General features: G+C 55.4%; 56 protein-coding genes and 4 pseudogenes (2 of these 60 running past the window's edge). 36 read left to right on the top strand and 24 right to left on the bottom strand.

Features of this window, described 5'->3' with window-relative positions; all coding sequences use genetic code 11:
* On the top strand, positions 1-294 hold the final stretch of the coding sequence (locus F3I47_RS14140) for an MFS transporter (RefSeq protein ID WP_150042078.1). The gene continues 957 nt to the left of window position 1, outside the view; only the last 294 of its 1,251 coding nucleotides appear in the window; its start codon lies off the left edge, out of view; the stop codon is at positions 292-294.
* Positions 295-475: 181 nt separating this feature from the next.
* Here F3I47_RS14140 and F3I47_RS14135 read toward each other — a convergent pair whose 3' ends face one another.
* Entirely contained in the window at positions 476-739 is a 264-nt protein-coding gene (locus tag F3I47_RS14135; protein ID WP_150029216.1) for a hypothetical protein, read from the bottom strand.
* Positions 740-1,001: 262 nt separating this feature from the next.
* Here F3I47_RS14135 and F3I47_RS14130 point away from each other — a divergent pair, with 262 nt between their 5' ends.
* The gene (locus F3I47_RS14130; protein WP_150029214.1) at positions 1,002-1,514 is read left to right on the top strand and encodes a GNAT family N-acetyltransferase; all 513 of its coding nucleotides are present in this window, start codon (positions 1,002-1,004) and stop codon (positions 1,512-1,514) included.
* Positions 1,515-1,911: 397 nt separating this feature from the next.
* Here F3I47_RS14130 and F3I47_RS14125 read toward each other — a convergent pair whose 3' ends face one another.
* Positions 1,912-2,931: an alpha/beta hydrolase gene (locus F3I47_RS14125; RefSeq protein ID WP_150029212.1), complete on the bottom strand. Its 1,020-nt coding sequence runs from the start codon at positions 2,929-2,931 to the stop codon at positions 1,912-1,914.
* Positions 2,932-3,274: 343 nt separating this feature from the next.
* Between F3I47_RS14125 and F3I47_RS14120 the strand changes: the two genes are divergently transcribed.
* Positions 3,275-3,913: a LysE family translocator gene (locus F3I47_RS14120; protein WP_150029211.1), complete on the top strand. Its 639-nt coding sequence runs from the start codon at positions 3,275-3,277 to the stop codon at positions 3,911-3,913.
* Here the strand turns inward: F3I47_RS14120 and F3I47_RS14115 are convergent.
* Both F3I47_RS14115 and F3I47_RS22660 read right to left on the bottom strand, forming a co-directional pair.
* A complete protein-coding gene (locus tag F3I47_RS14115) occupies positions 3,884-4,702 on the bottom strand; it encodes an AraC family transcriptional regulator (protein ID WP_150029209.1) in 819 nt (272 codons plus the stop codon). The two genes, F3I47_RS14120 and F3I47_RS14115, sit on opposite strands and share 30 nt — an antisense overlap.
* Before the next feature lie 265 nt (positions 4,703-4,967).
* Positions 4,968-5,120 carry a hypothetical protein gene (locus F3I47_RS22660; RefSeq protein ID WP_190311327.1) on the bottom strand — a complete coding sequence of 51 codons (153 nt, stop codon included), beginning with the start codon at positions 5,118-5,120 and terminating at the stop codon, positions 4,968-4,970.
* A 165-nt stretch (positions 5,121-5,285) separates the two neighbouring features.
* On the opposite strand from F3I47_RS22660, the gene F3I47_RS14110 reads away from it, so the two are divergent.
* The 4 genes from F3I47_RS14110 to F3I47_RS14095 all read left to right on the top strand — a co-directional run bounded on the left by F3I47_RS14110 (position 5,286) and on the right by F3I47_RS14095 (position 8,103).
* Positions 5,286-5,606, top strand: coding sequence for a transcriptional regulator (locus F3I47_RS14110; protein ID WP_150029207.1), 321 nt, complete (start codon positions 5,286-5,288; stop codon positions 5,604-5,606).
* Positions 5,607-5,649: 43 nt separating this feature from the next.
* Entirely contained in the window at positions 5,650-6,939 is a 1,290-nt protein-coding gene (locus F3I47_RS14105) for an arsenic transporter (RefSeq protein ID WP_150029205.1), read from the top strand.
* 12 nt (positions 6,940-6,951) lie between these two features.
* The gene (gene arsC / locus F3I47_RS14100; protein WP_150029203.1) at positions 6,952-7,377 is read left to right on the top strand and encodes a glutaredoxin-dependent arsenate reductase; all 426 of its coding nucleotides are present in this window, start codon (positions 6,952-6,954) and stop codon (positions 7,375-7,377) included.
* A gap of 159 nt (positions 7,378-7,536) precedes the next feature.
* Positions 7,537-8,103: an N-acetyltransferase gene (locus tag F3I47_RS14095; protein WP_150029201.1), complete on the top strand. Its 567-nt coding sequence runs from the start codon at positions 7,537-7,539 to the stop codon at positions 8,101-8,103.
* A gap of 107 nt (positions 8,104-8,210) precedes the next feature.
* Here F3I47_RS14095 and F3I47_RS14090 read toward each other — a convergent pair whose 3' ends face one another.
* Positions 8,211-8,507: a hypothetical protein gene (locus F3I47_RS14090; RefSeq protein ID WP_150029199.1), complete on the bottom strand. Its 297-nt coding sequence runs from the start codon at positions 8,505-8,507 to the stop codon at positions 8,211-8,213.
* Between the two features lie 302 nt (positions 8,508-8,809).
* A complete protein-coding gene (locus F3I47_RS14085; protein ID WP_150029197.1) occupies positions 8,810-9,079 on the bottom strand; it encodes a hypothetical protein in 270 nt (89 codons plus the stop codon).
* A 671-nt stretch (positions 9,080-9,750) separates the two neighbouring features.
* Here F3I47_RS14085 and F3I47_RS14080 point away from each other — a divergent pair.
* Positions 9,751-10,163, top strand: a pseudogene (locus tag F3I47_RS14080) (phage virion morphogenesis protein).
* 42 nt (positions 10,164-10,205) lie between these two features.
* On the opposite strand, the gene F3I47_RS14075 reads toward F3I47_RS14080, so the two are convergent.
* A complete protein-coding gene (locus F3I47_RS14075) occupies positions 10,206-10,931 on the bottom strand; it encodes an HNH endonuclease (protein WP_150029194.1) in 726 nt (241 codons plus the stop codon).
* A 209-nt stretch (positions 10,932-11,140) separates the two neighbouring features.
* On the opposite strand from F3I47_RS14075, the pseudogene F3I47_RS14070 reads away from it, so the two are divergent.
* The 4 genes and pseudogenes from F3I47_RS14070 to F3I47_RS14060 form a co-directional block, all read left to right on the top strand.
* A pseudogene (locus F3I47_RS14070) lies at positions 11,141-11,759 on the top strand (phage baseplate assembly protein V).
* Entirely contained in the window at positions 11,756-12,112 is a 357-nt protein-coding gene (locus tag F3I47_RS14065) for a GPW/gp25 family protein (protein ID WP_150029192.1), read from the top strand. The pseudogene F3I47_RS14070 and the gene F3I47_RS14065 overlap by 4 nt, the downstream one beginning before the upstream one ends.
* A pseudogene (locus F3I47_RS22350) lies at positions 12,099-12,473 on the top strand (baseplate assembly protein); the annotation flags it as partial. The gene F3I47_RS14065 and the pseudogene F3I47_RS22350, both read left to right, overlap by 14 nt.
* Positions 12,474-12,580: 107 nt before the next feature.
* Positions 12,581-12,928 (top strand): annotated as a pseudogene (locus tag F3I47_RS14060) (SDR family NAD(P)-dependent oxidoreductase); the annotation flags it as partial.
* A gap of 79 nt (positions 12,929-13,007) precedes the next feature.
* Here the strand turns inward: F3I47_RS14060 and F3I47_RS14055 are convergent.
* The 5 genes from F3I47_RS14055 to F3I47_RS14035 all read right to left on the bottom strand — a co-directional run bounded on the left by F3I47_RS14055 (position 13,008) and on the right by F3I47_RS14035 (position 17,133).
* Entirely contained in the window at positions 13,008-14,432 is a 1,425-nt protein-coding gene (locus F3I47_RS14055; protein ID WP_150029190.1) for a trehalose-6-phosphate synthase, read from the bottom strand.
* 118 nt (positions 14,433-14,550) lie between these two features.
* The gene (locus tag F3I47_RS14050) at positions 14,551-15,099 is read right to left on the bottom strand and encodes a GNAT family N-acetyltransferase (RefSeq protein ID WP_150029188.1); all 549 of its coding nucleotides are present in this window, start codon (positions 15,097-15,099) and stop codon (positions 14,551-14,553) included.
* A 180-nt stretch (positions 15,100-15,279) separates the two neighbouring features.
* Complete coding sequence (locus tag F3I47_RS14045; RefSeq protein ID WP_150029186.1) at positions 15,280-15,966, bottom strand: anti-sigma factor domain-containing protein; 687 nt, start codon at positions 15,964-15,966, stop codon at positions 15,280-15,282.
* Positions 15,963-16,511: a sigma-70 family RNA polymerase sigma factor gene (locus F3I47_RS14040; protein ID WP_058957062.1), complete on the bottom strand. Its 549-nt coding sequence runs from the start codon at positions 16,509-16,511 to the stop codon at positions 15,963-15,965. The genes F3I47_RS14045 and F3I47_RS14040 overlap by 4 nt, the downstream gene beginning before the upstream one ends.
* A 61-nt stretch (positions 16,512-16,572) precedes the next feature.
* On the bottom strand, positions 16,573-17,133 hold the full coding sequence (locus F3I47_RS14035; RefSeq protein ID WP_058957063.1) for a fasciclin domain-containing protein: 561 nt from the start codon (positions 17,131-17,133) through the stop codon (positions 16,573-16,575).
* A 559-nt stretch (positions 17,134-17,692) separates the two neighbouring features.
* Between F3I47_RS14035 and F3I47_RS14030 the strand changes: the two genes are divergently transcribed.
* The 5 genes from F3I47_RS14030 (at position 17,693) to F3I47_RS14010 (ending at position 23,165) form a co-directional block, all read left to right on the top strand.
* Positions 17,693-18,157 carry a (2Fe-2S)-binding protein gene (locus tag F3I47_RS14030; RefSeq protein WP_009092803.1) on the top strand — a complete coding sequence of 155 codons (465 nt, stop codon included), beginning with the start codon at positions 17,693-17,695 and terminating at the stop codon, positions 18,155-18,157.
* Positions 18,154-19,146, top strand: a complete 993-nt coding sequence (locus F3I47_RS14025) for a xanthine dehydrogenase family protein subunit M (RefSeq protein WP_150029184.1) — start codon at positions 18,154-18,156, stop codon at positions 19,144-19,146. The genes F3I47_RS14030 and F3I47_RS14025 overlap by 4 nt, the downstream gene beginning before the upstream one ends.
* Positions 19,143-21,527, top strand: a complete 2,385-nt coding sequence (locus F3I47_RS14020) for a xanthine dehydrogenase family protein molybdopterin-binding subunit (RefSeq protein ID WP_150029182.1) — start codon at positions 19,143-19,145, stop codon at positions 21,525-21,527. Before F3I47_RS14025 ends, F3I47_RS14020 begins: the two co-directional genes overlap by 4 nt.
* A 91-nt stretch (positions 21,528-21,618) precedes the next feature.
* Positions 21,619-22,185: an NTP transferase domain-containing protein gene (locus F3I47_RS14015; protein ID WP_150029181.1), complete on the top strand. Its 567-nt coding sequence runs from the start codon at positions 21,619-21,621 to the stop codon at positions 22,183-22,185.
* On the top strand, positions 22,182-23,165 hold the full coding sequence (locus F3I47_RS14010) for an XdhC family protein (RefSeq protein WP_150029179.1): 984 nt from the start codon (positions 22,182-22,184) through the stop codon (positions 23,163-23,165). The genes F3I47_RS14015 and F3I47_RS14010 overlap by 4 nt, the downstream gene beginning before the upstream one ends.
* Here the strand turns inward: F3I47_RS14010 and F3I47_RS14005 are convergent.
* Both F3I47_RS14005 and F3I47_RS14000 read right to left on the bottom strand, forming a co-directional pair.
* The gene (locus tag F3I47_RS14005; protein WP_150029177.1) at positions 23,154-24,290 is read right to left on the bottom strand and encodes an ABC transporter substrate-binding protein; all 1,137 of its coding nucleotides are present in this window, start codon (positions 24,288-24,290) and stop codon (positions 23,154-23,156) included. The two genes, F3I47_RS14010 and F3I47_RS14005, sit on opposite strands and share 12 nt — an antisense overlap.
* Positions 24,277-26,400: a TonB-dependent siderophore receptor gene (locus tag F3I47_RS14000; protein ID WP_150029175.1), complete on the bottom strand. Its 2,124-nt coding sequence runs from the start codon at positions 26,398-26,400 to the stop codon at positions 24,277-24,279. Before F3I47_RS14000 ends, F3I47_RS14005 begins: the two co-directional genes overlap by 14 nt.
* 467 nt (positions 26,401-26,867) lie before the next feature.
* On the opposite strand from F3I47_RS14000, the gene F3I47_RS13995 reads away from it, so the two are divergent.
* Together F3I47_RS13995 and F3I47_RS13990 are read left to right on the top strand one after the other, a co-directional pair.
* Positions 26,868-27,758 (top strand): MurR/RpiR family transcriptional regulator, encoded by an 891-nt coding sequence (locus F3I47_RS13995; protein ID WP_150029174.1) that lies wholly within the window; start codon positions 26,868-26,870, stop codon positions 27,756-27,758.
* 176 nt (positions 27,759-27,934) lie between these two features.
* Entirely contained in the window at positions 27,935-29,908 is a 1,974-nt protein-coding gene (locus F3I47_RS13990; RefSeq protein WP_150029173.1) for an autotransporter outer membrane beta-barrel domain-containing protein, read from the top strand.
* A 95-nt stretch (positions 29,909-30,003) separates the two neighbouring features.
* Here the strand turns inward: F3I47_RS13990 and sfnG are convergent, their stop codons facing one another.
* Positions 30,004-31,092 carry a dimethylsulfone monooxygenase SfnG gene (gene sfnG, locus F3I47_RS13985; RefSeq protein ID WP_009092813.1) on the bottom strand — a complete coding sequence of 363 codons (1,089 nt, stop codon included), beginning with the start codon at positions 31,090-31,092 and terminating at the stop codon, positions 30,004-30,006.
* A 268-nt stretch (positions 31,093-31,360) separates the two neighbouring features.
* Between sfnG and F3I47_RS13980 the strand changes: the two genes are divergently transcribed.
* Both F3I47_RS13980 and rluF read left to right on the top strand, forming a co-directional pair.
* Complete coding sequence (locus F3I47_RS13980) at positions 31,361-31,831, top strand: GNAT family N-acetyltransferase (protein ID WP_150029172.1); 471 nt, start codon at positions 31,361-31,363, stop codon at positions 31,829-31,831.
* Positions 31,832-31,924: 93 nt separating this feature from the next.
* Positions 31,925-32,803, top strand: coding sequence for a 23S rRNA pseudouridine(2604) synthase RluF (gene rluF, locus F3I47_RS13975; RefSeq protein WP_150029171.1), 879 nt, complete (start codon positions 31,925-31,927; stop codon positions 32,801-32,803).
* A 60-nt stretch (positions 32,804-32,863) separates the two neighbouring features.
* On the opposite strand, the gene F3I47_RS13970 is transcribed toward rluF, so the two are convergent.
* Positions 32,864-33,916: an SDR family oxidoreductase gene (locus tag F3I47_RS13970; protein WP_370462003.1), complete on the bottom strand. Its 1,053-nt coding sequence runs from the start codon at positions 33,914-33,916 to the stop codon at positions 32,864-32,866.
* Positions 33,917-34,019: 103 nt separating this feature from the next.
* On the opposite strand from F3I47_RS13970, the gene F3I47_RS13965 reads away from it, so the two are divergent.
* From F3I47_RS13965 to F3I47_RS13950, 5 genes are all read left to right on the top strand, one after another.
* On the top strand, positions 34,020-34,928 hold the full coding sequence (locus F3I47_RS13965; RefSeq protein WP_150029169.1) for a LysR family transcriptional regulator: 909 nt from the start codon (positions 34,020-34,022) through the stop codon (positions 34,926-34,928).
* 56 nt (positions 34,929-34,984) lie between these two features.
* Entirely contained in the window at positions 34,985-35,179 is a 195-nt protein-coding gene (locus F3I47_RS22740) for a hypothetical protein (RefSeq protein WP_370462002.1), read from the top strand.
* Entirely contained in the window at positions 35,176-35,322 is a 147-nt protein-coding gene (locus F3I47_RS22735; RefSeq protein WP_370462001.1) for a hypothetical protein, read from the top strand. Before F3I47_RS22740 ends, F3I47_RS22735 begins: the two co-directional genes overlap by 4 nt.
* Positions 35,315-35,629 carry a DNA-binding transcriptional regulator gene (locus F3I47_RS13955; RefSeq protein ID WP_046102778.1) on the top strand — a complete coding sequence of 105 codons (315 nt, stop codon included), beginning with the start codon at positions 35,315-35,317 and terminating at the stop codon, positions 35,627-35,629. Before F3I47_RS22735 ends, F3I47_RS13955 begins: the two co-directional genes overlap by 8 nt.
* 201 nt (positions 35,630-35,830) lie before the next feature.
* Complete coding sequence (locus F3I47_RS13950; RefSeq protein WP_140029331.1) at positions 35,831-36,502, top strand: hypothetical protein; 672 nt, start codon at positions 35,831-35,833, stop codon at positions 36,500-36,502.
* A gap of 52 nt (positions 36,503-36,554) precedes the next feature.
* On the opposite strand, the gene F3I47_RS13945 is transcribed toward F3I47_RS13950, so the two are convergent.
* Entirely contained in the window at positions 36,555-37,406 is an 852-nt protein-coding gene (locus tag F3I47_RS13945; protein ID WP_150029168.1) for a Vmh family MBL fold metallo-hydrolase, read from the bottom strand.
* 144 nt (positions 37,407-37,550) lie between these two features.
* Here F3I47_RS13945 and F3I47_RS13940 point away from each other — a divergent pair, with 144 nt between their 5' ends.
* The 3 genes from F3I47_RS13940 to F3I47_RS13930 all read left to right on the top strand — a co-directional run bounded on the left by F3I47_RS13940 (position 37,551) and on the right by F3I47_RS13930 (position 39,558).
* On the top strand, positions 37,551-38,435 hold the full coding sequence (locus F3I47_RS13940) for a LysR family transcriptional regulator (RefSeq protein ID WP_150029167.1): 885 nt from the start codon (positions 37,551-37,553) through the stop codon (positions 38,433-38,435).
* Positions 38,436-38,468: 33 nt separating this feature from the next.
* Positions 38,469-38,888, top strand: a complete 420-nt coding sequence (locus F3I47_RS13935) for a VOC family protein (protein WP_140029334.1) — start codon at positions 38,469-38,471, stop codon at positions 38,886-38,888.
* Positions 38,889-39,255: 367 nt separating this feature from the next.
* A complete protein-coding gene (locus F3I47_RS13930) occupies positions 39,256-39,558 on the top strand; it encodes a type 1 fimbrial protein (protein WP_150029166.1) in 303 nt (100 codons plus the stop codon).
* A 204-nt stretch (positions 39,559-39,762) separates the two neighbouring features.
* Here F3I47_RS13930 and gabP read toward each other — a convergent pair whose 3' ends face one another.
* Positions 39,763-41,172, bottom strand: a complete 1,410-nt coding sequence (gene gabP / locus F3I47_RS13925; RefSeq protein ID WP_369750604.1) for a GABA permease — start codon at positions 41,170-41,172, stop codon at positions 39,763-39,765.
* Positions 41,173-41,256: 84 nt separating this feature from the next.
* On the bottom strand, positions 41,257-42,543 hold the full coding sequence (gene gabT / locus F3I47_RS13920) for a 4-aminobutyrate--2-oxoglutarate transaminase (RefSeq protein ID WP_046102773.1): 1,287 nt from the start codon (positions 42,541-42,543) through the stop codon (positions 41,257-41,259).
* Between the two features lie 110 nt (positions 42,544-42,653).
* On the opposite strand from gabT, the gene F3I47_RS13915 reads away from it, so the two are divergent.
* Together F3I47_RS13915 and F3I47_RS13910 are read left to right on the top strand one after the other, a co-directional pair.
* Positions 42,654-44,144, top strand: coding sequence for a PLP-dependent aminotransferase family protein (locus tag F3I47_RS13915; RefSeq protein WP_190311326.1), 1,491 nt, complete (start codon positions 42,654-42,656; stop codon positions 44,142-44,144).
* Positions 44,145-44,184: 40 nt separating this feature from the next.
* Positions 44,185-45,561, top strand: a complete 1,377-nt coding sequence (locus tag F3I47_RS13910; RefSeq protein WP_167431798.1) for a glycoside hydrolase family 10 protein — start codon at positions 44,185-44,187, stop codon at positions 45,559-45,561.
* A gap of 286 nt (positions 45,562-45,847) precedes the next feature.
* Here the strand turns inward: F3I47_RS13910 and F3I47_RS13905 are convergent, their stop codons facing one another.
* On the bottom strand, positions 45,848-46,327 hold the full coding sequence (locus F3I47_RS13905; RefSeq protein ID WP_150029164.1) for a type VI secretion system tube protein Hcp: 480 nt from the start codon (positions 46,325-46,327) through the stop codon (positions 45,848-45,850).
* A 233-nt stretch (positions 46,328-46,560) separates the two neighbouring features.
* Positions 46,561-47,250 carry a hypothetical protein gene (locus F3I47_RS13895; RefSeq protein WP_150029163.1) on the bottom strand — a complete coding sequence of 230 codons (690 nt, stop codon included), beginning with the start codon at positions 47,248-47,250 and terminating at the stop codon, positions 46,561-46,563.
* Positions 47,251-47,826: 576 nt separating this feature from the next.
* Here F3I47_RS13895 and F3I47_RS13890 point away from each other — a divergent pair.
* Both F3I47_RS13890 and F3I47_RS13885 read left to right on the top strand, forming a co-directional pair.
* On the top strand, positions 47,827-48,567 hold the full coding sequence (locus F3I47_RS13890) for a nitroreductase family protein (protein ID WP_150029162.1): 741 nt from the start codon (positions 47,827-47,829) through the stop codon (positions 48,565-48,567).
* 165 nt (positions 48,568-48,732) lie between these two features.
* Entirely contained in the window at positions 48,733-49,935 is a 1,203-nt protein-coding gene (locus tag F3I47_RS13885; RefSeq protein WP_140029341.1) for an MFS transporter, read from the top strand.
* 62 nt (positions 49,936-49,997) lie between these two features.
* Here F3I47_RS13885 and F3I47_RS13880 read toward each other — a convergent pair whose 3' ends face one another.
* Complete coding sequence (locus F3I47_RS13880; RefSeq protein ID WP_009092831.1) at positions 49,998-50,213, bottom strand: YdgH/BhsA/McbA-like domain containing protein; 216 nt, start codon at positions 50,211-50,213, stop codon at positions 49,998-50,000.
* A 366-nt stretch (positions 50,214-50,579) separates the two neighbouring features.
* On the opposite strand from F3I47_RS13880, the gene F3I47_RS13875 reads away from it, so the two are divergent.
* Positions 50,580-51,260 (top strand): type 1 glutamine amidotransferase domain-containing protein, encoded by a 681-nt coding sequence (locus F3I47_RS13875; RefSeq protein ID WP_150029161.1) that lies wholly within the window; start codon positions 50,580-50,582, stop codon positions 51,258-51,260.
* Positions 51,261-52,177: 917 nt separating this feature from the next.
* On the top strand, positions 52,178-52,702 hold the full coding sequence (locus F3I47_RS13870; protein WP_140029343.1) for a phenolic acid decarboxylase: 525 nt from the start codon (positions 52,178-52,180) through the stop codon (positions 52,700-52,702).
* A 76-nt stretch (positions 52,703-52,778) separates the two neighbouring features.
* On the opposite strand, the gene clcA is transcribed toward F3I47_RS13870, so the two are convergent.
* Both clcA and F3I47_RS13860 read right to left on the bottom strand, forming a co-directional pair.
* Entirely contained in the window at positions 52,779-54,167 is a 1,389-nt protein-coding gene (clcA, locus tag F3I47_RS13865; RefSeq protein WP_150029160.1) for a H(+)/Cl(-) exchange transporter ClcA, read from the bottom strand.
* Between the two features lie 95 nt (positions 54,168-54,262).
* Positions 54,263-54,559, bottom strand: coding sequence for a YicS family protein (locus F3I47_RS13860; protein WP_150029159.1), 297 nt, complete (start codon positions 54,557-54,559; stop codon positions 54,263-54,265).
* A gap of 167 nt (positions 54,560-54,726) precedes the next feature.
* On the opposite strand from F3I47_RS13860, the gene F3I47_RS13855 reads away from it, so the two are divergent.
* On the top strand, positions 54,727-55,807 hold the 5' portion of the coding sequence (locus tag F3I47_RS13855) for an FAD-dependent oxidoreductase (protein ID WP_150029158.1). 146 nt of this gene lie beyond the right edge of the window; the window shows 1,081 of its 1,227 coding nt (coding positions 1-1,081); it begins with the start codon at positions 54,727-54,729; its stop codon lies off the right edge, out of view.

Genomic DNA, 55,807 nt, shown 5'->3' with positions numbered 1-55,807 from the left:
ACAGATATCTGGCTCTGGCTTACGGTAACCAGTTTGTTCAGTATCGGAGAAGCGATCCTGATGCCGAACCTGAACATCCTGCTTGATCAACTGGCACCGGCAGCGCATCGGGGAGCTTATCTGGGTGCCTCAATGCTGTCGTCTCTGGGGATAGCCGTCGGACCGTTAATCGGTGGGGTACTGCTGGCGATGACTGGCGCGGGTGTCTTTATCTGCACGGCTTTGCTTAGCCTGCTGATATGCGCGATTATTTATACTTACAGAGGCAAAATGCTGGCGCGTCTGACGGAGTGATCTCAACAGGCGTCGGCGGCCCGCGCGGTACCCGGGTTATGCAGAAGCGCAGTGGGGCAGTATCTTCTCATCAGAGTGAAATAACCGGCCACGTTCGGCATCGGGTGAGGTTTTTTATTGCTGACAGGGGCGTTCGCAGGCGGGGTGGTGCGGTAAATAAATTCCCCGCCAGAGGTTATTCTTAGTGGAGGTTTTCTTTCACTTCGGCACAGGCCGGGGGACGCTGAGAATAGAGGTACTCGTATAAGAGCAGCATTCCTACCGGGTTATCTTCCAGATTTTCGAAATCCACATGAAGCTTATCCAGAAGATACTTCCTCAGATCGTCCGGGGTCATGTTTTTATGGGCAGCCAGTGCCCGGCACAACTGGGTCACGATCTCGCACTTCACTGTGTACGGCACATCAGGATTATAAATTTCCGGAACGGAGTGGGTCTGATTCATTTGGATACCCTCTATAAACGCATGGTCTGACTGAGAGGACAGGGTGCCCGCTGATTTGAGATAAGATATAGCAAGGATAAGACCTGGTGTAAATTGAGAACCCTATTGCGGTTAAGCACAGGGATTTGAGTTCGGGCAGGCTGCAGAGGACATTCTGGCAGAAATTTTATGTTAAACCCAACGTATAGTTCCTGACACACTCCGGAAATGCTCCCGCAGTTCAGGGATTTTAAGAGCAAACGTTAAACAGGGGATTTAATTTATGACATTTAGCATACGGGATGCGGATTTGACGGATTCAGGAATATTGAATGAACTCGGCTACAACATTTATCGCTCTCATTTCAGCCACATGTGGATTTCAGAATCCGAAATGAATGTATTTCTAGCTGCTGAGTACTCGTATCCTGCGCTTGAAAAAAGTCTGCAAGATCCCAGCACATCGTGGTATCTGGCAGAAGCACATAACCCTATCGGCTTTGCAAAGATCACCTGGGAAAGCTTTATACCAGAGACTTCTATCTCAGGTGTCTTACTTAATAAGCTGTATCTGATACCCACAGAGACGGGTAAGAACTACGGAAAAATGATGTTTGAAAGATTCATAGCGATTGCGCAAAACCGTGGAAAAAAGTACCTGTGGTTGGAAGTACTTGAGCAGAATGAGCGAGCTTGCAGATTCTATGAAAAACAGGGGATGCTACATATCAAAGACACAGTTCTCAGCACAGCTTCACAACAGAGCACGCTAAAGATAATGGGGATGCCTATTTGAGTTCGCAGCCGGGTTGTAATGTTTCAATGTAGTGTTAATAATCTGACGTTATGTCTATGACGTTCGCTTTTCACTCATAGCGGACCTTCGACCTATAAGAATGCCATTTTGTGCCAGAAGCGGACTTCTTAATACATTTCTTGAGCGAGATTCTTCGAGTAGCCGCTAACGCGCATGTGTGCTCGCATTTATTCCTTTGAACCAGCGCGGTAACAGTTACAGTTGGGGTATTTCCAGAGCGTTAACTGCATGCACGACCTCAAAGCCAGAGTATGCGTTTATTCAGTTTGCACAGAGACGAGTCACAAGGCGCAGATGCCTGACTGCATTGATACCTGAGAAATCAGCCGGCGCTGGCCGACTGATTTGCCCTTTTACAACGCATGAATCACGTCGTTTATTTAAGATGTTCCTTCAGCTCTGCTGACGCCTGGCTAATCGCCGTTCGCACCGTTGGCTCTTTACTCAGGGCATTCAGCAAACCAAAGTCATGGATCATGCCGTTATAGCGCGTGACGGTTACCGGCACACCAGCAGCATCCAGTTTTCGGCCAAATGCTTCCCCTTCATCACGCAGTACATCCAGCTCGGCAGTCTGAATCAGAGTTGGCGGTAACCCCGCCAGCTCGGCTTTGGTTGCGCGCAGCGGCGAGGCCAGAATGTTACTCCTCTCCTTTTCTGAGGTGGTGTAGTTGTCCCAGAACCACTTCATCATGTTTCGCGTCAGAAAATAGCCATTGGCAAATTGCTGGTAAGAGGCATCATCGAAATGGGCATCGGTAACAGGCCACAGCATCACGTCATAGCGTATTGCCGGTGTTTTATGTTGTTTAGCCTGTAACGCGACGGCAGCAACCATGTTTCCGCCCACGCTGTTCCCCACCAGTGCCAGACGCTTACCGTCCACGCCAATTTCACTGCCATATTCGGCCACCCATTTTGTTGCCTCATAAGCCTGGGTAATCGCAACCGGATAATGGGCTTCAGGTGAAGGTGTGTAGTTCACAAATACCGCCGCAGCACCGGACTCATTAACGAGATCGCGAACCAGACGCTCGTGTGTAGGAAAGTCACCCAGTACCCAGCCACCGCCGTGGAAAAACATGAACACCGGTAACTCGCCAGAGGCACTGGCAGGTTTCACTATCGTCAGCGTCAGCGGTTTGCCCATTACCGTGATGGTTTTTTCAGCGATCCGGGCGGGCGGCAGTGGGGCACCTTTCTGCGCTCCGGTCAGTACTGCGCGGGCCTCTTTAGGGGATAAGGTCTCCATGGGCTTTCCGCCACTGCTGTTAAGTGCGTTAAGGAACGTCGCCACGCCAGCGGTAGGTTGCGGCACGTTTTCAGCAGAATCAGCCCAGGCTGACGTCATCTGACTGGCTAACAATAAAGCACCTGCGGTAATTTTTATTTTCATGACGGCTTTCCTTATGTTTGCTATTAAGTAGTGTGCTATTTAGTTTGGTTACACTGACATCAAATGACCTTGTTGTAAACTATTAAATAGCGAGCGATGTAAATGGCGATGTTATCGCGACAGAAGGAACACTTCGGACTGATTCCCGTCCGGACAAGACAGGAGAGGGGGGCGACCAGACGTGCGAACCGGTTAACTTTACGGCTCAGCTAAGTCGTTGATGAAGGATACGATGTGTCCTTCGATCTGCCTCTTCGCGCAATTTCTTCCAATACGAATTACAGATCGACTGCTTAACTGGTCGGGTAAACGGGGATGTTAAGACGATTAGAGGCTTTACATTATGATCGAGTTTTCGAATGGCTTCTTACTGAGCCTTTCATTGTGTCTTGATATCGGGATTGCCAATATTGCGATGATCACCCTTGCCATGCAACGCGGATATTTTCATGGTTTCTGGCTGGGAATGGGAACGTGTGTGGGTGATCTGGCATATGCACTACTGGCGCTGGCGGGCATGGCCGTACTGCTTCAGTATGAAGTCGTTCGCTGGATACTGTGGATCGGGGGTGGCGCGATGCTTCTCTGGTTCGCAGGCAAAATGCTGATAGCCGCTTTCAGAAACGCTTCGGAGCCTGACGTGAGCGAAACGCATCACTCCCGTCCGCTCATACGTGAATTCGGGCGCGGTGTGGTGCTCGCCATGTCCTCTCCCTCGGCCATTCTCTGGTTTGCGACCGTGGGCGGTGCGCTGATCTCCCGGATGGGTCCGCACAATGTTGCCGCTACCTCCTGTTTTCTGGGAGGATTTTTCATCGCGGGCATGTTCTGGACGTGTGTCCTGTGCCTGGTGGGTAGTTTTGGCGGCAAACTGCTGGGTCAACGCCTGCTTAAATATTCCTTTATCGCCTCGGCGATCATATTCAGCTATTTTGCGGTTTACGTGATTATGTCAGGGTACCGGGAATTTATAGTGGCCTGATCTGACCTGCGAAGCATAGTAATGGGGGGTGATTCCCATCACTTTGCGAAATGCATTAATGAAATGACTCTGATCGTAAAATCCCAGCACGAGAGCTGCATCAAGCGGATGCACATTTCTGCGAAGCAGGTCGCGGGCATGGTGCAGACGAAGCTGCATGTGATATTGCAGAGGCGGCATACCAGTGTGCCGGGTGAAGACGCGAACGAGATGATATTTACTCATCCCTGCCAGCTGAGCGAGCATCTCAAGCTGCGGTCTTACGCTAAGGTGCTCCCGCAGGTAGCCAATAACAAGGTTGATTTTCTGTTCATCCCCCTGCTGAAGCAGAGCTGGCGACTCAAGCAGTTCACCACAAAGTAAAACCAGTTCCTGCTCCTCATCCATGCCCCCATTAAGCCGGGCCGATGATGCAAAACGGGTCAGCGCGTCAAACAGGCGGGTGTTATTGATTATGCCTTCGCGCAGAACCGGGGCTTCGTGAGCGCTATTGAGATTCTCCTCCTCAGCCAGCTTTTTTATCAGAGCCTGAGGTATGTGTACGCTGACAAATTCAACTGCGTGAGTATCAAAACGTGAAGCCTGAATCGTTCCCGGATTGTATAGGGTAACCTGCCCACTTTTGACATAAGCGGTTTTTCCCGCCAGCCAGATTTCCTCTACCCCCGTCAGGTTCGCACTAATGACATATTCATCGTGGAGATGTTTCGGAAAGCCAGAGTTACGGGCTCTGACCCGTGAACACTCTATGCCATTCCGGCTAAACCACTCTGCGGATTCTAATGACAATGCTTCTGGCCTTATTCAGCATTCATGAATAGTTATTGATAAAACCATTTACTGAGTGCCTTATCAACAAATGTAATGCCAGTAAAACATTTCCTTCAGGCACGGTCTCTGGTGTCAGGAGATTGTCAGCTCTGGACGACTGCCCAGGATTAGATCCGTCTGACGATAGTCAGTCCGGAATGGAAGAATGTTTAATGCATCGACGAAGCGGTCATGCCATGAAGAAGGTCTCATTCGTCCTTTTTTGTCGATTTTTGCCACGCTTTTACCACCTGACCAGACTGCGCATCCCGGTAACTTTGGGTTGCGACACCGGCGCATCATCAGGCAGCGGTAAATCAGAGGGATTCAGGATTTCCACCACCGCGCCCATGCCGTCAGCAGACGACCGGCTTACTCTGCGGCATAGCTGAGCCATAAAAGATCAGGATTGATGGTGGCTCCCGCTTCAGCAATGCGCTGATCAAAGCATTCAGTGTTCAGGGCTGAAAATTGTTCCATTTTCTTCTGCGGAGGAATTGGGTGATTTTAAACTCAACACATATGAACTAACATATATGTTTTCGAAGGCGCGGAGTGGAAAATGCTACAGCCTGTTCAGCTTTTTAAAATCCTGTCTGATGAAACACGGCTCGCCATCGTGATGCTTCTGCGGGAATCCGGAGAACTGTGTGTATGCGATATCTGTGCAGCCACGTCCGAATCACAGCCCAAAATATCACGCCATATGGCGCTTCTTCGCGAGGCGAAGCTTGTGCTTGATCGTCGTGAAGGTAAGTGGGTCCACTATCGTCTGTCACCGCATATACCAGCGTGGGCCGCTGAGACAATCACGACGTCCTGGCAGTGCCTGCGGGAAGAGGTGCGAGAATGGCTGGTAAAATCGGCCTGCACCTCCTGCTAACGCAGGTAACATATTCACGTAATCATATGTAATGGAGTCTGAAATGTTACTGGCTGGAGGGATATTTTTACTGACGCTGATACAGGTGATCTGGCAACCCAGAGGGCTGAGTATTGGCTGGAGCGCTAGTATCGGAGCTGCGCTGGCGCTCGGAACCGGCGTCATCCATATCGCTGATATTCCCGTTGTCTGGAATATCGTCTGGAATGCGACAGCGGCTTTCATTGCGGTCATCATCATCAGCCTGCTGCTCGATGAGTCCGGCTTCTTTGAATGGGCCGCTCTGCATGTCTCCCGCTGGGGTAACGGACGTGGCCGCCTTTTGTTTACCTGGATAGTCCTGCTGGGTGCCGCTGTTGCTGCATTGTTTGCCAATGACGGTGCCGCGCTGATCCTGACGCCAATTGTTATTGCAATGCTGCTCGCGCTGGGATTCAGCCAGGGCACAACACTGGCCTTTATCATGGCGGCAGGATTTATTGCAGATACGGCCAGTCTGCCGCTCATTGTTTCTAACCTGGTCAATATTGTCTCGGCAGACTTCTTTGACCTGGGCTTTACGCAGTACGCCTCCGTTATGGTGCCCGTGAATCTGGCAGCGATTGTGGCCACGCTGGTGATGCTGCATCTCTTCTTTCGCAGGGATATTCCGGCGACCTATGACGTTTCGCTGCTGAAGACGCCAGCCAGTGCGATAAAAGATCTGGCAACCTTCAGGGCGGGCTGGATCGTCCTGTTATTGTTGCTTGTCGGTTTCTTTGTTCTGGAACCCCTGGGGATCCCGGTCAGTGCGATAGCAGCGGCTGGCGCAGCAGTGCTGTTTGTGGTGGCGAAAAGAGGCCATGCCATTAACACCGGGAAAGTCCTGCGCGGTGCACCCTGGCAGATCGTAATTTTCTCGCTTGGCATGTATCTGGTCGTCTATGGCCTGCGCAATGCAGGGCTTACGGACTATCTGTCTGGCGTGCTGGATCTGCTGGCAGACAAGGGTTTATGGACAGCGGCGTTCGGTACCGGCTTCCTGACGGCGTTTCTCTCATCAGTGATGAACAATATGCCGACAGTTCTGATTGGCGCGCTGTCGATTGACAGCAGTACGGCGACCGGTGTCGTCAAAGAGGCAATGATTTATGCCAACGTAATTGGCTGCGATTTAGGGCCGAAAATCACCCCGATTGGCAGTCTGGCTACCCTGCTGTGGCTGCACGTGCTTGCCCGGAAAAATATCACGATTACCTGGGGATATTACGTGCGAACCGGCATTGTCATGACTGTGCCCGTCCTGTTTGTCACTCTGGCGGCGCTGGCGTGGCGGCTCTCTGTCACTTTGTAATGAGATACTGATATGAGCAACATAACCATCTATCACAATCCGGCCTGTGGCACCTCACGCAACACGCTGGAAATGATCCGCAACAGCGGTAACGAACCTGCAATAATTTATTATCTCGACACGCCCCCGACCCGTGATGAGCTGATCAAACTTATTGCAGATATGAGGATTACGGTGCGCGCCTTGCTGCGTAAAAACGTTGAGCCTTATGAACGTCTGGGTCTTGATGAAGGGACATTCAGTGATGAGCAGTTGATTGATTTCATGCTTCAATATCCGATTCTGATTAATCGACCGATAGTGGTTTCGCCGCTGGGCACTCGTCTTTGCCGCCCTTCAGAGATCGTGCTGGATATTCTGCCGGAAAGTCAGAAAGGCGCGTTTACAAAAGAGGATGGCGAGAAGGTTACTGACGAAACGGGGAAGCGGGTAAAGTAATCCGTCCACTTCAGGTGAACGGACGCCTGGTAACGCTATAGGGCGTCCGCTTTTCGCTCAAGGCTAAGTTCATTTATATATGGGGCCAAAGAGTCAAGGGCTGTGGTTGGGCTAAACCCCGGCTCGACTATGACATTTTTTCAGTGACAGGGAGTAAACATGGAAGTAACAGTAGAAATATGCCCGCCAGATGAATGGGAATCCATGGTGAAAATTTTTACCGAGATGGAAGAGCACTACTATGGTAGGGGCATTATTCAGGAAGCACTGTTGAAGCATTATCTCAGTAACCGACTCTTCAGTCCGCTCTCCGCTACGCTGGTGCTCAGGGCGCGTCGCAATGCTGAAATCACTGGGCTGGCGTGTTGCACTATTCTCTATCCCTCGCCGAGGTACAGTGGCGAAATGCACATTAAAGAGCTCTATGTCTCCCGGCGTGAGAGAGGTAAGGGTACAGGTAAATCCCTCATGTGTTTTATGGCGAAACTCGCTCTGAAGCATGAGTGTCGTAGCCTCAGCTGGAATGCCGAGAAATCAAACGCTGAAGCAAACGGTTTTTATCAGTCATTAGGGGGCAAAATAAATAGCGATATCGTGAATTATTATCTTCATGGTCACCTCCTCAGTGAACTGGCTTCCGGCAGTCCGGCACTGTCTGGCGACTCTGCCGGTCAGGCTGTCGCACCGATTTGGCCTGCGAGCAGGGCAGAGGGAACTGCGGAATAGTGATGTCGGGTCCGGAGTGCCAGAAGCGGGCCAGTCACCTGCACGCTGCCTGAGTAAGCATTCACGGCCAGGGGCGTGTATGTATGCTGGCTGAAAAAATCGCGAAGTCAGAAAAGGGCTTCTTTAATGCTGATTTCCTCTACCCGGAGAATTGAGGACATGTCGAAACCTTTCATGTCAGACCTGAAGGCCTCGCTGGTCATATACTCCTGATTTATAGCCTGCATGTCAGCTCCCTCCTGATAGGTCACGGTGGCAATGACCTGACACTCATCACTCAGATAGACATTATTGACATATATATTAAAAGCGGGAAGAGAAATCATATGCCGGGGCCAGTGTGTACGGAAATAAATTTTTGCTGACTGTCTGTCTTTGAGTGTGTAAATCCTGACCTGTTTCATCTCATCCATCCTGTTGTGGTAGTTTTCATTAAAACGACCCGCCAAAGCATACTCACATTATTTTTTAGTAAACTAGAAAAAGACCACTTTCCGCCAGGATATGACATTTATAGCGAGGATTTTTTTAACATCGCTGATGACGTTTCTTCTCTGAGCACCTCTGAAATAACACTCAGTACGAATTTAAGATGCTGACAAGGCCGGCGTAATGATGGAGTGAGGCGAAGGGGCCGAAGGCAGAATGTTTTATCTGATACATATCAGTGCAGACACCTCTGCAAGGTGTCTGCACTTTTCAGTCGTTATGCGTCGCCATCTCCGCAACCCACACCCAGTGACGGATCGTCACAGCTTTTGTTAATCTCCAGATGGTGATGCCAGGCGGCCAGTTTTACCGCGCTTGCATCAACAGTAGCCCCCGGTTTTTTTACAGATACGCTTCCGGCTGAAGCTGAATCAGGGATTATCTGAGAAGGCTGCTCTTTGGCAAACGAAGCGCCCTGTAAACCGGCCATGACGACTGCTGCTAAAGCTGTCGTTTTAAGCGCGTTTTTAATCACAGATGCCGACATAATAAATCCTCTTGGCTTGAGTAATGGGACGCTGTCAGCTCTGAGTTGAGCGCAGCGCGTGGGAAAAAAATCATAAATCTGAGCGCAGAACACGCGATATAAGCCATAGCAGGCAGGAGCCGGTTAATAAGCATGTCTGCCATGAAATTTTATTAAGTCACTTACAGTGTATGGTTATTCAGATTATATGACTGGCGCGGCGCGGTCAGGGTCATCACTGACAAAGCGGGCACCTTCCTTTTTCAGAATAATCCTGAACGCATTAACAAAACCGGAAACGCATTGCGTAAAGCAGGTATTAAGTCGTTGTGACTTAAACTACCGTAAGTCACGTCTGGAAATATACTCACAAAAGCTGAGTTTGATGTTTCATTCGTTTTTATAGCGTGTAGCGTTATTTCCAGGTGTTACATAAAACATAACCATGATACTTAAATGACAGCCAGCGATTAAATCAGCGGTAAAAAATAAAGTCTCATATCAATAATCTGATAATAATTAGATGCTTAATATTTAACAAGCATAGCATCTACTCAGTGAATTTTTTGTCATCATGTACAAACTCGAATAAAGCTATTTTCTTATTATGCCGTGCCGTCATGCAAAAACGTTGGGCATACTTTCAAACCTTTTCCACACGGCTTGTCGACTGAAATAGCACTAACGAAAAGGTGTCTCTTTGGCTGTCGAAGCTGGAACCAGCGGCCCCAGATAAATGTTGCGCGAGGTGGCATGCGACGTGCGCCGGATTCAGCAGGCAAACATCATCGCGCAGCGTTTACCGGACGGCACCGCATGGGAGCCGCGCCGCGTCAACGCCCGCAACAAAATGGGCCGCATCCGTTGCGGCATGTTCGCGAAGCTGAAAACGGCAAAGTATCTGAAGGCGCAGGCGAATGCCCACGCAGCAGAGGTTGCCTTTGTTCCGGGGGTGCAGAAGCTGGCCCGCGTCCATCATTACGGCCTGCGGGACCGGGTAAACCAACGCGGCACGATGGTGAAATATGCTGAACGCCCGCTTTTGGGTGTAAATAATGAAGTCGAAAGCTTAGTATATGGAATCTTAATGCGCTGGCTTGAATAGGCGGTGTATATAAAAATTTTCATTTTCTATATTTTGAAAGAACTAAATATTAAACATCATTCCATACAAACTATCACTCACTAAGCCCCCGCTCATTTTGATCCAGCCAATATTTAGCACTTTGTCATTTCCATGCACTCTTGTGTTATTTATTAGCATGTCAAAGTGTTCTATAATCAGTTCTTGATTGTTCTCAAACCTTATCGTCATGGCAGTCTTTTTTTCTTTTTCCTTTATAAAGAATTTGTTACCTTCAACTTTAAAATCCCAAACGTTATCTGAGCTTACAATCCACTCATTTTTCACGATGCTAAGGGTTTGCTTTCCCTCGCTATCCCAAAACTTAGCACTAAGGAGGTATTTGCCATCTTCATGTTCAATTTTAAAAACATCATACCCTGAAATATGAATTGGAATTGTACAGCGAATTAGCCTTTGTCCGCCAATAATTACAGTAGGGTGCGTATCGCAGAAATAAACTTGTTCCCTAACTACTCCTGCCATTTTTGCTGCTGGATTTTTCATTGCTTCTTTTACCAAATCTTTACTAATCTGACGATTGGTAACCTTTCTGTGGCAAGTGGGGCAAAGGAGAGTAATGGCCGCAGCGTTATGTTCATGAGCATCAACAAAAAGCGGGTCAACATGTTCATAATCAATGATTGGAGTAGCGCAAAAAACACACCCGAAACCATCTCTCCTTCTTACTTGCCTCCTGACATCTTCAGGAATATAACGCGATAACCCATGCTGATTAGTATCACTCATGACGCACTCTCTAGTTGTAGTTGATTGATGTATTCAAAATAAAAATATGGGTTTGAATTACTTTAATTTTTTAGACTGATCAAATTTACAGTTTCTGATGTGTTATCGCAACAACTCTCTAATTAAGTATTATTCTAAAAGAATTTGTGCCGTGAGCCATACAAATCTCACTCAGTGCTTGTATGAGGCATAAATGCCACTCTTAAAGCATGAACGAAAAACTTACCGAAATCATGCGCCTTATCACCAACCTGATCCGCACCGGCACCGAGTCCGAAGTGGACCCGGTGAACTGGTTGTGCCGGGTCAAAACGGGCGATCTCGAAACCAACTGGGTTAACTGGCTTACTCTGCGTGCCGGTAGCACACGCACATGGTGGCAATCCACCGTCGGGGAACAGGTTGTGCTGCTGAGTCTGGGTGAAAATGTTGAAACCCCCTTTTTGCGGTGCCCGCCATTTATTCCGAAGCCCGCCATTTATTCCGAAGCCCGCCATTTATTCCGAAGCCTTTCCGCCGCCTGACTATTCAGAAGATGGCACTACCACCGTGTTTAAGGACGGCGGCTGGTTTCAGTACGAGCCGGAAAGCGACCAGCTGCTGATTAAGAATATTAAAAGCGTGCGCATTGAGGCGGCAGAAGGCATTCAGCTAATAACCGACGCGCTGGGGATAGAAGCCAGCCAGACGCGGATCACCAGTGACACCACGATGAACGGCGATGTGACCCACGGCGGCGGCTCAATAAGTTCTAACGGCGTGATCGCTGACAAGCACTTACACAACAAAGTGAAGAGTGGCAGCGATATGTCAGGAGGCCTGCAATGATGTACCTCGGCATGAACCGCGACACCGGCAAAGCCATTACCGACATCGACTACATACGGCAGAGCATGCGCGACATCCTGATCACCCCGGAAGGCAGCCGCATCGCCCGTCGTGATTACGGCTCGCTGCTGTCGGTGCTGATTGATCAGCCTCAGAACGGCGTGACCCGCCTGCAGGTGATGGCGGCGGTGTATGTCGCCATCAGCCGCTGGGAGCCGCGCGTAAGGCTGAGCACCGTAAACCTTACCAGCGGCTTTGACGGCTCTATGCAGGTTGATCTGGCCGGCCAGCGCGCTGACGGCTCGCCGGTTGCTATGTCTGTGCCAGTGGGGGTGAACAGTGGCGGTAATTGACCTTTCCCAGCTGCCCGCGCCGCAGGTTATTGAAGTGCCGGACTTTGAAACGCTGCTGGCAGAGCGTAAAGAGGCACTGATTGCGCTTTATCCGGCGGATGAGCAGGCCGCTATGCGCCGTGTGCTGGCGCTGGAATCTGAACCGATTGTGAAAAACCTGTAGGAGAACACTTACCGCGAAGTCCTGCTGCGTCAGCGTATTAACGATGCGGCGCAGGCGGTAATGATTGCCTATGCCATCGGCAGCGATCTGGACCAGCTGGCCGCACGCAACAACGTGAAGCGGCTGACCATTACGCCTGCGAATCCCGACGCGGTGCCGCCGGTGGATGCGGTGATGGAATTGGACGAGACGCTTAGAGGAAAAAGAGTGGTCATCACAGGTCGTGGCAGGGGATTTGGTCAGTTACTTTGCGTGTGGCTGGCGCGAGAGGAGGCTGAAATCAGTTTAGCGCCTGGTGGGAGGAGAGCATACAAACTGCCTGCGGCATGCCGGGTTTTACGAACTCCATTGCGCATCCTGCTTTTTTTGCCAGTAAACAGGGTCTGAGCGGTTTCACCACTAAACTGTCCCAGCAGCTTTCCGAAGAAAACATTCGCGTTACGGGTCTTTATCCGCCGGATTTTGAACTGACGGGGCTTGAGCCGTTTGTCGACGACGGCTCCAGAATGGGAGAGCGCCTGATGAATGGACGCTCTATGTGGGAGACAATTCACTTTGTGCTGACTCAACCGCGAAGCTGCCACATAAGTTCCATCTGGTTCCAGGGGCCAACCCGTGAAGAGCTGGATAAAGTTGCGCATAATAGCGGTTAAAAGCCTGCTCTGCTTCTATTCCGGCGACAGGCGTTGATGCATACAGGCGCATCATCCCGGAGGTGAAGATAGCGCTGATTCAGTACCTCGCCCGGCTGCTGCTCAGGCGTGGAAAAACCGTCGGTGGCGGCAATGACGCCGGTTCATCCGGCACGTTAATCAGCATGCGCAAAAAGGACCCAGCCCAGGCATGGCTGTTGTGTATATGCAGGATGTTCATCAGACGGGCATGCAGATTTCGCCGTTCGCGTAACGGCATCTGCAATGCAGTATGTACCGCACTGGCCATGCCGTCAGGATCGTAAGGGTTAACGGTGATGGCCCCCTCCAGCTGCTCGGCTGCACCGGCAAACTGGGAGAGGATCAGCACGCCGGGATTTTTCGGGTCCTGCAGAGCGACATACATTTTGGCCATCAGGCTCATGCCCGCCATTAATGGCGTCACCAGCGCCACGCGTGAGGCACGATAGATCCCGGCCTGTTCCTCGCGGCTGTAAGCCTGCGTCAGATAGTTCACCGGATACCAGTTCATGGCGCCATGTACCCCGTTAAACTCTCCGCAGCGCGCCTCCAGTGCCTGGCCCACTGCGGAGGCATCATGTTCGTGTCCGGCTGCCGGTGAGGCCAGTTGCAGCAGCGTAATGTTTTTCTGATAACAGTCATGTCTGCGCAGCAACACTTCAAGAGTGCTGATTCGGTAAGGCAGGCCTGAACTCTCATCAAGATGGCCGCCGCTGAGCACTCTGTTTTCCGGCAGGCTGTCGCGGCACTGCATCTCCATAAAGGCACAGCTGTTGCTCTCGCGCAGTGCCTGGACATCATCCAGGTCAATCCCCACCGGAAATACGCCCACCCTGATAATCCGGCCGTGAACACGAAAACAGTGCGACTCCAGGCGTTCAGTCCGGAATTCCCCCTCCAGCCAGACGATAAAGTTATTCATATCCTGCACGGTCTGAAAGCCAATCAGATCGCAACACAACAGCGACTCCGTCAGCCAGCGCCATTCAGGAATGGTTTCAAATATCCTGCCCGCGGGGAAAGGCTGATGCAGGAAAAAACCCACGGCCTGGGTCAGTCCCTCTTCACGGAGAAAAGCGGCACAGCCAAGCAGGTGATAATCCTGAATCCAGATAACATCATCGGGCGTGATGTTTTCACAAATCGCGCGCGCAAAGGCTTTGTTGAGGCTTTTATACGCCTGGAAGCCGCTGGCGGAAAACCGGGCCATGTCGGGGCGCTGATGAAAAACGGGCCAGAGCCCTTTGTGAATATAATGGCGATACCCTTCATTCAGCTCGCCCGGCGTCATTGGGAAGGTAACGGTTTCATACTGGCCTGTCTGCTGCACGGCGCAGGGTCTTGGTGCATCGTCAGGGATGACGCTGCTTTTGCCATCCCAGCTAATCCAGAGTCCTCCCTGTCGGGAAAGAATGCCGTCATAGATAGCTGTAAGCGTCGAACGTTGACACTGATTATGAGAAACAAGGATCAGGCCTGACATGATGTATTCCTTAAGGGCCGGCTGCAGGCAGGCAAAAGCGCCGTGCAGCCTGTCGCTGTTAATCGGAGGTCGGAGAATAAACTGAAGAAAACCGCTCATGGGTGTGCGCCCCGACGGCCTAATGCCTGCTGGCGCTGTTTGTGCAAACCGGGGTGTGATTCCCGTCATGCAGCGTCGTCACGTAGACGCCGGGTAATGATGGAAAAGCCATAAATCCGTTGCGTTCGAAAAAGTCCGGAACGGGCTCGCCCATGGCGATGATATTACGGCAGCCTCTGGCGCCGGGATGCGACAGGCAACAGTGCAGCAGCCATGAGCCGAGCCCGACGAAACGATACTCGGGCGAAATGAACAGATTCCTGATCACCCAGGTTTCCACCATGTCGGTCACGACCCGGGCAAAACCGATTTGTCGGCCATTGCGGTAAAGACCAAAACAGAGGCTGCTGTTCAGCGCCAGCGTCAGTGAGCGGGCATCCGGGAGGGTTGCGCCCAGCCACTGCGCAATCAGGCGCGTGTTCAGCAGCGCCGGATCCGTATTGACCTCAATGGCATCTCTGAACCATTTGCGGGGTGAGATAAGACGCAGGCGCTGTTGTTCAGCAAGCTCAGCCACGGCAGCATCGCTGCCTCCCGCTATGGAATAGGGCTTAGTAAAACATTTCATCCACGACTTCCCTGAACATGGGCGCAGAGGCGCCCGGAGTCGCTAATTAAAACGTTCAGCCCGTAAAAAAGGCGTAAAAAGAACCGGATGAAGTGTAAAAACGCTGCAAATCAGTCATCAGACTTTAAGGAATCGAAAATCGGGCGTGCAGCAGCGACCTCTGATCCTGGCCTTATCACCTCATGCGCCTGGCGATGAAGGCCGCGTGACCTTGCCCTGGAAAATGACCGGCCCGGACGGTCCGCTTAACGTTGATCCCCCAACCGGTTCCAGGCTTATCGCCAGGACCGTCTGATGATCTAACGTACCAGGAGGAAGCGGGAAAACGTTATGGTCAGGGTGCGTAATGAGGCCCAGCGATCGCGGCGGGGCACTGCCTCTGATCAGCCACAGCTGCAGGTTCTTGTTTTGCGGCAGCGTAATGTTAAGCGCAGAAAGCTGAAGGTGCGAAGCCGCCCTGTCCAGCGTCACCACAAATTGTGCATCGGGCTGCGTGCCACTGAGAACCGCAATCGGCTGCTGCGCCTCGGAGATCTCCGGCTTGTTCAGGTAAGTAAAAAGGAGCAGACCCGAGAGTGCCGCGGCAAGGCCCCAGCCCAGCCAGAAGCCGGGATGGCGGAGCGGCAGTTTTGTGTTGGCAGCGTGCCGATTAATATCCCGCTCAATCTGCCGCCAGACAGCCGCGCGAGGTGTGGCCTCCGGGGTGATCAGATCGATACCGCTGAACGCTTTCTGCCAGTGCAGCACCTCCGCGGCAAAGGCGTCATCTTCATTCAGGCGTTTATCCAGCCTGAGACGGGTTTCCGGGTCGCTGAGTCCCAGGACATATTCTGCCGCCATCAGATCGTCGTGTTCGGGACCATTCATAGGCCTATGCACTCCCGAAGGTGAGTTAACGCGCGTCGGATCCAGCTTTTTACCGTTCCTTCAGGCTGCCTCATGGAGAGGGCAATCTCACTCTGGGACAGGCCACGGTAGTAGGCGAGCGAGAGGCTTTGTCGCTCTTCAGCAGGTAAGTGTGCCATACAGTGCTGAAGCCGCCGCGCCTCTGCATGACTCTCATCGGCGGGAAGAGATGTCTGAAAACCCGCTTCCGCTTCGCCGATCTCTTCCATAGAGCAGCACCGGTTCTCATGTTTACGCAGGAAATCGATCGCCCGATTACGGGCAATGTGACTCAGCCAGATGTGCGGTTCACTGCGCCGCTCATCGTAATAGGTTGCTGACTGCCAGATTTGAATAAAGGTATCGTGCAGGATCTCTTCTGCCCAGTCCCGCCGTCTGACCATCCGCAGAATAATGCCGTAAAGTCGGGGCGAGAGGACGCGGTAAAGCTGCGCGAGTGCCGCTTTGTCGCCGCAGGCTATCCGGTTCATTAAGTCGCCCTGAATCGGGGGCACATTTTTTGTCATCGGCTTCCCTGTGAAAGGTGTGGCCACCGTGCTGGTGGCCACACACAGTATAGGTAATGCGTTATGGCATCAGCACGGTGTCGATCACATCGATAACGCCGTTACTCTGGTTAACATCATACGTTGTAATGCTGGCAATATTGCCCTGCGCATCTTTGAGCTGGATGTTATGCGGGCCATTTGCCATCACCCACAGCGACGCACCATTTACCGTTTTCAGCTCGGCCTTGCCGCCACCCGCTTTGATCTTCTTCTCCAGTGCTTGCATATCCAGTTTTCCTGAGACCACATGGTAGGTGAGGATGCTGGTGAGTTTCTGTTTGTTCTCAGGTTTCAGCAGAGAGTCGACCGTGGCCTGCGGCAGTTTTTCAAACGCCTCATTGGTGGGTGCAAAAACAGTGAACGGGCCTTTGCCTTCGAGCGTCGGGACCAGCCCGGCGGCTTTAACGGCGGCCACCAGCGTGGTGTGGTCCTTTGAGTTAACGGCATTCTGTACGATATTTTTTGACGGGTACATGGCGGCACCGCCGACCATCACCGTGTCGCTGCTCATGCTCGCCGCGTAAGTGGCACTGCTGAAAACTAAAGCTGAAAAAATCAGAGTTGGCAGGAATGCTTTCATTTTCACTTCCCTCATTGAGTTTGCAGACAGGGCCAGAGTGCCCCTGTCTGTTAATACGAATGAGCGAGGAAAACGGATGAAAGAAATTTAAAATATTTTTCTGTCATCCCATCTGCCTGAACCCAAAGCCAGCCCCACACAGGCAGATTGTCCAGGTGGGATGCAACGTCGCTTTGCAGCCTGCCACTACACCTGAAAATCGCCGCGGGATAGATGTTACCGGAAAATCTTATTGAAAAAGTCACACAGGCCGCCGTTAGGGTTGTATTCAAAAGACGTCCTGATAAAAAAACTAAAAATCAATGCATTAGAATATTTTAAGCCATGCGGCTATGTCCATTTCGGCCGCTCAGCGCTTCGGATAACGCTGACTTTCCCCAATCCTTGCGCCAGATTGTGAAAAAGCTGCTAAACCTTAAGTCAGAGATACGCGCGTAAAGATTAGGGTTATCACGCTATTCCCCGATTCAGATCCCGTCAGCAGTAAGCCAATAAAAACTATATCTTTCAGCCCGCCAACAATGGGAAGCAGACAATGTCGGAAAAAATATCGCTAACAATGCAGGTCAATGGCCAGCCGCAACAGATGCAGGTCGATCCGCGGGTCACGCTGCTCGACGCACTGCGCGAGCATCTTAATCTGACCGGCACGAAAAAAGGGTGCGACCAGGGACAGTGCGGAGCCTGCACGGTGCTGATAAATGGTGAAAGAGTGCTGAGTTGTCTGACCCTGGCGGTTCAGGCGAACAACGCGCAGGTGACCAGCATCGAAGGGCTGGCCTCCGCCGAAGGTGAACTGCACCCGGTGCAGCGCTGCTTTATGGAAAATGATGCCTTTCAGTGTGGCTACTGCACGCCAGGCCAGATTATGTCTGCCGTCGCCTGTATCAAAGAGGGCCATGCCGGGTCAGAGGATGAGATCCGTGAATATATGAGCGGCAACCTCTGCCGCTGCGGCGCCTATCCCCACATCGTGGATGCGATTAAACAGGCCGCCGCCGAAATGGCGAAGGAGTCGGCATGAATGAATTCAGCTGGAAAGTAGCGCAGTCGCCTGAAGAAGCCGCTGCACTGAAACAGCAGGCTGGCAGCCAGTTGCTGGCGGGGGGCACCACGCAGCTCGATCTGATGAAATGTGGGGTTTTCACGCCACCGCAGCTAATTGGCATCACCGGACTGACCACGCTTAAAACCCTGCAGTTTGATGAAAACCGCATCACGGCGGGTGCGCTGGTCACCATGAGCCAGCTGGCCGATCATCCTGAGTGTCAGCAGAGGGCACCAGCCATCTACGGCAGCCTCTGGCAGGCCGCATCGCCGCAGATCCGCAACATGGCGACGCTGGGAGGCAATCTGCGTCAGCGCACCCGCTGCGCCTACTACCGCGACCCGGCGACCTTCTCTGCCTGTAATAAGCGCAACCCCGGCTCCGGCTGTGCCGCACGGGATGGCGTCAACAGCAACCACGCTATTCTGGGTGCCAGTGACAGCTGTATTGCCGTCTATCCGGGCGATCTGGCGGTTGCGCTGGTGGCGTTTGACGCCATTATGGTGGTGCAGAATCAGCAGGGTGAGACCCGCCGCATCGCGATTGATGACTTCTTCCTGCTGCCCGGCGATTCGCCCGATCGTGAGCACGACCTGCGCGAGGATGAGATCATTGTGGCGATCGAAGTGCCGCAGACCACGTCCCTTCGTCACTCACACTACCTGAAAGTCCGGGATCGCAGCTCCTACGAATTTGCCGCCGCCAGTGCCGCCGCGGGCTTTACGCTGGAGAACGGGGTCATGCGCCAGGTGCATATTGCGCTGGGTGGCGTGGCGACCAAACCCTGGCGGGTCAGGTCGGTTGAGCAGGCGCTGGAGGGACAGCCGTTCAATGAAGAGACGGTGTTCCAGGCCGCAGAGCTGATCACGCAGGAGACGCAGGCGCTGGCTCACAACGCCTATAAAGTAAAACTGGCGCCGCGGGTCATTGCCCGCGCGCTGATGGCAGCAGGAGAAACCGCATGAGTGACGTGAATGACAAGGTGCGTCGGGATTTATTAAAGGCCACGGCGGCGATCTCAGCGGCGGGCAGCCTGGGGCTGCACATGCAGAGTGTCAGCGCCAGCGACAGCGCCACGGCTATGCCAGAAACGGCCAGTCCGGTTCAGGGATTAGGCGCAGCACGCTCCCGGGGTGATGGCAAAGTGAAAGTCACCGGTGAAGCGCGCTACGCGGTCGAGCATCAGCCGGAAAATCCGCTGTATGGTGTGGTCATCCAGTCCACCGTCGCCAGCGGTCGTATCAGCCGGATGTCCGTGGAAAAAGCGCAGCAGGCCACAGGTGTGCTGGCGGTCTACACCCACCTGAACCCCCTGAAGATTAACAAGCCCACCGCCATCGCAGACGGTGGCGCAGCGCAGTCAACCTACACCCCGATTCAGGACGATAAGATCATTCACAATGGTCAGAACATCGGGCTGGTGGTGGCAGAAACCTTTGAACAGGCTACCTGGGCCGCCTCGCTGGTTGAGATTGAGTATGAAACCTCCAGAGGCCTGATTTTCGCCACCGATGAGGGCGTGGAGCCGAAACCGGTGTCGAAGCAGGATATCGATATGGGTGACGCAGAGCAGGCGATGCTGCAGGCCGACGTGCGTCTGAGCGAGCGTTACACCACCCCGCGCGAATACAACATGCCGATGGAGCCGCACGCCTGCGTGGCACACTGGCAGGAGGGCAGGATCACCGTCTGGGAGCCCAGTCAGTGGGTGGCGGGCGCGCAGGTGGAGATCGGCGAGTGGATGGGCATTGAAACCGAAGCCGTGCGGATTATCTCGCCTTACGTCGGCGGCGGCTTTGGTTCAAAACCGGTGCCTTACACCCACGTTGCACTGGCGTGCGTGGCGTCACGCGCGCTGAAGCGCCCGATCAAAGTGTCGCTGACCCGCCCGCAGACCTTTACCGGCCTGGGCGGTCGTCCGGCTACCTCGCAGCAGCTGGAGCTGGGCGCATCGCGTGACGGTAAAATTCAGGCGATTATCCAGCGTAGCTTCAGTGAAACGTCACTGATTGACGTCTTCGCCGAGAACTGCAGCAAGGTGACCGCCCGCATGTATGCGGTGGAGAACGTCTCCGCTCAGCATCAGGTGCGCCCGATCAACACCGTCACGCCTGGCTGGATGCGCGCGCCGGGTGAAAATCCCAGCGCCTTTGGCCTGGAAGTGGCCATGGATGAGATGGCCTATGCCCTGAACATCGATCCGCTGGAACTGCGGCTGCGCAACTGGGCCGATAAAGATTACCAGCTGGATCTCCCCTGGAGTTCGCGCCGTCTGAAAGAGGCGTATCAGAAAGGGGCAGAGGCGTTTGGCTGGGACAGACGGATTATGACGCCGCGCTCAATGCGGGAAGGACGCGAACTGATTGGCTGGGGCATGGCCTCCGGCACCTATCCGGTCAACAAACTGCCGGCGGAGGCGAAAATCATCCTGACGCCGCAGGGCCGGTTTGTGGTGCAGTGTGCAGGCGCAGATATCGGTACCGGCACCTACACGATTCTGGCGCAGACCGCCGCCGATATTCTGGGCGTCGACTCCACCACCATTGAGGTTGAGCTGGGTGACACCCGCTTACCGCGCGCCGGCGTCGCGGGCGGTTCGCAGCTGGCAGGTAACGTCACCGCCGCAGTGAACGACACCGCTAAAAGAATGCGCGCGCAGCTGCTGAAGCTGGCCAGCGAGCTGCCACAGTCGCCGCTCAATGGCACCCCCGCCTCTCAGCTCACGCTGAAGGGGGACGCCGTGCAGCACACTCTGCGCAGCGGGCTGGCGGTTTCACTGGCACAGCTGGCGACGCTGGCACCGGCAGAGAGCCTCACGGTCACTGGCGGCACCTTCCCGGATGATATGTCGCAAAGCGAGCGCGACAAAATGGTGCGCAACCTGAACGACATGAGCCGTCCCGAAGCGTTTTCGGCGCACAGCTGGAGCGCGCAGTTTGTGGAAGTGCGGGTTGATGAGGATTTCGGCACCATCCGGGTAAAACGCATGGTGGCCGCGCTCGACAGTGGCCGTCTCTACAATCCGAAACTGGCACGCAGCCAGTGGATTGGCGGGATGATCATGGGGGTCGGGCAGGCGCTGATGGAAGAGGGCATTATCGATCCGCGCAATGGCCGGGTAATCAATAACAACCTGGCGGACTACCTGGTGCCGGTCAACGGCGACATCCCGAGCATTACCACGATCAACGTGGGGGAGCCCGATTTTGAGGCGACCACGATGGGCGGGAAAGCTGTCGGTGAGCTGGGGATTGTCGGCGTGGCGGCGGCGATCAGTAATGCCGTGTTCCACGCGACCGGCAAGCGCGTGCGCGATCTGCCGATTACGCTCGACAAGATCATCTGAGACGGTTCCTGACCTGCTCCGGCAGGCCGGACAGAGTTCAGGCGGGCGCAGGCTGAGGGCTGCGCCCGTTTTTACGCTGCAGGGAGAGAGAGTGAAGATAGCGTTAATTGTGCTGGCTGCCGGACTGAGCCGCCGTTTTCGTCAGCAGGCGGGCGAGCATAAGTTACTGGCCCGCCTTGATGGCAAACCGCTGCTGCAACATACGCTGGAGCAGGCCGCGGCCAGTGGACTTGACCTGTACGTGGTGACGCGTCCCGACGCCGCTGCGCTTCAGGCGCTCTGCACCTCCGCGACGCTGGTATTGTGTGACAGCGGCGGACTGGGGGAGTCGATCGCGGCAGGCGTTAACGCCACGCGCGACTATGACGGCTGGCTGATTGCGCTGGGGGATATGCCGTTTGTGTCAGCCGCGAGTTACTGCGCCGTCAGCACGGCGCTGGCGGATGCGCCTGTCGTCCGACCCTGGGTGGCGGGCAGGCCGGGGCATCCGGTGGGCTTTCAGCGTCACTGTTATCCGGTCCTGAGCCGCCTGCAGGGCGATAGCGGGCCGCAGGCGCTGGTGAACGCCTCCGCCGTCCGCCTGTCGCTGCACGATCGCGGCTGTCTGTGTGACATCGATTTTCCTGCCGATCTGCAGTTAATAAAGGAATTCTCATGATAACGCTGGATCAACGCGTCATTAATGCCGCCCTCAGCCATTCTCAGGCGGGGCGGGCGGTGTGGCTCTGCACGGTGCTGCGCACCTACGGTTCCTCCCCGCGCGCACCGGGGACACTCATGACGGTCAGTGAGACCGGAGAGAGTTGCGGCTCGCTGTCAGGCGGCTGCATCGAAGAGGATTTTCTGGCGCAGCTGGCTACCGGGGCTTACCGCGACAGCAGTCAGCGGGTGCGTTACGGCGAGGGCGGGATGCTGCCTGATGTCAGCCTGCCCTGTGGCGGCAGTCTGGAGATCGTTATTGAGTTTCTGCCGCCCGATGAGGCCACGCTGGCCCTGCTGACGGCGATGCAGCGGGCGCTGAGCGGTCAGCAGCCGCTGGTAAAAATGATACGCCCCGGTGAACGGGCGCAGTGGGAGGCGATCGCCGCCAGTCGGGTGTTACCCGCACTGGATGCCAGCGAGCAGCAGATCGTGCTGCCGGTGGGGGCGATTCCGGAACTGCTGGTCGCGGGCTATTCCAGCGTGGCCTATGAGTGCATCCGGCTCGGCCAGATTCTGGGTTTTCATGTGCGGGTCTGTGAGCACCGTCCGGAGATGCTGACGGAGCTGGAGAGCCATTTCGGCGGCGCAGACAACGTGACGCTGGTGTCACAGCATCCGGCGCGCTGGCTGGAACTCAACGGGGCGCATGCGGCGGTGGCGATTGTGGCGCTGACCCACGATCCGCGCATCGACGATTTGACCATGATGGAGGCGATCGCCACCCCTGCCTTCTACATCGGCATCATGGGCTCAGCCAAAAACAGTGAGAAGCGGCGCGCGCGTCTGCAACAGATCGCCGGTATGGATCGTGCCGAACTGGATCGCATCCATGCGCCCATCGGTCTGCCTATCGGCAGCAAAACCCCGGCAGAGATTGCGCTGTCGGTGATGGCCGATATTGTCCGCATCAAAAACGGCGGCCAGTCAGCCGCCTGACCGCGCCGTGTCCGGTGCCAGCCGGTAGAGGTAAGTGCCGGAGAAGGGGATCGGCAGAAATCGCTGGAACAGTTCACGCAACGTCTGCTCCGGGTCAACATCGCTGAACAGCTGCGGATAGAGCGTGGTGGCAAAGAACTCGGTTGCCACCACGTGCCACGGACTGAGGTAAAAGTTGTGCCAGATCGCCCCTGTGTGGCCGTCCCGCAGTGCGGTCAGCTGCTTCAGGGCGTGCTGCTGACCGGTCAGTGCCAGCAGGCTGTGCCGGGTCTGCGCGGCGGAGACGTCGGGTCCGAGTTGAAGTGCCCCGGCCTCATCCGCGCTGCCGGTGCCGGTGGCAAAGTAGAAGTCGGGCCGGGCGGCGATGACGCTCTCCTCGCTTAGTCGCCCGAACACCCCGTTGACCTGCTGGCTGGCAATATTATCCCCGCCGGCAAAGCGCAGCAGGTCGCCCAGATTACCCTTTACCGAAGTCACGCAGCATTCATTTCGTCGGCCAAGATGCAGCTGCAACAGCACGCGGGGCCGGGGGCCATGATAATCAGCCAGCCGCGTTTCAATGCGCTGCATATGGGTGCGGTAGAAATGATTAAACTCAGCAGCCCGCTGCGGCTGATTCAGCACGTCCCCCAGCAGCGTCATGCTGCGTTCCGTATTGTTCAGCAGGTCAACCCGCAGGTCGATCTTCACCACCGGGATATGCGCCGCGCTGAGCATCTTCTCCAGCAGGGCGCCGTTTTCACCGTCACGCGCCAGCTGCGGCAGGACAACCACGTCGGGTCTGAGTGCAATCACCTGTTCAGGGTTCATGTCATTGACCCCATCCAGCCCCAGGGGTGTAATCTCGCGCATCTGCGGAAACTGGCGGGCAAAAGCCTGCCAGGTCTGAGGATCATACTTTTTCAGGTCGAGCGGCCACCCCACAATATGCTGCAGCGGATTGCCTGGGGTCAGCAGCGCGACGCTGTAGAGCATCCGGCTTTCACCCAGCACGATGCGTTGCGGATGATCGGGCAGCGTCACCTGGCGACCGATGATGTCGGTCAGCGTCCGCGCGCCTGCGCCGACGCTGATGCAGAGCAGGCCGAGCAGCAGCCCGGCACGCAGCGATTTAAAATTCCACACGGGCCTGTACCATCAGGTTACGGGTTTCACCTTCACGGACGCGCAGATTGCCGCCGCTTGAACTGTAGTAGTGCTGGTTGAACAGGTTATTCAGATTCAGACGCAGCTGGGTTTTTTCACCAAACAGGCGATTGTTCCACGCCACAAAGGTGTCTGCCACCACATAGTCGGGCAGGGTAAAGCTGTTATCAGGATCGCCTGCACGGGTGCCGACATAGCGGGCACCGCCGCCGAGTCGCAGTGAGCCTGGCAACCCGCTGACCTGCATCTCATGACTCAGATAGAGCGCACCGGACTGGCGCGGCGCATTCTGCAGCCGGTTGCCGTTGTTGTCCGGATTGACCCGGTCGCTGACGATCTCCGCCTGGTCATAGCTGTAGCTGGCGCTGAGATCCCAGCCGGGAGAAATCTCGCCGTTCAGCTCAAACTCCGCGCCGGTAGATCGCGCCTTATCAATCGCCCGCGTGCTGCCATTGATGTTCAGCGACATCGCCTTTTCATCAATGCGATAGAGAGCCACGGTCGCCAGGAGTTTCGGCGACAGCTGCCATTTACTGCCGACCTCCCAGCTGGTGCCCTGTTCCGGCTTGCCGACGTTGCCATTGTCATCCACGTCGGTGGAAGGGGTAAACGACTTGCTGACGCTGGTGTAGAACGAGAGGTCGGGCGTCAGTTTGTAGATCACCCCGGCCTGCGGCAGAAATTTATTTCCCTCATCGTTCAGGGTTTCCACCTGTGGATTTACACCGCGAGAGGCTCGCTGTTCATAGTGCTGATAACGGCCGCCCAGCACCACAATCCAGTCGGGTGAGAGCGAAATGCTGTCCTTAAGATAGAGTGAACGGCTGTGAATGCGGTTCAGGTTATTGGCCGCGGTTCTGTTTTCCGTGCTGGCATCGGTCACCGGAGAGAGCAGGTCATAGTCGGGACTGAAGTAGCTGAACTGACGGTTGACCCTGCCCTGATACTGATGCGCGCGGTAGGTCTGGTTCATCTCATAATCTGTTCCTGCCACCAGCGCGTGCGACATACCGAGGATTTCTGTATTCCCCAGCAGATCCCAGCTGACATATTTGGTTTTATGGTTAAAACCACGATTGGCATCGGCACGGCGTGTGACCACGCCGCTGCTGGCATTCACCGCCGTCACCCGCACTTCATTGTTGTCATAGCGCCGCTGGTTCCAGCCCAGGGTCAGACGGGTTGTCCACTCGTCGTTAAACTGCCAGTCGTAGTGCGCGTTCAGGGTTTTGTTATGTCCCCAGGCGTGATTGGCTTTGTCATCCAGACGATCTTTATAGCCGATATCAATCGGCCGGCCATTGATAAAGGCGGTGCCGCGATCGTAGGGGATATCATAACGGTAGTCGGCATAGCTGATCAGAAAGCTGGCCTGCTCACCAAACCATTGCAGTGAGGGGGCCACCAGCGTGTGCTCCTCACGGCCAAAGTTGCGCCAGTAATCCTGATTCTGTTTTTCGGCAATCAGCCGGAAGGCGAAACCCTTGCCCAGCGGCCCGGTGACGTCCAGCGTGCCTGCTCCGCCGCCTTCGCTGGTGTAGCGTCCGCTGACGCTGGAGTGCCAGTTGTACTGCGGCTTTTTGCTGACCACATTGATGATGCCGCCCGGATTCTGAATGCCATAGAGCAGGGAGGAGGAGCCTTTCAGCACTTCCACCCGCTCCGTGGTGGCATCGACGTTAAGGCCCTGACTGCTGCGGATCCCATCACGGTAGATCGACCCGTCGGCATTGCTGCCGAAGCCGCGTCGCACAAAGCCATCCTCGGTTCCGGCCAGGGTGTTCGCTTCGCTCACCCCGCTGACAAAACGCATCGCTTCTGCCAGCGAGCTGACCTGATAATCCTCCAGCTGCTGCTGTGTTACCACGCTGACCGACTGCGCTTCATCCAGCCGGGCAGTGGGCATTTTGCTGGCAACACTGCTCTGGCTGGCGCTGTAATTTCCCTCCGGATTCGCCTCTGCGGTGACGGTGATATCCGGTGCTCTGTCGGTTGCTGCTTCAGCCTGCGGCAGCAGGATGCTGCCGCAGATCGCCACGACCAGAGCAGAGTGCCGGGCCGGATAACGGGAGTCTGAACTGTTTTTCATTTTTCTTTTCGTTTCTGAAGCTGAGGTCAATAACGCCCGGCATGACCTTCTGTCGGTCGCACAGGGCTTCCCTGGAGGTCTTCTGCAACATGCAGTGTGTTAAACAGCGAAGCGTTAAGCCGGAAGGGGGGAAGAACCTCTCACCGCCCCGACGACAATGCTTCTCATCTGTAATTGAGAATCATTCAATCATCAGCCGGTGTAGTAGTAAATATAATTTAATCGTAAAATACTACATTTCGCCTGAGGCAAATTTTCAGCGGAAGGCTAAGTGAAGCTATGTTTATCTGTCTGTAATATAATTAAATTATTTATTTTCAGTCTGAATGATGACGCTTAATCCACAGCGTTATCAGGTGAATAATCAGACACTCCGACTCTTTCACTACATCTTTTTCGCCTATCGGGTCGTGAAAAAGAGCGTAATTGAGAGACGAAAAATTTTACCCCCCTCAATCAGGTGAAGCATGAAATCGATCCGGACAGTAAAGAACAGAACCGATGTGCTGGCAGAGCGCCTGCGCGCCAGGGAAAAGCAGCTCTCGCCGCGTCTGCTTGACGTAGCCCGTTACCTCGATCAACAGCGCGAAACGGTGCTGGAGAGCACGGCAATGGAGATCGCCCTGGCAAATCAGACCTCAGATGCCACCGTCATCCGCGCGATTCAGGCCCTGGGTTTCAGCGGCCTGCGCGACCTGAAAGAGACGCTGAAAGCCTGGTTCGGGCCGGCGCTGACCTCCGAAGATAAAATGGTGACGACCGTCAGTGAGGTGACCAGCGACGTGAGCAGCGCCATCGACTTTGTGCTGTCGGGCCACCGCCACGCCTGTGAGGTGCTCTCTCAGCCGCAGAACCGCGTGGCGGTCGCGGATGCGGTCACATTGCTGAGCGAAGCGCGCGCCGTCGCGATTTTTGGCATCAATGCATCGGGCATTCTGGCGGACTATAGCGTGCGGCTGCTTAACCGCATCGGCCTGCCAGCCTTTTCACTGAACCGTTCCGGTGTGGCACTGGCTGAACAGATGCTGGCGATGCAGCGGGGCGATGTGCTGGTGATGATGGCGCAGCAGTCGGCGCACCGGGAGGGGACAACGGTCGTGCGTGAGGCGAAAAGGCTCGGCATTCCGCTCATCCTGCTGACCAACGCCACCGACTCCTTTTTTGCCCGCGAAGCCGATGTGGTGATCAACGTGCCTCGCGGCGGTGAAAAAGGACGCATTCCGCTGCATGGCACCATCATGGTCTGTCTGGAAATGCTGATCCTGTCGGTAGCTTCTGCGATGCCGCAGCGCACGGTCAAAACCATGAAACGTCTGCAGGATTTCTATCGTGGCCTGAAGCCCGCCACCAAAAAGTAGCCGCGCTGACTCCGCTGTAGCCGGTGCGGCCGCAGACCGCTTTCACGCCAGATTTTTCCCGCTTTGCGAGCCAGATCTCGCCTTTTTCGCAGCCTCTTTCGCCGGACGACTACGCTTACAGCTAACCGTGCCATCGGGTGCGGTTCGTCCTCCTTTACCCCTGTGCGGAGCTGCTGATGAAACCCCTTCACGCGCAAACCCTTTTCTGCTGTGCGATCCTGAGTCTGCTGTCACCGTTGCCCGCCGCGGCATGGAACCACCTCACCGTCTTTGGCGACAGCCTGAGCGATGGCGGGAACGTAGGGCGCTTTACCTATGATGGCGCAACCCACCCGCTGTATGACGAGATCGTCGCGCAGTCGCTGGGCGATACCTTACGTCCTTCATCGCAGGGCGGAAACAACTATGCCGAGGGCGGCGCCGTCGCGGTACCGGCGATCAATCCCCTGTTTAATACCCAGGATCAGCTGCAAAGTTATCTGGCAACCCGCGGCGGGCGGGCCGATCCCGATGGCCTCTATATCCACTGGATCGGCGGCAATGACTTAGCGGCGGCGGCGCTCTCTCCTCTGACTGCCCGGCAGCTGGTCGATAACAGCGCCGGTGCGGCGGCCTCACAGGTTAGCCGGTTGCTGGATGCCGGCGCCGGAACGGTGATTGTGCCGACGGTGCCCAACGTGGGGGCCACCCCCGCGCTGTTGCAGGCGATTCTGCAGACGCTCGGACCCGCCGCGCAACCGGCCACGGCGGCGCTGTTTCAGTCGCTGAGCACCCGCACCACGCCAGACCGGGCCGCGCGCGAGCAGGCGATTGAAACGGCTCTGGGTGAGGCGGCGGGGCAGCTTTCTGCGATTCCGCCGATCCGTGAGGCGCTCGCGCAGCAGCTGATCGCTGCCTGGCGGTTGCTGAGTGAGGCCGCCTCGGCGCTGACCGACCGTTACAATCAGGCCGAAGAGGAGGGGCTGCTGGCGGCCCGCGGCAACATCGCCCGGGTAGATATCAATGGCCTGTTTAATGAGGTGATCGATAATCCGGTCCGCTATGGACTCACCAACACCGCCGGCATGGCCTGCCCGCCCGGCGTGTCGTCGATGGACTGCACCGCTTCCACGCCGGGATTTTCATCCTCGCAGCAGTATCTGTTTGCCGACCGGCTGCATCCCAGCCCGGCAGTCCATGCGCTGATCGCCGATTACATTCAGTCAGTGCTGAACGCACCGCTGCAGGTGGCGGCGCTGAGCCGTGCTCCCTCAATGCTGGTGGGCGATGCGCAGAATACGCTGGATGGGCATCTGCAGCAGCAGCGTCAGCAGCCCGCAGAGGCGGGCACGTTAACCGTTTTTGGCGGTTACGCCGGGCAGCAGCGGGATTTTCGTGGCGACAGTCTGCTGAATGGGGATGCCACCAGCGCCACCGGCACCGTGGGGGTGGGCTATCAGCTGACCGATGCGTGGCAGGCCGGTGCGATGCTCTCCACCACCTCGCAGCGCCAGCAGCCCTCGTCGCGCTTCGATTACCGCTTGCGCGGTAATCTGGTGGCGATCTGGAGCCAGCTGAACTACCTCAACCACGGCTGGATAAACGCGGACGCCCACTATGCCGACCTGGATTTCGACGATATTAAACGCCAGGTGAAACTGGGGCCTGCGACCCGTACCGAACAGGGTAACAGTGGCGGGAAAGTGCTCGGGATGCGGGTGCAGACCGGCTGGGATCTTCCCGTTGGCCGTTACGTCACGACCGGACCGGTGGCGAGCTATGCGCTCGACTACACGCGGGTCGGCGGCTATCAGGAGGAGGGCAACAGCAGCACCTCTATGCGCTTTGGCGACCAGACGCTGCACGCCCAGGTCGGCTCCCTGGGCTGGCGTATCGACAGCAAAGATTTGCCGGTCAATCCCTGGGCGCAGATCAGTTACAACCATCAGTTTGGTGACAGTGATTCCGCGGTAACGGCCGGACTGAAATCGACCCGCACCGCCTTTACCCGCAGCAGTGATGGCAGGGATGACAACTGGATCAACATGGCCGTGGGAGCCAGCGTGCCGCTGGGTGCCGCAGTGAATGCCTTTGCGGGCGTTTCGGCCGTAGCGGGTAACAGTGAGACGCATCAGGTGACGTGGAACGTGGGAGTGAATGCCCGTTTTTAACCGGGCAGATCAATGGCGCTGACGTCCTGAACCTGCCGCCCCGCCAGCGCGGAGCGGCAGATAACCTGCAGCACAGCCAGCAAAGAAAGCGGCAGCTATGCGCGGACCAGCGCTTCCTGCGCCTCCAGCTCACGCACCCGGGGTATGACCTCACGTCCGAAGAATTCGACTTCTTCATGAAAGTGCAGAAACGCCAGCAGCAGCAGATCCACACCGGCCCGCTTCAGCGCAATAATCCGTTCGGCAATCTGCTGCGGTGTACCGATCAGGTTGGTTTTAAAGCCATCGTTATACTGCACCAGATCCTCAAACGACGATTTCGCCCAGTTTCCCTCGCCCTCCGGTGATGCGCTGCCCGCATTTCTGACCTCATGCTGAAAGCCTTTGACCGCATCCGGGTTAGCTTTGCGGATGATCTCCTGCAGCACCGCCTGCGCCTCCTGCTCACTGTCACGGGCAATCACAAAACCGTTCAGGCCGATCCGCACCTTGTGCTGGTTGACGCTGGCTTTCGCCCTGATGTCGGCCACCTGCTGACGCACCCCCTCCGGGGTATTGCCGTTGGTGAAGTACCAGTCTGACACCCGGGCGGCCATATCCCGCGCCGCCCGTGAACTGCCGCCCTGAAAAATTTCCGGCAGCGGTGACAGCGGTTTCGGTTTCATGGCGTAGTCGCGAAAGCGATAAAAATCCCCGGCAAAGGTAAAGCTCTCTTCGCGCCAGATACCGCGCAGGCAGCGGATAAACTCTTCCGAACGCAGATAGCGCTCTTCATGATCGAGCCAGGGTTCGCCGATCGCCTTAAATTCGCCCCGGAACCAGCCGCTGACAATATTCACGGCGATGCGCGGCCCATAGAGATGACTGATGGTGGCGATCTGCTTCGCCGCGAGCACCGGATTCCACGGGCCGGGCAGCAGAGCCGCAATCACTTTCAATCGCGACGTCTGGCTGAGCAGATCCTGAGAAAAGGTGACCGACTCATGCTGATTGTCCGCGCCATAACCGGCGGTAAAACGGATCTGCGTCAGCGCGTAGTCAAAGCCCGCCTCTTCGGCAATCTGCGCCAGTTTCCGGTTGTATCCGGCATCCCAGCGGGTACGCTGCTCTATCTGACTGATCACCAGTCCGCCTGAGACATTCGGCACCCAGTAGGCGAACTGCAGGGGTTGAGTTTCTGACATCGTTGCTCTCCTGATATAGCTGAATAACTGGTAACGTAAGTTTTTCCAAACTTTCAGATATAAAAGAAAAGGCTAAGCAGTAACTATGCCAGTCAGTAAGCCGCTGTTTTAACAACAATGAATTTGTATTGACGCCGCCGGTGCTGTTGCAGATGCAGCAGGATAAAAACAGCCGGTTTGCCAATGCAACAGAGCTGTTCAGTCGCTAGCCGAGTGCGCCACAACGTGGTGTGATAGCGAACCGGGTATTCAGCAAAAGGAGGGCAGTATGATAGTCAGAGAAGCCTCGCCTGAAGAGGCGCACCGTTTATGGGAGATCAGAAATCGGGCGATCCGCCACGGCTGCCAGCATACCTATCCGCCAGAGGTGCTGACCGCCTGGACGCCAGACCGGATGCCTGCCAGCTTTCCGGCGATGATCCGCGAGAACCCCTTTTTCGTGATTGATGGCCCGGACGGCGAGCCGGTTGCGACCGGACTGCTGGATCTCAGCGCGGCCAGCGTGGAGGCGATTTTTACGCTGCCTGAATTTACCGGACAGGGCCTGGCGGGCCGGATTATCGACAGAATCAAAGCGGAGGCGCTGCAGCGTGGCTATCACCGTCTGACGCTCGCTTCGACGCCCAACGCCGCCGGCTTTTATCAGCAGCATGGCTTCCGGGTTCTGGGCGAAAGCCTCTATCCTTCGAAGCTGGCGGGCTGTGCGTTACGCTGTGTGGAGATGGCGATTACGCTCTGACGCTCTGCTGCGCGGGGCGTGCCACAAGTTTCCCGCGCAAAGGCTTCGCAAGCTCACGCCGGTAAGGTATAGTCCGCGTTTTTTGGAGGAACCATGCTGACTGACTCATCAACTCGTCTCAATAAATACATCAGCGAGAGCGGTATCTGCTCCCGCCGCGACGCCGATCGATACATCGAGCAGGGCAACGTTTTCATTAACGGCAAACGCGCCACTGTGGGCGCGCAGGTATTTGCAGGCGATGTGGTGAAGGTGAATGGTCAGCTGATCGAGCCGCGTGATGAAGAGGATCTGGTGCTGATCGCGCTGAATAAACCGGTGGGGGTTATCACCACGATGGAAGAGGGCGAGCGCGATAACATCAGCGACTTCGTTAATCATAGTAAGCGCGTCTTCCCGATTGGCCGTCTCGACAAAGATTCTCAGGGCCTGATTTTCCTGACCAACCACGGCGATCTGGTCAACAAAATCCTGCGCGCCGGTAACAACCACGAGAAAGAGTATGTGGTGACCGTCGACAAACCGATCACCGATGAGTTTATTGCCGGTATGGGCGCGGGCGTGCCCATGCTCGGCACCGTCACCAAAAAGTGCAAAGTAAAAAAGGAGGCGCCGTTTGTCTTCCGTATCACGCTGGTGCAGGGGCTGAATCGCCAGATCCGCCGTATGTGTAAGCACTTTGGCTATGAAGTGACGAAGCTTGAACGTACCCGCATCATGAACGTTAATCTCAAAGGCATACCGCTGGGCGAGTGGCGCGATCTGACTGACGACGAACTCATTGAGCTGTTTAAACTGCTGGAAAATTCTTCGTCTGAAGAAAAACCGGCTAAGAAAGCCAAAGCGCCTGCTAAACCTGCGGCGGGAAAAAAACCGCAGAAAGGCCCGGCGAAACCGGCTGAAAAAGCGGATGCCGGTGGTGCCTCACGCAAGCGCTTTACCCAGCCGGGTCGCAAGAAGAAAGGACGCTGAGGCCTTGCCCTCGCAGAGCGCCGCCCCTGCGCGCTCTGCCTCGCGTCTCGATCCGGCCCCTCACGGGATGATGCGGGCCGCTCTGAAGCCACTGAACAGATCGCAAAACATCTGATCCGTCGCGCGATAGTGGTGAAACCCCGCCCGCCGCAGCTTGCTGCCATCACCAAACATGTCGTAATCCCAGCCAAAGACAAAATCCGCAAACGTTCCATCACTCAGGGCCAGAATGTCGGGCTGCACCAGGGCGTTCTCTTCCGCAATCTCCCGCCATAGCCCACGGTAATCCTGAAAAAGCTGCCGGAAGGAGAGAGCAACTGGCGGCGCGATCGCCAGTTCAAACCAGGCGGCGATGACCGGCCACAGTTCACTCCAGCGCCAGAGATCGCCATTGTTGATATTAAAGGCCTGGTTGGCCGCCGCAGGCGCACGCGCGGCCCAGAGCGTCGCATCGGCAAGCAGTGAGGCGTCGGTAAAATCGACCATGCTGTGCCAGGTTGCCAGTGAACCGGGAAAGCGTAACGGCAGCTGCGCCGCCCGGCACAGGGAAGCATACAGCGCCAGACTCAGGGCCAGATTCATACTGTTGCCCGGCCTGTCGCTGCCCACCACGCCGGGTCGCAGAGCGCTCCAGTGCCAGTCTTTACCCTGCTGCTGTGCGCTCAGCCAGGCCAGCTGTGCGGCGTTAAATTCGGCACCCGGCACACCGGGATCGCTCTCCCGCGCCGGGGTTTTGAAACGGCCCAGATGCGCGCCGTAGACTTTGTATCCCTGCATCAGGCTGACATGCTCAAGCGGCGCGATAGCCTCAATGACCCGCACCAGATTCTGCAGCATCGCCAGATTAGGCTCCACCATCGCCTGCCAGTCAGCGGCGCTGAGCCAGGCACTGTAGAAGAGATGCGTGACGTCAGTCAGTGAAGCGAGCTGCTGCGCACTCTGCTCCGGATCCCGCAAATCGACCCGGAAGGTTTCCATCCCGCTCCCGGCAGCGGCAGCGCGGTGGGTCAGCGCCCTGACCTGCCAGTGATTGTCAGCCAGCGCCTGGCAGAGTTGCTGCCCGACAATCCCGCTGGCGCCTGCCACTAATGCCACCCTGTTTTTCTGCGTCATGCTCACCTCCACTCTCTTGTTGAGTAACGGAACGCATTCTCACCTGCCAAAGATTCTGATTAAATCCCACCAACCGGATATCACTTATCAGGAAAATCATTGAATGCAGAACAAACTTAACGCCATTCAGACCTTCATCCGGGTGGCGGAAGCGGGCTCCTTCTCGGCGGCCGCACGGCAGAACGGCATGAAACAATCGGCCGTAAGTCAGCAGATTGCAGCCCTGGAGGAGGCGCTGGGCGTTGTGCTGCTGCACCGCACCACCCGCAGCATGGCGCTGACGGAGCAGGGGGAACGCTATCTGCAGCAGGTCAGACACCTGCTCAATGCGATGGAAGAACTGGAGCAGCAACTGCGGCCCGACTCGCAACCGCTGAGCGGGAGGATGCACATCCAGGTACCGAGCGGCATCGGGCAGCGGTTGATGCCGTCTCTGATTGCCTTCCAGCAGGCGCATCCGGCCCTGCAGTTAACCCTTGCGCTGGAAGATCGTCTGTCAGACCTGATTGCGGAGGGCGTTGACCTGGCGATTCGCCTGAGTGAGTCGCCGCCCACCACGCTGGCGGCCCGGGTACTGGCCACCGTAGAAACCGTGCTGGTGGCGTCCCCTGACTGGATCGCCCGTCACGGTACACTCCAGACGCCGGCTGAGCTGGCGCATCATCCCCATGTCCGTTTCAGCGGCGTTTCCCCGGACACCCCGCTGCAGTTGCTCTCGGCGACAGAGAGGATCTCTGTTCCGGTGAAAAGCGTGTTTCGCGCCAACAACAGCGATGCCCTGCGGCAGGCTCTGGAGGCCGGGCTGGGAATAGGCGGATTACAGACCCTGATTGGCGCGGAGGCGCTGGCATCCGGCAGGCTGGTACGGCTGTTACCGGACTGGCGGCTTCCCGACCGCTATCTCTACGCCATTTTCCCTGATGCCCGTTTTATTCCTCACCGGGTACGCGCGCTGGTGGCGCGGTTGAGTGAAGTGCTGGAGGCGGGAAACCAGACAGGAAGGACGGCATGATTGAATTTTAGCCGATGCAGGGATAAACTATCCCCTGATTGGGGATAGGGAATGACATGGACGCACTCTTCATCGAACTTTCCAGCTTTCAGAAATACCGGCCTGATTATCTTAATGATGACCAGTTCAGGGCGTTTCAGAACATGTTGCTGGCAGACCCTGAAAAGGGTGATCTGATACCGGCGGGCTGCGTAAAGTGCGCTTCAGGGATGAGCGTCGGCATAAGGGCGCAAGAGGCGGAATCAGAGTGATCTACTACTGGACGAATGAGCAGGACCAATTCATTCTGTTTACCATTTACGACAAAGATCAACGCGATGACCTCACTAAGGCGCAGCGAGATGCGCTGGCGACGGCACTGCAGGTGATCAAAAAAGGGCTAAGGCATGTCTGAACGCGATATTTTCAGTGAACTCATGACGGGGATGCAGGAACTCCAGGATCACCAGGAGGGAAAGATCACGCTGAAGCATCACAAGGTGACAAAACGCGCGCCTGTTACCCTTACGCCGCAGGAGTTGCGCGACGTCCGTGAAAAACTCAATCTCTCTCAGGCTGTATTTGCTCATTACCTTCACACAGGTGAAACCACTTATCAGAACTGGGAGCAGGGCAGAGCCAGACCTAATGCACAGGCAGTTTTATTGATTCGTATGGTCCAGCAGAATCCTGAAACACTTAAAACTCTCGCGCAGTTGTGATCTCATAAGCCGGACATCGCGCGTCATCAGGACGCGCCTCTCAGCTGCCTGCTCTGTGCGGTGAAAGATCCTGAACCTCCCCGGTCGTTCCGCCGGACCCCATCCGCTACGGCCATAAAGCGGTCACATTCAGAACAGCGACACTTTTCACTCTGATTAGAGCGTGGCAGGATAAGCGCAAACTATCATGGAGTGAGCCTGATGTTACTGAAAGGTATGAACGATCCGCTGCTGAAAGCGTATCAGCATCCGAAGTCACGGATGATGATCAGCCGTTTCAGGGGACTGGCGGGCGATCGACGCGTCAGTGACTGGCAGGCGTTCACTATTCTGGTGACAGGCTTTACCAATTACTGGTTTGTGCAGGCCGGTCACTACTCAATTAATGTCACCCTGACCAAAACCCGCCAGTTCGATTTTCTGCAGGACTTTCTGCATTTTACCGTGACGCTGGATGGCCTGATTGCGGATGAACATTTTCGCAGCCCGGACTTTGTGCTGCCCCATTACGACGTGCCCTACGAATTCTGCCGCTGGCGCAACAAACGCGGCTACGACGCCTTAACCACCTATGTCAGTAAACAGGGCGTGAAATCCCACAAGGGGATCTTTACCGTCTCGGAAGGCCTCTCCCCGGAGGAGCAGGTGATGAAATGGGAAGGGGTGGTAAACGTCTACGACAAAACCTTTTTCAGCGTGACGAACTTCAACACCACGCAGGAATTTCTGATCAAAGATATCAGCCGATCGATTCAGGAAGGTCTGCTGAAACACCTGAGTTTTTACCGCGACCTGTTTCACTACATCTTCCCCACACCCGCTGAGGCGCGATTGCAGGCGCGGGATGACAGACGCTATCTGGCTAAAAAATAGCGCCCTGGTGCACTCCGCGTTGTGCTGCAAAGTCAGCCGTTTCTCTGCGGGTTTACCACTTCATCTCACCGGTGTTCACTTTCGCGCTGAGCTCCAGCGAACCCGGCTCGGCCAGTCCTGGCCAGGCGGCCGTCATGGCGCTAATCACCTCTGCTGAGGTTTTGTGCTGCGACAGCGCCTGCTCAAAGGACTTCAGGTAGTTGAGGGTAAAATCCACTGCCTGCGACCCGGCGGGGCGCGCACCCAGATAGTGACCCGGGATGACGTTCTGCGGATGCAGCGTCTGCATCTCTGTCAGGATATGACGCCACGCCGCACGGCTTTCAGGGGTCAGGGTGTCTGCTGTCCAGACATGAATGCCGGAAGAGAGGGCCGTCCCACCCAGAATGGTGCTGGCGGAGGGGATCCAGACGTAAGCGGCATACTGATCCGGATGACGCAGCTCCAGCACTTCACCGTCTACGCTAAACCGTGTCTCATGCGTCACCTCTGGCACGGTCAGCGCGTCAGGCGCGCCCTGTTTCATCTGCGGACCCCAGTACTTCAGCTTCGCCTCATGCGTCTCCTGAATATGTTTTACCACCGCGGGTGAGGCCACCACCTTCACATCCGGCCAGGCTTTAACAATCGGTTCCAGGCCAAAATAGAAGTCGGGATCGCCGGAGGTTATCACGATTTCTTTCAGTTTTTTGCCGCTCTGTTTAATCATCGCCACCAGCTTCTCACCATCCTGCGTGCTGAACTGCGCATCAAACAGAATGGCTTCGGTGGGGCCGGAGACCAGCGTAGATGAAACGGCAAACAGGCCCTTTTCCTGCGGATTATAGGTTTCAAGTTTCAGGGTCGTGGCGCTGGCAGAGGCTGAAGCCAGCATCATAATTAAAGCGTGAGCTGCAATTTTCATGTTTATCCTCAGAGGGTAATCGCCGCACAGGGCGGCGCAAATGATCATGTTCTGTGTCTGTGACGCTATTTTACGCATTCTGACATCTGTTAGAATTCCCGAAATCAGAGATGCTGAGTTTCATAATCCGAACAGGTAAAACAGATGGACAGAGTGACTGCGGCGGCCGTTTTTAACCGGATCTGTGAGCTGGGAAGCCTGAGTGCGGCATCACACGCACTGGGGATCTCCCGTCCCATGGTGAGCCGTTATCTGGAAGAAATGGAGAGCTGGGCCGGAACGCGTCTGCTGCATCGCTCGTCACGTCGTCTGACGATCACCCCTGCAGGCGAGGCGATTCTGGAAAAGACCCGCCAGCTGGCACGCCTTTCGGAGGAGATCCGTCAGGAGACCCCGCAGGGAATACCCGCCGGGACATTGCGCATCGCCTGCGCGCACTTCACGGCTGTCCACCTTGTCGGTCCGGTGATCCCCGACTTTCTGGCGCGCTATCCGGCCCTGCGCATCGAGCTGGAGATCAATAATCAGCCTGTCAGCCTGATTGGTGAACGGATCGATCTCGCCATCCGCATCACTGATACGCCGGAGCCGGGCACTATCGCCCGCCGCCTGGGTGACTGCTGCTCTGTCCTCTGCGCCTCACCGGCCTATCTGCAGCAGCACGGGATGCCGCAAACGCCTGACGATCTGGCGCACCATAACTGCCTCTGTTACAGCCATTTCGCCGGACAGAGCTGGCACTTTACCTCCCCGCAGGGAGAGAAAATGGCGGTGGCGGTCAAAGGAAATTTCAGCGCCGGGATCTCCTCTCTGTTGTGTGATGCGGCCAGTGCAGACTGTGGGATTGCGATGGTGCCCGAGCAGGAGGCGCGTCAGGCTCTGGAAAGCGGAAAACTGGTCACCTTACTGCCCGATTATGAGCCGGGACGCATTGGCATCTGGGGACTTTACCTGTCGCGGGAACATCAGCCTGCAGCACTGCGGCTGATACTCGATGAACTGCAGCGAAACCTTTTGGGTCATGCCTGAGCCAGCCTCACAACCGATAACAGGGAAGAAGAAATGAGTGACAATCAACCCCTTTACTGGAATCGTATGGTGCCAGAACTCACCGTAACCGATTTTGCCGCCTCACTGCATTTTTACACGACGGTACTGGGATTCAGCGTGAGAATACAGCGGCAGCAGCCGGACTTCGCTTACCTGTGCTATGGCGAGGCGCAACTGATGATTGAGCAGTTTCATCCTCAGGGCTGGAACACGGCAGAGCTTCACTGGCCGCTGGGACGGGGCATCAATTTTCAGATTGAAGTGGATGATATTCAGGTCGTGCTGACTCGGGTGCAAAAGCAGGGTATTCCGCTCTATCGCCCGCTGCGGGATACGGTGTATGACACCGGCGGGACAACCGCCTGTCAGCGCGAGTTTCTTCTGCAGGATCCGGATGGTTATCTGCTGCGGTTCAGCCAGTATCTGGAATGAGCCGAAAACATTTTAGGTGAATTCCGCAGGGGCAGCGCGGATATCTCTCATTCCGCAACGCCTGAGTGATATTTATTTTGAACAGGCAGTCAGAATAAAAACCAGCGTGCCCATTTCTGTCACTGCAGAAAGTGCCTCAGCTTATTTAACCTTTCCACTAATCCGTCTTTGCGTTTAACTCCTGCTATTCTGTGTTGATGTTAATTATACCGTTAACGCCAAAAATTCTTTTTTTACTATCGATGTTAAAAAAACGAGGGCGATGAAAAGTCCGGCTGGCGAAGATTTACATTTAATTCTCTTTTCAGTGCTTAATCTTTTGCGATCTGCGCCGATAACTCCTGACACACATTCAGGAGGATGCAGGATGAAATCATTTTTACTCGCTGGCTTTACCACGCTCTTAATGACAATCGCCGGGGCAGCAAGTGCTGGTTCGGATTCAGGCACGATTACCTTTCGCGGCATGGTGACGAATGATTCATGTGATATGAACACCGGAAAGAATCAGGTCGTGTTCAGTTGTTATGATTCTGGCAGGGGAAAGACTACGCTGACGACGGCTGATCTCCGAAATCTCCACTCTCTGAACAGGTTACCTGCAGAAGTGAAGATGCACTGGTTAAACGCCGAAAAAACCAGAGGGATTCTGTCCCTCACTTATCTTTAATTTTTTTGCCATTCTGACGAAAATTGATTGCGCCCGGGGCGAAACAGGAATAAAAGTAACGTTACCAAAACCACAGCGAAAAAGTGGGTATCAGAGAAAACCTTATATCGCCAGACCCTTTTTGTCAGCACCAGGGAACCAGATGCAAAAAAAAGCCCACCTTATAAAAGGTGGGCTTTTTCACTGTTAATGCGCTTCAGTTAATTATGACGGGTCAGAGGAGCGCTGCACAAAATAGCGCGTGCTTTTCTGTTCTGCCTTTTTACGGCGCAGCAGCAGGCTGGTCGCAATAATAACCAGCGTTAAACCGCCCGTCGCCACTAATTCTGTCTGGTGTTTAGGATCAAACAGCATGATCACCAGCACCGTGACGATAAACAGAATCGTGACCCAGGTCAGACCGGGAAACAGCCACATGCGGTAAGTCAGGACTTCACCCGCCTGCTCGCGTTTTTTGCGCAGTACCAGATGGGATGCGGCAATCACCAGGTAGACCAGCAGCGCAATGGCACCCGAGGTGGCGAGTAAAAATTCGAAGACCGCGCTGGGCGCGAGGTAGTTGGCGATCACCGCCAGAAACGCCGCCGCAGTCGAGAGCAGCACCGCAACCCAGGGTGTGCCGCTGCGATTGGTGCGTGAGGCCGCAGCAGGCGCATCCTTGCGGCGTGACAGCGAGTAGAGCATGCGCGAGGAGGTGTAGAGCGCCGAATTCAGACAGCTGCACACCGCCATCAGCACCACCAGATCGACGATCAGCCGGGCATGAGGAATGCTCATTGCCTGCAGAGCGGTCTGCCAGGAACCCTGTTCAACCAGGCCTGGCGTATTCCACGGAACCAGCGCCACCACGAAGAAAATCGACAGCAGGTAGAACAGCGCGATACGCCAGATCACCGAGTTAGTCGCTTTCGTAATCTGCCGGCCGGGATTTTTCGACTCTGCGGCGGCGATAGTGACAATCTCGGTGCCCATAAAAGAGAACATCGTGGTCAGGATAGCCGCCACCACCGCGCCGAGGCCATTTGGCATGAAGCCGTTGGTGTCATAAAGATGCGACAGGCCGCTGGTGTGACTGTCAGGCAGCAGACCAAACACGGCGGCACCCGCGACGGCGAGGAACAGGATGATCGCCACGACCTTGATCAGGGCAAACCAGAATTCAAACTCACCGTAGTTTTTCACGCTCAGCAGGTTGGTAATAGTCAGTAAGAGTGTGATGGCGAAGGTGAACTGCCAGATGGCCACATCGGGGAACCAGGCGTGCAGGATCGTGCCTGCCGCATTGGCTTCCAGCGGGATCACCAGCACCCAGAACCACCAGTAGAGCCAGCCGATGGTAAACCCGGCCCAGCGTCCCAGCGCTTTCTCCGCATAGGTGGAGAACGATCCGGAATCGGGTGAGGCTACCGCCATCTCCGCCAGCATCCGCATGATCAGCACGACCAGCAACCCGGCGGCTGCATAGGAGATCAGCACGGCGGGGCCCGCTTCAGAAATAGCATGGCCGGAGCCAACAAACAGCCCGGCGCCAATTACGCCGGCAATCGAGAGCATGCGCACGTGGCGCGGTTTCAGGTTCTGAGCCAGCGAATCTTCATTCGCACTCTGAGTCATCGTCATGTCAACGTCTCCGGGGGACGCCCGGCCATGCTGGCCGGACGAACAGGAAAGGGGCTTGCGATTAACGAGCCAGTGAAATCATGCCGGGACGACAGGGTGTCCGGCAGGGGCAACACAGCGATCGATCACCGTGGAGAGAAGGGTCAGCGCCTGGCTGAACTGGGCATCCGGAATGGTAAGCGGGTAGAGGAAGCGGATAACGTTGCCTTTCGCGCCGCAGGTCAGCAGCAGCAGGCCCTGTTCCATCGCCATCTTCTGAACGGCCTGCGCGGTGCTGGCCTGATAGAACTCCATCGCCACCATCGAACCCAGCGCCCGCACTTCGGCGATATCAGGGTGTTTGCGCTGCTGCGCCTCCAGTTCAGCGACAAGCCGGCCACCGAGATCCACGGCGCGCTGACAGAGTTGCTCCTCCTCGATCACATCCAGCACCGCGTGAGCCGCCGCGATGGCTAACGGATTTCCGGCATAGGTACCGCCCAGTCCGCCAGGGGCAGGCGCGTCCATCACCTCGGCGCGACCGGCCACGGCGGAGAGAGGCATCCCGCCCGCCAGGCTTTTCGCCATGGTGATGATGTCGGCTTTTACCGGATAGTGTTCCATGGCAAACAGCCTGCCGGTGCGGGCAAATCCGCTCTGTACTTCATCCGCAATCAGCAGGATGCCGTGACGGTCAGCCAGTTCACGCAGCTGCACCATAAATTCTGCCGGTGCCGCATGGAATCCGCCTTCACCCTGCACCGGTTCCAGTACGATTGCCGCAACATCATGGGGCGCAATGTCCTGTGTGAAAATCTCATCCAGGCTGGTCAGTGCCGCCTCAACGCTGATCCCCTGCACCGCGCTGGGGTAGCGGGCGTGGAAAACGGAAGGGGGCATCGGGCCGAAATCGCGCTTGTAGGGGGCGACTTTGCCGGTCATGGCCATGGTCATAAAGGTGCGGCCATGAAACGCGTTGCCAAAGGTGATGATGCCGTGACGACGGGTATAGGCACGCGCCACTTTAACCGCGTTTTCTACCGCTTCGGCACCGGTGGTAAAGAAGGCGGTTTTCGCTGCACCGGCAACCGGCACCCGCTGATTGATGCGTTCAGCCAGTGCGATATAGCTTTCGTAAGGGGTGATCTGGAACGCCGTATGGGTAAACTTTGTTAACTGTTCAGCCACAGCCTGCTCGATGCGTGGATGGCGATGACCGGTGTTCAGCACGGCGATGCCGCCTGCGAAGTCGATCCAGCTGTTACCAGCCTGATCCCATAAGGTGGCGTTTTCTGCCCGGGCAACGTACCAGTCGCACAGCGTACCGATGCCCTTAGGCAGAGCCTGTGCTTTACGTTCCTGCATCAGGTTATTTTTTTCGCTCATTTGATCCACCTCATTGATATGCGTGTTTACAATTCCCGACAAACACGTTTATTTATGCCTGAGGCGTGGTGAGTTGCCAGAGCCAATTATCAGAGGAAGGATGGAGCCAATTGCGACTCTTGTACGCCGATCATCTATTAGCACGGTTACAGTTTATGAAAACCGGTTCCCTGCATCAGCGACTGCTCAACTGTATGCAGGCCGCGATCACGGAAGCGGTCTTTCCGCGCGGCAGTCGTTTGCCGCCCACCCGCGATCTGGCGCGTGAACTCGGCGTGTCGCGAAACACGGTCATGCATGTCTATGAAAGTCTGATGGCGCAGGGCTACGTGACCGCGCGCACCGGCAGCGGCACGTGGATTGCCGAGACGCTGCCGGAGAGTTCGCTGCAGAGTGATGCGATTGCCGACCTGGCCGCCGTGAAGGCGCAGCGACCGGCCACCCTGTCGAAGCGCGGTGCCACACTGCTGGGGCACGCCACCGCGTCCCCTTATCAGTGGGGAGCATTTGTGCCTGGCGCGCCCGACGTGACCGAATTTCCCCATAAGCTGTTCAGTCAGATTCAGGCGCGCCTGAACCGGGAGCCTGACGTCCATCGGCTGGTTTACAGCAGCGGCGGCGGCTGCCCCGATCTGCGTCATGCGCTGGTCGATTATCTGCGGGTGGCGCGTTCCGTGCAGGCCGATGCGGATCAGATTCTGATCACCGAGGGCGTTCATCAGGCGGTCGATCTGGTCACGCGGGTATTGTGCGACCCAGGCGATAGGGTCTGGATGGAAGAGCCGGGCTACTGGGGAACACGCAATCTGCTGCGGATGAATGGCCTGAAAATCCGGGCCATGCCGGTGGATGAGCAGGGCCTGGTGCCCGACAGCGGGCCGCCACCCAAAATGGTGTTTGTCACACCTTCCCATCAATACCCGCTGGGGGTGCATCTGAGCCTGGCACGTCGTCAGGCGTTGCTCACACTGGCGCGCCGTCATCAGAGCTGGATTGTCGAAGATGACTACGACAGCGAATTTCGTTTCTCCGGACAGCCGCATCCCTCGCTGCAGGGGCTGGAAGCCGATGCGCCGGTGATTTACATGGGCACGTTCAGTAAAACGCTCTATCCCGCCCTGCGCATTGGCTATCTGGTGGTGCCAAAACCGCTGGCTCAGCCGATGCGCATCGCGGCAGCGGAACTCTATCGCGGCGGACATCTGCTGATTCAGCGGGCGCTGGCGGAGTTTATCCGGCTGGGTCATTACATGGAGCATATCCGGCGGATGCGGCTGCTTTATCGACAGCGGCGGCAGTTCCTCTGTCGGCTAATCGAGCGCTATCTGGGGCCCGCCTTCTTACCGGCTTTTAACCATGAAGCCGGTCTGCATCTGGTGATGCCGCTGCCGGCAGGCAGTGATGATGTCGCCATTGCCGCCGAGGCGCTGAAGCGCGGCGTAAAGGTGCGGCCACTATCGCAGTACTATATGCATCCTCAGGAGACGCGAGGTCTGCTGCTGGGGTATGCCTGCGTCAATGAACGGCAGTGTCAGGATGCTTTTGGCACCCTCAAAGCCTGTCTGGCGGCGACCGGTATTGTGTTCAGTCCCCAGCGCTAACGCATTGACATTTAATCAGAGTCACCGAGAATACTCCTCTTTGCGTCCCGACCAGATAAAACTGGAGTTTATCATCGCACTGAATCTTATTCCTGCCGCAGCCAGCATGGCGTTAAGGCGCGGGGCCGCACTGGCTGCGGCACTGTTGCTCGTCAGCTGCGCCTCTGAGCCGCCGCGGTCGCTGGTGACGCCTTTTCCACCGGTCACGAAACAGCCGTTACCGCCAGCCAGCCAGCCGGTGCAGCCTCAGGCCCGGCAACCGATGCGCGGCGTCTGGTTAGCTACCGTATCCCGTCTTGACTGGCCTCCCGTCGCATCGGTCAATGGTGCCAGCCCGGCAGAGCGCATCCGGATGCAGCAGCAGTCGCTTATCGACAAGCTGGATAAACTGAAAAGCCTGGGAATTAACACGGTTTTTTTCCAGGTGAAGCCCGATGCCACGGCGCTCTGGTCCTCTAAAATTCTGCCCTGGTCCGATATGCTGACCGGCAGAATCGGCGAAGATCCCGGTTACGATCCGCTGCAGTTTATGCTGGATGAGGCGCATAAACGCGGTATGAAAGTCCACGCGTGGTTCAACCCCTATCGGGTTTCGGTCAACATCAAACCCTCTACCACCAGTGAGCTGAACCGCACGCTCTCTCTTCATCCGGCCAGCGTGTTTGTGCTGCACCGTGACTGGATTCGTACCGCAGGCGACCGCTACGTGCTTGATCCCGGCATCCCGGACGCACGCGACTGGATCACCAGTATTGTGGCCGAGGTGGTGGCGCACTATCCGATCGACGGTGTGCAGTTCGATGACTATTTCTATGCGGAATCGGCAGGCTCCCTGCTCAACGACAGTCAGACCTTCAGCCGTTACGGGCAGGGCTTCGCCAGCAAAGCCGACTGGCGGCGTCACAATACGCAACAGCTTATTGAGCAGGTCTCCCGTACCATTAAACAGCTGAAGCCGGAGGTGGAATTTGGTGTCAGCCCGGCCGGTGTCTGGCGCAACCTGTCGCACGATCCGGCGGGTTCAGATACCCGAGGCGCAGCGGCCTACGATGAAGCCTATGCGGATACCCGTCGCTGGGTTCAGCAGGGGCTGCTGGATTATATCGCGCCACAGCTCTACTGGCCGTTCTCCCGTCAGGCTGCCCGTTATGACGTGCTGGCAAAGTGGTGGGCAGAGGTGGTGAAGCCCACCAGAACCCGGCTTTACATCGGTCTGGCGCTCTACAAGGTGGGCGAGCCTTCGCGGATTGAGCCTGACTGGACGCTGCAGGGCGGAGTGCCGGAACTGAGAAAGCAGCTCGACCTCAATGAGTCCTGGCCCCATATCGACGGCACCATTCTTTTCAGAGAGAACTATCTCAATCAGCCGCAGACTCAGCAGGCGGTGAGTTATCTGAAAAGTCGCTGGGGCGGCTGACATCGACACGGCAGCATAGTTATGGCTTCTGCGCTCAACGCATACCCGATGAAACGAATGCCGGTGAAGCTGGCGTGATGCATGCTCGCGGATGCTGCTTTCTCCCTGCGACAGGTGTAACGGTAACGGACTCTCCATTTCGTTACACCTGTTCACAGGACGGCAGTAATGCAACTGCAGCAGATAACAGTATTGGAAATATTGCGACATAACAAAAATTCGGGGGTGACGTAACTGTCTTATCTATTAATTTCAGAAGTTGATTGGTGAAGTCAGTCAGAAGCACTTATGATCTCGCGTAGTTATTCCACTCATCACGATATACGATATTGCCATCCATATATTTCCATGTGATTGCCTCATAGCGTAATTCCAGCGTTTCGAGATGCGTACTGCTCATCCCGCCAGGGGCAAGGTAGGGTGCGACTGTCGTAAATTTGACATTTTCCAGAATGATATTGAAATATTCGGCTTCAATTCCGGATTCCAGAATGCGATACATTCGGATAGTGCCTTTCTTCATTGTCCGGCCTTCACAGACTGCTCTGTAGAGTAGCGGCGTTGTTTGATCAAACTCTTTGACTATCGTTACAGGGCTATGGACCCGCGTTCCCGTGAGCTTTCCCCGGCTGGGATCGACAGGTATGGTTACGCCGTGAGAGAACGATTTTAATTCGATGGAGCCCAACCGCAGTGGCATCTGACAGCTGCCTGTGACGGGAGAACCGTTTTCATCTTCAAGCCATAAATGGGCGGGTGTAGACATAATTTTTTCAATTCCTTATGAGGTTAAAAAACTAATGGCACTTCACCACTTCACATAGCGACTAAATATATATATCACTATCAGGGCAAATATTGGCACAAGCCAGAGTGGGGCTGAAGGAAATAGTATTATCTGGAATAAGGCATAGGCAATTATTATAGCCTGTGGAGCATATAACCCTATCAGTGAAGTGAAAATCCGCTTCAGAAGTCGTTTAATAATATTAAGCAGCATTATCTTATCATCCTGGTGATGATGTTTGCTATATTTTCGTCTGACGCTACGTGCTGAAATACCTCAGCACGTTTAAATAGAGGGTCTATTAAAAAATACATCATTTCAAGCTCATGCATGTATAAAGTCTGATAATAAGCGGGGAATTTAATATGTAAGCTTTGAGCACTATCAGCAGCTTTTTGCACTATGCCATAAAAACCCGTTGCCATTATGATGCCCCCTCCCATACGTCCTGCAAGAGCTGCTATATTTTGATGAATATTTAAACCCAATGAAACTGCAGTTGCCGTCGCTGATGCAAATCCTAAATTAGTCAATGAACTTGCTGCGATATGAATATTTGTTGCCATAAGCAAATGCTTAATATGTTGTAGTTGCTCAGGTGTTTTATAGCGCAATATCTCATTAAAATAGATATTAAGCATTTCATAAATAATATCTTCATGTCGCAATAGGTGGTAAATACCTTTCGCAAAGCGAATATCTTCGGTCTTTTGCTGCAGGCAAACATCTTTATATTCATCGGTAAAGCAGGAGGTGTAATAGAGCAAGCGTCTGGCGCCAGCGCCTGTCATCTCAATCTGATTTAATACGGCTTCCTTAACGCCTGAGACAGCGTGATCGAGTTGATTAGCTAAAATGTTATTTTGCTGTAAATATCTTATCACCTGATGGCTGTATGGCATTGCTCATTCCCTCGAACCATTCATCCCTGTTTTATGTCTCACATTATCTGGCCGTTCTTTTTATGTAAATACGGTTAACGCTTCAGTAATGCGCTTGATCAATATAACCTGAAAGATGTGCACAATTGTGTGATCGGTTTATTCACATAGCGCTTAAATGGGTTACCTTCGGTTCTTTTTGATGAATTGTCAGAATATGGAATGGGACTTCAGGAAAGAGTGGTCAACGCCGCAGGTATGATAAAGGCCTCTGCTACCTGTCTGCTTTTTAGCCGCGATCAAACGGTGAAGCAGGAAAAAATTGCCTGAAGGGTAATGACTCAATCCGGGCGGCGCGTTTCAGCAGATAGCATTGCATTGTCAGTTGCACACAGCGCTTAAAAGATGTCCGGTAACGGGACTGACTAAATAGCGCACCGGCGGTGAGTGATTCGGTGACTTTAACTCCGGCGTTTTAAACGTGTACAGAGACGCAGACGTGTTTAAAAACGGTTACAAAAGGGTGCTAAAAAACCCTCGAAATACCAAGCGTGCGAATACGTTACTGTTATAGTTGCTTTTTAAATGGGAGGAACTATGAGCGATCTGATTGATATTTTCACAAGTCACAAAAGTGAACGCAGTTTCACTGAGCAACCCGTTGATGAGGCTGTACTGGATCGGATTATCAGTACCGCTTACCGTGCGCCAACATCGGTCAACTCGCAGCAGGTTTCTGTTGTCATCACGCGTGACGCAGGCCGTCGCGCGGAGATCGCCGCGATTGCGGGTGGTCAGCCGTGGATTGCTAAAGCACCGGTGTTCATCACCTTTGTACTTGATATGCATAAATCTGCCGTAGCGATGTCTGCGGTCGATCAGCAGCAAATCGCGCATCAGAGCATCGAAAGCATCGTCTCTGGCTCAACCGATATCGGGATTGCGCTGGGCTCTGTGATGGCTGCCGCGCGCGCAGAAGGATTAGGCATTGTGCCAATTGGCGGGATCCGTCGCGATCCACAGGCGATGATTTCATTGCTGGATCTGCCGCCGCTGACGTTCCCTGTGGCGGGGGTGGTCATTGGTCATGTTGATGAACCCGCTCATCAGAAACCCCGTCTGCCGCTGGCGACCTTCCGCCATGACGAGACCTATAAAACTCAGGGGCTGGAGCAGCAGATTGCCGCTTATAACGATGAGATGGTGCAGCACTGGAAAAACATCGGACGCGACGATGGCGAAAGCTGGAGTGTAAGCGTCGGTGGTTATTACAAAAACATCTACTTCCCGGCTGTGCTGCCTGCACTGCTGAAGCAGGGTTTCGGCACCGATAAATAAGCCGCGCATTTACCGCGAAACACGTCAGGGCCACCCGTATCCAGATACGAGTGGCCTTTTTCATTTTGTTACTATAACGAAATGTGACTTTCCTCGTTGTAACACATAATTTCCTTTTTAACCGAAGCGCAATTGCCTTTAACACTTACCTTCCAGGGAAATAACATGTCACAGCGTTCTCTCTACGCGCTCTGTTTAATGAGCTTTTTTCTGGCCGATGTTCGCGATGGGCTGGGGCCATTTCTGGGCATCTTTCTGACGGAGCGACACTGGCGTCCCGACGAAATCGGTCTGGTCATGACCTGCGGCGGCATCGCCGGGTTACTGGCCACGCTGCCTGCCGGGATCGCGGCCGACGCCACCCGACACAAGAAAATGATTGTGCTGCTGGGTTGTCTGGTGATCACGGTCGCCACGCTGTTGCTCTGGTACAGCAATCAGACCTGGACCGCCATGGTCTCACAAATCGTGGCGGGAATAGCGGCGGCCTTTATCGGCCCGACCGTGGCGGGCATTACCCTGGGACTGACCGGCCAGCGCGGCTTTAACCATCAGATGGGTCGCAATGAGGCCTTTAACCACGGCGGGAATACCATCGCCGCACTGCTGGCGGGGTTTTCAGCCTGGTACTGGGGAATGGGCGCGGTCTTTATTCTGATGACGGTGATGGCGCTCTTCGCTGCTGTTGCCACGATAGCGATTCGCGGCGATGAGATCGATAACGACGTTGCCCGCGGTTACGAGCAGAATGAAGAGCGTGAACCCGCGCCGCGCTTATCGATGTTGATACGCAAACCGGCACTGCTGGTGGCCGGTGTGACGCTGCTGCTGTTTCATCTTGCCAATGCCGCGCTGCTGCCGATGCTGAGCATGCGCGTCGCCTCGGCAGGCGGTCAGGCAGCGGTCAGCCCTGGCCTCTATGCTGCGGCAACGGTGGTGATCTCGCAGCTGGTGATGATTCCGGTGGCGCTATGGGTCTCTAAACGGGTCGAAACACACGGCTACCGACTCTTTATTATGATCGCCCTGATGATCTTACCGCTGCGCGCGGTGATTGCGGCGGGCTTTGCCGCTCCCCTCTTTGTTATACCGGTTCAGGTACTGGATGGGGTGGCAGCCGGGATACTGGGGGTGGCGGTGCCGGGTTATATCGTCTCTCTGCTGCGTGGCTCCGGCCATGTTAACGCCGGGCAAAGCGTGATTATGCTGATGCAGGGAGCGGGCGCTGCGCTGAGTCCGGCCATGACGGGCATGATCGCCGCGCGTTACTCCTACAGCACCGCCTTTGCTGTTCTGGGCGTGATCGCCCTGGCGGCACTGATTTTATGGTGGCGCACCGGCAGCGCACCAGCCGCACGCCTCGCCTGACCGACACAAAAAAGGCTGCCCGTTGGGCAGCCTCTTCTGGCAATTCCGTTTGCGACCATCCGTTATTTATACAGTTCTGCGGTCATATGAACACGGTTGTTGGTGTTCGCTTCGGTGATTTTGTATTGCGCGCCCTGTTCCTGCGCCTGAGCAGCGATTTTTGACTCTGCGCCATCCAGTGTTGAGGAGGTCACAGACACGCTCTGCGCGAAGCTGCCAAATGAGATCAGTGAAAGGGTGGCGAGAGCGGCAATTGAAAGTGCTTTTACGTTTTTCATGGTCATATTCCTGTTTATCAATGAGGAGGATGTGTGCCTCCGATGGGAATAATAATAACCATAGTTACCATATCTATATTAACTATTAGTGCGGTAATCGTGATCATGCTAACTAGTTGTGCCGGGTTGTGCTCATCTCAGGCTGGTGAGAGAACCTTTGCAGAGAGTCTGACACGGCTATCCGGCAGAAAAACGAAAAGAATAGTGATGAACTATAATGGGTTGCGGATCACCGAATATTAAGCGGTAAATTTCAGTGATTCCTCAGAGTCCGTCACCACTGACGGACAAAACAGAAGAAGGCGCGATTAACATCGGGTATGACGCGCCTGAACTCTTAACCTGCAACGCTTACAGGGAGCGGACATGAAGATTCTGATGGTTTTGACCTCACATGATGAGCTGGGTAATACCGGCAAGAAAACCGGTTTCTGGCTGGAAGAGTTTGCCGCACCTTACTATGCCTTTCTTGACGCGGGTGCAGACGTAACCCTGGCATCACCACAGGGAGGACAACCTCCGCTCGATCCTAAAAGTGATGAAGCCGACTCTCAGACCGCGGATACCCGTCGCTTCCATAGCGATTCGGCTGCGCAGGCGGTGCTGGCTTCTACCCACAAACTGGACAGCGTGAGCCCGAATGCATTTGACGCTGTGTTCTATCCGGGCGGCCATGGCCCGCTATGGGATCTGGCAAATGACAAACACTCCATTGCACTGATTGAGCAGACCCTGCAGGCTGGCAAACCGGTAGCACTGGTCTGCCACGCACCTGGCGTATTGCGCGATGTGAAAAATCCGGATGGCACGCCTCTGGTTAAGGGGAAGAAAGTCACGGGATTCACTAACAGTGAAGAGGAGGGCGTTGGCCTGACCGACGTCGTGCCATTCCTCGTGGAAGACGCGCTGAAACAGAATGGCGGTCTCTATTCACGGGGAGAGGACTGGCAGTCCTACACTGTCCAGGATGGTCTGCTGATTACCGGGCAGAACCCGGGCTCCTCGTCTGAGACCGCGAAGGTTCTGCTGGCGAGTCTGAAAAAATAGCGTCGGGTCTTTCACTGGGGCGTCTGTCGGCGCCCTTGTGCTCGCCTTTTAATCCTCTCTGTCAAAATAGTTACCTGCCGAATTATTCAGGATCAATATATCGATTATTACTCCCTGCATAATTTCCGGAACACTGAAGATATAAACATGGGTTAAATTCCAGTGTTGACATTATTTATATCAGAGGTAGATTAAGAATTATCAGCGGCATGAAAGTGCCCTGACACACCGGGAATTAACGGTGTTATCGGTGTCGATGGACTTATTCGCTTAAGCTGTCGGCGGTTCTGTTAAACATTGTTGTCATCAGCTCTTTTGAGTTAATCACAATCCTGTTAAATTGAGTCGTAGTAACGCACTGAGAGATAAGCAGTATTGCATCGCGATGATGTAAGGCCTCGTAGTTCTGAACGTGACTTTACGACGGTTACGGTTGCGGATTACACGTCGTAATGAATGTAAGGCAACGCATCAAAGAGTATATATCGCGATGGGGGTGTGCAGATTTATACGGGCCTGACCTGTCTTTGTCTCACGAAAGACTCTCAGGTGGTTGAGACCGTTAATAATAGTGACATTCTGTAACCGTGTTCATTATTATCCGCAGAATCTGTTCATAAATAGCTGTACCAAAGTTGTTCCTGTTAATTAAGTTAGTTAATGGTAAATGTTAAATCAGTAGTAACCTAAAAGCCCTGGCTGTCTCAGTCAGGGCTTTTATCTTTCTTTCAGGCATTTAATCGATTCTTGCTCAGTGACCCTTCTCTTTCAATGTGACCGTTCCGGCTCTGTGACAGTCCGATGACAATTTCCTGCTCTGGATGGCAATTCAGCCAGTCTGGTCCATAGTGAGTATTTGCCGGCTGGTTTATACATTTATCTGCGCCCGGTCCGGGCGCCTGTTCAGAGAGGGTAACATGTCTGCAGAATCTCCAGAGGATATTGCCAGCGATCTGTCTCAGTTCGTGGGTACGCACTTTGTCTATACCTATGATAATGGCTGGAAATATGAGTGGTACGCGCGTAACGAAACGACCTGTGACTACCGCATTCATCAGGGGCTGGTGGGCGGCCGCTGGGTGACCAACCAGAAGATGCACGCGGTTCAGTTTGCCCCGGGCATCTACAAAGTAGACTGGCATGAGCCGACCGGAACCTGCGTCAGCCTGCTGTTCGATCTTAATCGCACTCTCCTGCACGGAACCATCTTCTTCCCGCAGTGGATTGCCGGAGAAGGTCAGCATCCTGAAAAAACTATCTGCTATCAGAATGACTTCATTGATGATATGCATCGCTTCCGCGACGAAGGTCCCGCTTACCCCTACGTGATTATTCCTGAGTTCGCTAAGGTCACCTACATGAAAAATGAGGGGCCGGATAATGATGAAGTGATCAATCTGGCACCCGGCCAGATGCCTGCGGACTATTTTGATGACAAGTAAGTGACCGGGCTACCCGCCCTGAGAGGCGGGTAGCCGGTTGGGATGAGAACCTTTATCCCGCGGCGTGAATGTCCGCCTAGGGAGGCGTCACGGCCGACTGCCGGGCCAGCGTGCGGGCCAGAATAGATGAATAGAGCGGTTTGCCCCCCAGGAACTGCGCCAGCAGCGTCGCGCCCAGACAGGTGATAATCATCGGTAAGATCAACTGATAGTTGTCGGTCATCTCCAGCACCAGCACGATGCCGGTGAGAGGTGCTCTGACCGAGGCCGCAAACAGTGCACCCATCCCTGCGATAGCGAACGTACCGGGCTCCAGCTGATAGAACGGAAAGAGATCGGTCATCGCCACACCAAAAGCGGTACCCAGCAGAGTTCCCAGCGCCAGCATCGGCGCAAAAATACCGCCCGGTGCACCTGAACTGAAACAGAGCAGGGTGGTAATCAGCCTGACCAGAAAGATCAGCAGCAGCAGCGCGAAGGGGAAGACGCCATGCACAGCCTGGGGCATCAGTTCTGAACCGCCACCCGCTCCTGGGGCGAACAGCAGCGCCAGAATGCCACAGCCGCCCCCTAACAAGCCCCCCGCCAGTACAACCCGTGCGGTTTTACCGGCGTAGAAGCGGGCAAACATATCTTGTGTCAGAAAAATCAGGCGATTAAACAGTACACCAACCATCCCGATAATCATGCCCAGCACCAGATAGAGCCACAGCGTCTGCACCGGCGCATCCGCCAGTTTGCCTACGGAGATGACCGCCTGTTCGCCGTTAAAGCAGCGAAAGACGATGCTGGCCATAATCACGCCGGTAAACACGGCCTTAATGGATATCAGGTTATAGCGGAATTGCGGACGCATCTCTTCAATAATGAACAGAATGCCCGCCAGCGGCGCGTTAAACGCCGCTGCCAGACCGGCCGCCGCACCGGTTGCCAGCAGTGTATGCCGCGCCTCATTGCTGCGCATCCCGAGAATATCAATCACCATCCGGCCGATATTGCCGCCCAGCTGCACCGTCGGGCCTTCCCGGCCCAGTACCATTCCGGCACCCAGCGTGCCCATGCCACCAAAAAATTTTACCGGAATCACCCGCCACCAGCGCACCGGCCTCAGCTCCTCCAGCGCCCCTTCAATTTCCGGAATACCGGAGCCACCCGCTTCGGGGGCGAAGCGTCTGACCAGAAAATAGCCGACCATCGCCAGCAACGCCGAGATGGCAAAGGCGGCCACATAGAGTGTCCAGCCCTGAAAGTGGGCGGGTATCAGTGTGTCGGCGCGCCATTGCTGAATAGCCTCAACGGCGCGGGCAAAGGCTACCCCGGCCAGGCCAACCAGCGAACCGACCAGCGCAGCGCAAAACAGCATCGCCAGCGGCGTCTTATCACGGTGGAGCAGGGCGCGGAACATCCGGCTGCGTGCCGCGATGGAGCGGGGAACATAAACCGGTTGCGGTATTTCTTCATTCATTGAGAGGGATTCTTGTTCAACCAGACCAGCGCTCCAGTTTACTGAGAGATAAGGTGAAAACAAACGTCAGGATCAATTTCAGCTGAGGAAAGCGGCTATTTCGCCTGCGGTGGACAAACCACTTGCGCCATGCGTTCGCGGTAGGCTGGCGTATCCTGATTTTTCAGGGCCTGAGCCGCGGCAATCAACGTTGCATGGTTCTGCTGATCATGAAGAAACGTCTGGCGCAGGGTTTCGTCGGACGTGGCGGACGGCAGTGAACATTTCTGCCGCAGATCGTCGGTGATCTGCTGCTGGCGCAGCGCAAACTTCAGCGTGTCATAGGGCGCGGCGGTAACAATCAGCGGGGCTGACATTAGCAGAACGGAGAGCGTGATTCGGATCGGGTTCATACTGATCTCCTGACGGCGGATGACAGCAGGCTGTCCTCCGCAGTTTTTCAGTAGGTGATTAATCACCCAGAGTGGTAAGCCTGAAGAGAGCACTATCGACCGACTGCGGCGTTGTCGCCACGGTTGACGCAATAATCATAGCAATACTGGCGTGACAGGGAGCCGACATGCAGCCACATTCTACTGAAATCCTCACCGCTGACTGTTGTATTGTCGGGGGCGGCCCGGCCGGCCTGATGCTGGGCTATCTGCTCGTCCGGGCAGGAGTGCGCGTGGTAGTCATCGAAAAGCACGCCGATTTTCTGCACGATTTTCGCGGTGACACCATTCACCCCTCTACGCTGGAAACGATGCACCAGCTCGGCCTGCTGGAGGCATTTCTCACGCTGCCGCATCAGCGGGTCGAAAAGCTGGAGGCGGAGATTGCCGGCCAGAAAGTCACCATGGCCGACTTTTCCCGCCTGCCGGTTCAGTGCCGCTTTATCGCTTTTATGCCGCAGTGGGATTTCCTGAATTTTATTGCCGATCACAGCGCCCGATATCCGGGCTACACTCTCCTGCGGTCAACCGCCTTTGCGTCGCTTAATGAGGAAAATGGCACGGTCAGTGGCGTCACGGCTCTGCGCGGAAATCAGCGCATTCATGTCCGCTGCAAAGTGGTGGTGGGTGCGGATGGCCGACATTCTCAGGTACGCGCAGCGGCAGGATTGACCAGTCAGGCTTTTGGCGCGGCACGGGATGTCATCTGGTTCCGTCTCAGCAGGCAGCCGCACGACCCTGATATGGGCGTGGGGCACACGGGACCGCGACGAAACTTTATCGTTATCGATCGCGGTGACTACTGGCAGTGCGGGCTGACTATCCCCAAGGGGGAGTTTGACGCGAAACAGGCCGCCGGACTTGATGCGTTTAAAGCGGAGATCGCGGCCCTGTCACCTTTTGAAGCCGCGCGAATGGCGGAAATCGAGGACTGGACGGCGTTTAAGCTGCTCTCTATCCGCATTGACCGGCTCGATAAGTGGGCGAAGCCTGGCGTGCTCTGCATTGGCGATGCGGCGCATGCAATGTCGCCCATAGGCGGGGTGGGTGTAAATCTGGCGATCCAGGATGCGGTGGCGACGGCGAATATTCTGACTGCGCCGCTTAAAGCTGGTGAGCTGCAGCTGCGCGACCTGGAAAAAGTGCAGAAGCGCCGTCAGTTTCCTACCGTTGCCACGCAGTTTTTGCAGATCAAAATGAGCCGCAAAA

Origin of the sequence: Pantoea sp. M_10 (genome assembly GCF_008631515.1) — a bacterium.
In the GTDB taxonomy this organism is placed as follows: domain Bacteria; phylum Pseudomonadota; class Gammaproteobacteria; order Enterobacterales; family Enterobacteriaceae; genus Pantoea; species Pantoea anthophila.
This window is presented reverse-complemented; position numbering and strand designations above follow the sequence as displayed.

Excerpts from the sequence above, each read along its gene's own strand:
- F3I47_RS14105 (WP_150029205.1), top strand. The coding sequence starts at position 5,650 with ATGTTACTGGCTGGAGGGATATTTTTACTGACGCTGATACAGGTGATC.
- F3I47_RS14110 (WP_150029207.1), top strand. The coding sequence starts at position 5,286 with ATGCTACAGCCTGTTCAGCTTTTTAAAATCCTGTCTGATGAAACACGG.
- F3I47_RS13860 (WP_150029159.1), bottom strand. The coding sequence starts at position 54,559 with ATGAACCCGATCCGAATCACGCTCTCCGTTCTGCTAATGTCAGCCCCG.
- F3I47_RS13980 (WP_150029172.1), top strand. The coding sequence starts at position 31,361 with ATGATAGTCAGAGAAGCCTCGCCTGAAGAGGCGCACCGTTTATGGGAG.
- F3I47_RS13875 (WP_150029161.1), top strand. The coding sequence starts at position 50,580 with ATGAAGATTCTGATGGTTTTGACCTCACATGATGAGCTGGGTAATACC.
- F3I47_RS13940 (WP_150029167.1), top strand. The coding sequence starts at position 37,551 with ATGGACAGAGTGACTGCGGCGGCCGTTTTTAACCGGATCTGTGAGCTG.
- gabT (WP_046102773.1), bottom strand. The coding sequence starts at position 42,543 with ATGAGCGAAAAAAATAACCTGATGCAGGAACGTAAAGCACAGGCTCTG.
- F3I47_RS14095 (WP_150029201.1), top strand. The coding sequence starts at position 7,537 with ATGGAAGTAACAGTAGAAATATGCCCGCCAGATGAATGGGAATCCATG.
- F3I47_RS13885 (WP_140029341.1), top strand. The coding sequence starts at position 48,733 with ATGTCACAGCGTTCTCTCTACGCGCTCTGTTTAATGAGCTTTTTTCTG.
- F3I47_RS14025 (WP_150029184.1), top strand. The coding sequence starts at position 18,154 with ATGAATGAATTCAGCTGGAAAGTAGCGCAGTCGCCTGAAGAAGCCGCT.
- F3I47_RS13990 (WP_150029173.1), top strand. The coding sequence starts at position 27,935 with ATGAAACCCCTTCACGCGCAAACCCTTTTCTGCTGTGCGATCCTGAGT.
- F3I47_RS13955 (WP_046102778.1), top strand. The coding sequence starts at position 35,315 with ATGTCTGAACGCGATATTTTCAGTGAACTCATGACGGGGATGCAGGAA.
- F3I47_RS13890 (WP_150029162.1), top strand. The coding sequence starts at position 47,827 with ATGAGCGATCTGATTGATATTTTCACAAGTCACAAAAGTGAACGCAGT.
- F3I47_RS14090 (WP_150029199.1), bottom strand. The coding sequence starts at position 8,507 with ATGAAACAGGTCAGGATTTACACACTCAAAGACAGACAGTCAGCAAAA.
- F3I47_RS13895 (WP_150029163.1), bottom strand. The coding sequence starts at position 47,250 with ATGCCATACAGCCATCAGGTGATAAGATATTTACAGCAAAATAACATT.
- F3I47_RS22740 (WP_370462002.1), top strand. The coding sequence starts at position 34,985 with ATGGACGCACTCTTCATCGAACTTTCCAGCTTTCAGAAATACCGGCCT.
- F3I47_RS14040 (WP_058957062.1), bottom strand. The coding sequence starts at position 16,511 with ATGACAAAAAATGTGCCCCCGATTCAGGGCGACTTAATGAACCGGATA.
- F3I47_RS13945 (WP_150029168.1), bottom strand. The coding sequence starts at position 37,406 with ATGAAAATTGCAGCTCACGCTTTAATTATGATGCTGGCTTCAGCCTCT.
- F3I47_RS13995 (WP_150029174.1), top strand. The coding sequence starts at position 26,868 with ATGAAATCGATCCGGACAGTAAAGAACAGAACCGATGTGCTGGCAGAG.
- F3I47_RS14035 (WP_058957063.1), bottom strand. The coding sequence starts at position 17,133 with ATGAAAGCATTCCTGCCAACTCTGATTTTTTCAGCTTTAGTTTTCAGC.
- arsC (WP_150029203.1), top strand. The coding sequence starts at position 6,952 with ATGAGCAACATAACCATCTATCACAATCCGGCCTGTGGCACCTCACGC.
- clcA (WP_150029160.1), bottom strand. The coding sequence starts at position 54,167 with ATGAATGAAGAAATACCGCAACCGGTTTATGTTCCCCGCTCCATCGCG.
- F3I47_RS13935 (WP_140029334.1), top strand. The coding sequence starts at position 38,469 with ATGAGTGACAATCAACCCCTTTACTGGAATCGTATGGTGCCAGAACTC.
- F3I47_RS13970 (WP_370462003.1), bottom strand. The coding sequence starts at position 33,916 with ATGACGCAGAAAAACAGGGTGGCATTAGTGGCAGGCGCCAGCGGGATT.
- F3I47_RS13965 (WP_150029169.1), top strand. The coding sequence starts at position 34,020 with ATGCAGAACAAACTTAACGCCATTCAGACCTTCATCCGGGTGGCGGAA.
- F3I47_RS14085 (WP_150029197.1), bottom strand. The coding sequence starts at position 9,079 with ATGTCGGCATCTGTGATTAAAAACGCGCTTAAAACGACAGCTTTAGCA.
- F3I47_RS22660 (WP_190311327.1), bottom strand. The coding sequence starts at position 5,120 with ATGGCTCAGCTATGCCGCAGAGTAAGCCGGTCGTCTGCTGACGGCATG.
- F3I47_RS13930 (WP_150029166.1), top strand. The coding sequence starts at position 39,256 with ATGAAATCATTTTTACTCGCTGGCTTTACCACGCTCTTAATGACAATC.
- F3I47_RS13880 (WP_009092831.1), bottom strand. The coding sequence starts at position 50,213 with ATGAAAAACGTAAAAGCACTTTCAATTGCCGCTCTCGCCACCCTTTCA.
- F3I47_RS14055 (WP_150029190.1), bottom strand. The coding sequence starts at position 14,432 with ATGTCAGGCCTGATCCTTGTTTCTCATAATCAGTGTCAACGTTCGACG.
- F3I47_RS13905 (WP_150029164.1), bottom strand. The coding sequence starts at position 46,327 with ATGTCTACACCCGCCCATTTATGGCTTGAAGATGAAAACGGTTCTCCC.
- F3I47_RS14065 (WP_150029192.1), top strand. The coding sequence starts at position 11,756 with ATGATGTACCTCGGCATGAACCGCGACACCGGCAAAGCCATTACCGAC.
- F3I47_RS14045 (WP_150029186.1), bottom strand. The coding sequence starts at position 15,966 with ATGAATGGTCCCGAACACGACGATCTGATGGCGGCAGAATATGTCCTG.
- F3I47_RS14125 (WP_150029212.1), bottom strand. The coding sequence starts at position 2,931 with ATGAAAATAAAAATTACCGCAGGTGCTTTATTGTTAGCCAGTCAGATG.
- F3I47_RS14120 (WP_150029211.1), top strand. The coding sequence starts at position 3,275 with ATGATCGAGTTTTCGAATGGCTTCTTACTGAGCCTTTCATTGTGTCTT.
- gabP (WP_369750604.1), bottom strand. The coding sequence starts at position 41,172 with ATGACTCAGAGTGCGAATGAAGATTCGCTGGCTCAGAACCTGAAACCG.
- F3I47_RS14075 (WP_150029194.1), bottom strand. The coding sequence starts at position 10,931 with ATGAGTGATACTAATCAGCATGGGTTATCGCGTTATATTCCTGAAGAT.
- F3I47_RS14135 (WP_150029216.1), bottom strand. The coding sequence starts at position 739 with ATGAATCAGACCCACTCCGTTCCGGAAATTTATAATCCTGATGTGCCG.
- F3I47_RS14030 (WP_009092803.1), top strand. The coding sequence starts at position 17,693 with ATGCAGGTCAATGGCCAGCCGCAACAGATGCAGGTCGATCCGCGGGTC.
- F3I47_RS14130 (WP_150029214.1), top strand. The coding sequence starts at position 1,002 with ATGACATTTAGCATACGGGATGCGGATTTGACGGATTCAGGAATATTG.
- F3I47_RS14000 (WP_150029175.1), bottom strand. The coding sequence starts at position 26,400 with ATGAAAAACAGTTCAGACTCCCGTTATCCGGCCCGGCACTCTGCTCTG.
- F3I47_RS13950 (WP_140029331.1), top strand. The coding sequence starts at position 35,831 with ATGTTACTGAAAGGTATGAACGATCCGCTGCTGAAAGCGTATCAGCAT.
- rluF (WP_150029171.1), top strand. The coding sequence starts at position 31,925 with ATGCTGACTGACTCATCAACTCGTCTCAATAAATACATCAGCGAGAGC.
- F3I47_RS13870 (WP_140029343.1), top strand. The coding sequence starts at position 52,178 with ATGTCTGCAGAATCTCCAGAGGATATTGCCAGCGATCTGTCTCAGTTC.
- F3I47_RS14010 (WP_150029179.1), top strand. The coding sequence starts at position 22,182 with ATGATAACGCTGGATCAACGCGTCATTAATGCCGCCCTCAGCCATTCT.
- sfnG (WP_009092813.1), bottom strand. The coding sequence starts at position 31,092 with ATGTCAGAAACTCAACCCCTGCAGTTCGCCTACTGGGTGCCGAATGTC.
- F3I47_RS14020 (WP_150029182.1), top strand. The coding sequence starts at position 19,143 with ATGAGTGACGTGAATGACAAGGTGCGTCGGGATTTATTAAAGGCCACG.
- F3I47_RS14050 (WP_150029188.1), bottom strand. The coding sequence starts at position 15,099 with ATGAAATGTTTTACTAAGCCCTATTCCATAGCGGGAGGCAGCGATGCT.